General features: G+C 38.4%; 55 protein-coding genes and 1 riboswitch (2 of these 56 running past the window's edge). Of the genes, 41 read left to right on the top strand and 14 right to left on the bottom strand.

What is annotated here, in order from left to right; genetic code table 11:
- The 3 genes from MMB68_RS22740 to MMB68_RS22730 all read left to right on the top strand — a co-directional run.
- On the top strand, positions 1-169 hold the end of the coding sequence (locus MMB68_RS22740) for a nitronate monooxygenase (protein WP_221785248.1). The gene continues 845 nt to the left of window position 1, outside the view; the window shows 169 of its 1,014 coding nt (coding positions 846-1,014); its start codon lies beyond the left edge, outside the window; its stop codon occupies positions 167-169.
- A gap of 62 nt (positions 170-231) precedes the next feature.
- The gene (locus MMB68_RS22735; RefSeq protein ID WP_221785249.1) at positions 232-1,053 is read left to right on the top strand and encodes a MerR family transcriptional regulator; all 822 of its coding nucleotides are present in this window, start codon (positions 232-234) and stop codon (positions 1,051-1,053) included.
- Between the two features lie 67 nt (positions 1,054-1,120).
- Positions 1,121-2,341: a multidrug effflux MFS transporter gene (locus MMB68_RS22730; protein WP_221785250.1), complete on the top strand. Its 1,221-nt coding sequence runs from the start codon at positions 1,121-1,123 to the stop codon at positions 2,339-2,341.
- 40 nt (positions 2,342-2,381) lie between these two features.
- Here the strand turns inward: MMB68_RS22730 and MMB68_RS22725 are convergent, their stop codons facing one another.
- The gene (locus tag MMB68_RS22725; RefSeq protein WP_221785251.1) at positions 2,382-3,035 is read right to left on the bottom strand and encodes a hypothetical protein; all 654 of its coding nucleotides are present in this window, start codon (positions 3,033-3,035) and stop codon (positions 2,382-2,384) included.
- A 214-nt stretch (positions 3,036-3,249) separates the two neighbouring features.
- Here MMB68_RS22725 and MMB68_RS22720 point away from each other — a divergent pair, with 214 nt between their 5' ends.
- The 7 genes from MMB68_RS22720 (at position 3,250) to MMB68_RS22690 (ending at position 10,177) form a co-directional block, all read left to right on the top strand.
- A complete protein-coding gene (locus MMB68_RS22720; RefSeq protein ID WP_221785252.1) occupies positions 3,250-3,771 on the top strand; it encodes a M15 family metallopeptidase in 522 nt (173 codons plus the stop codon).
- A gap of 476 nt (positions 3,772-4,247) precedes the next feature.
- Complete coding sequence (locus MMB68_RS22715; protein ID WP_221785253.1) at positions 4,248-4,976, top strand: amino acid ABC transporter ATP-binding protein; 729 nt, start codon at positions 4,248-4,250, stop codon at positions 4,974-4,976.
- A gap of 21 nt (positions 4,977-4,997) precedes the next feature.
- Positions 4,998-5,813: a transporter substrate-binding domain-containing protein gene (locus tag MMB68_RS22710; RefSeq protein ID WP_193422712.1), complete on the top strand. Its 816-nt coding sequence runs from the start codon at positions 4,998-5,000 to the stop codon at positions 5,811-5,813.
- Between the two features lie 74 nt (positions 5,814-5,887).
- Positions 5,888-6,526 (top strand): amino acid ABC transporter permease, encoded by a 639-nt coding sequence (locus tag MMB68_RS22705; protein WP_016762799.1) that lies wholly within the window; start codon positions 5,888-5,890, stop codon positions 6,524-6,526.
- 14 nt (positions 6,527-6,540) lie between these two features.
- Complete coding sequence (locus tag MMB68_RS22700) at positions 6,541-7,191, top strand: amino acid ABC transporter permease (protein ID WP_013081471.1); 651 nt, start codon at positions 6,541-6,543, stop codon at positions 7,189-7,191.
- 223 nt (positions 7,192-7,414) lie between these two features.
- Positions 7,415-8,770 carry an amino acid permease gene (locus tag MMB68_RS22695; RefSeq protein WP_221781179.1) on the top strand — a complete coding sequence of 452 codons (1,356 nt, stop codon included), beginning with the start codon at positions 7,415-7,417 and terminating at the stop codon, positions 8,768-8,770.
- 129 nt (positions 8,771-8,899) lie between these two features.
- Positions 8,900-10,177 (top strand): DUF445 domain-containing protein, encoded by a 1,278-nt coding sequence (locus MMB68_RS22690; protein ID WP_221785254.1) that lies wholly within the window; start codon positions 8,900-8,902, stop codon positions 10,175-10,177.
- A gap of 37 nt (positions 10,178-10,214) precedes the next feature.
- On the opposite strand, the gene MMB68_RS22685 is transcribed toward MMB68_RS22690, so the two are convergent.
- The 6 genes from MMB68_RS22685 to MMB68_RS22660 form a co-directional block, all read right to left on the bottom strand.
- Entirely contained in the window at positions 10,215-10,757 is a 543-nt protein-coding gene (locus tag MMB68_RS22685; RefSeq protein ID WP_221785255.1) for a PepSY domain-containing protein, read from the bottom strand.
- Positions 10,758-10,892: 135 nt separating this feature from the next.
- Positions 10,893-11,468 (bottom strand): PepSY domain-containing protein, encoded by a 576-nt coding sequence (locus tag MMB68_RS22680; protein ID WP_116739645.1) that lies wholly within the window; start codon positions 11,466-11,468, stop codon positions 10,893-10,895.
- A gap of 72 nt (positions 11,469-11,540) precedes the next feature.
- Complete coding sequence (locus MMB68_RS22675; protein ID WP_221785256.1) at positions 11,541-12,887, bottom strand: HAMP domain-containing sensor histidine kinase; 1,347 nt, start codon at positions 12,885-12,887, stop codon at positions 11,541-11,543.
- 3 nt (positions 12,888-12,890) lie between these two features.
- Positions 12,891-13,622, bottom strand: coding sequence for a response regulator transcription factor (locus tag MMB68_RS22670; protein ID WP_269871725.1), 732 nt, complete (start codon positions 13,620-13,622; stop codon positions 12,891-12,893).
- Between the two features lie 45 nt (positions 13,623-13,667).
- Positions 13,668-15,422 carry a sensor histidine kinase gene (locus MMB68_RS22665; protein WP_221785258.1) on the bottom strand — a complete coding sequence of 585 codons (1,755 nt, stop codon included), beginning with the start codon at positions 15,420-15,422 and terminating at the stop codon, positions 13,668-13,670.
- Positions 15,419-16,144, bottom strand: coding sequence for a response regulator transcription factor (locus MMB68_RS22660; protein ID WP_269871726.1), 726 nt, complete (start codon positions 16,142-16,144; stop codon positions 15,419-15,421). The genes MMB68_RS22665 and MMB68_RS22660 overlap by 4 nt, the downstream gene beginning before the upstream one ends.
- Before the next feature lie 170 nt (positions 16,145-16,314).
- Here MMB68_RS22660 and MMB68_RS22655 point away from each other — a divergent pair, with 170 nt between their 5' ends.
- The 7 genes from MMB68_RS22655 (at position 16,315) to MMB68_RS22625 (ending at position 23,105) form a co-directional block, all read left to right on the top strand.
- Positions 16,315-17,529, top strand: coding sequence for a DUF418 domain-containing protein (locus MMB68_RS22655; RefSeq protein ID WP_277549352.1), 1,215 nt, complete (start codon positions 16,315-16,317; stop codon positions 17,527-17,529).
- Positions 17,530-17,564: 35 nt separating this feature from the next.
- A complete protein-coding gene (locus tag MMB68_RS22650) occupies positions 17,565-18,248 on the top strand; it encodes an ABC transporter permease (RefSeq protein ID WP_221785261.1) in 684 nt (227 codons plus the stop codon).
- A gap of 1 nt (position 18,249) precedes the next feature.
- A complete protein-coding gene (locus MMB68_RS22645; RefSeq protein ID WP_269871728.1) occupies positions 18,250-19,182 on the top strand; it encodes an ABC transporter ATP-binding protein in 933 nt (310 codons plus the stop codon).
- A gap of 146 nt (positions 19,183-19,328) precedes the next feature.
- Positions 19,329-19,922, top strand: coding sequence for an undecaprenyl-diphosphatase (locus tag MMB68_RS22640; RefSeq protein WP_025752866.1), 594 nt, complete (start codon positions 19,329-19,331; stop codon positions 19,920-19,922).
- 151 nt (positions 19,923-20,073) lie between these two features.
- The gene (locus tag MMB68_RS22635) at positions 20,074-20,493 is read left to right on the top strand and encodes an organic hydroperoxide resistance protein (protein WP_277549351.1); all 420 of its coding nucleotides are present in this window, start codon (positions 20,074-20,076) and stop codon (positions 20,491-20,493) included.
- Positions 20,494-20,598: 105 nt separating this feature from the next.
- Positions 20,599-20,781: riboswitch (cobalamin riboswitch) on the top strand.
- A 133-nt stretch (positions 20,782-20,914) separates the two neighbouring features.
- Positions 20,915-21,712, top strand: a complete 798-nt coding sequence (locus MMB68_RS22630; protein ID WP_264408789.1) for a HoxN/HupN/NixA family nickel/cobalt transporter — start codon at positions 20,915-20,917, stop codon at positions 21,710-21,712.
- Between the two features lie 229 nt (positions 21,713-21,941).
- Positions 21,942-23,105, top strand: a complete 1,164-nt coding sequence (locus MMB68_RS22625) for a M20 family metallopeptidase (RefSeq protein ID WP_277549350.1) — start codon at positions 21,942-21,944, stop codon at positions 23,103-23,105.
- 68 nt (positions 23,106-23,173) lie between these two features.
- Here MMB68_RS22625 and MMB68_RS22620 read toward each other — a convergent pair whose 3' ends face one another.
- Positions 23,174-23,596 (bottom strand): DoxX family protein, encoded by a 423-nt coding sequence (locus tag MMB68_RS22620; RefSeq protein WP_045292014.1) that lies wholly within the window; start codon positions 23,594-23,596, stop codon positions 23,174-23,176.
- A 306-nt stretch (positions 23,597-23,902) separates the two neighbouring features.
- Between MMB68_RS22620 and MMB68_RS22615 the strand changes: the two genes are divergently transcribed.
- Complete coding sequence (locus MMB68_RS22615) at positions 23,903-24,427, top strand: type 1 glutamine amidotransferase domain-containing protein (RefSeq protein ID WP_264408791.1); 525 nt, start codon at positions 23,903-23,905, stop codon at positions 24,425-24,427.
- 45 nt (positions 24,428-24,472) lie between these two features.
- Here the strand turns inward: MMB68_RS22615 and MMB68_RS22610 are convergent, their stop codons facing one another.
- A complete protein-coding gene (locus MMB68_RS22610) occupies positions 24,473-24,712 on the bottom strand; it encodes a hypothetical protein (RefSeq protein WP_013055088.1) in 240 nt (79 codons plus the stop codon).
- Between the two features lie 345 nt (positions 24,713-25,057).
- Here MMB68_RS22610 and MMB68_RS22605 point away from each other — a divergent pair, with 345 nt between their 5' ends.
- The gene (locus tag MMB68_RS22605; protein ID WP_221785265.1) at positions 25,058-25,546 is read left to right on the top strand and encodes a DinB family protein; all 489 of its coding nucleotides are present in this window, start codon (positions 25,058-25,060) and stop codon (positions 25,544-25,546) included.
- A gap of 25 nt (positions 25,547-25,571) precedes the next feature.
- On the opposite strand, the gene MMB68_RS22600 is transcribed toward MMB68_RS22605, so the two are convergent.
- A complete protein-coding gene (locus MMB68_RS22600; RefSeq protein ID WP_221785266.1) occupies positions 25,572-26,324 on the bottom strand; it encodes a lipase family protein in 753 nt (250 codons plus the stop codon).
- Positions 26,325-26,579: 255 nt separating this feature from the next.
- Between MMB68_RS22600 and MMB68_RS22595 the strand changes: the two genes are divergently transcribed.
- Positions 26,580-28,034, top strand: coding sequence for an alanine/glycine:cation symporter family protein (locus MMB68_RS22595; protein ID WP_063248473.1), 1,455 nt, complete (start codon positions 26,580-26,582; stop codon positions 28,032-28,034).
- A gap of 32 nt (positions 28,035-28,066) precedes the next feature.
- Here the strand turns inward: MMB68_RS22595 and MMB68_RS22590 are convergent, their stop codons facing one another.
- Positions 28,067-29,122, bottom strand: a complete 1,056-nt coding sequence (locus tag MMB68_RS22590; protein ID WP_277448511.1) for an aromatic acid exporter family protein — start codon at positions 29,120-29,122, stop codon at positions 28,067-28,069.
- 143 nt (positions 29,123-29,265) lie between these two features.
- Between MMB68_RS22590 and MMB68_RS22585 the strand changes: the two genes are divergently transcribed.
- The gene (locus MMB68_RS22585) at positions 29,266-30,432 is read left to right on the top strand and encodes a M20 family metallopeptidase (RefSeq protein WP_269871731.1); all 1,167 of its coding nucleotides are present in this window, start codon (positions 29,266-29,268) and stop codon (positions 30,430-30,432) included.
- A 54-nt stretch (positions 30,433-30,486) separates the two neighbouring features.
- On the opposite strand, the gene MMB68_RS22580 is transcribed toward MMB68_RS22585, so the two are convergent.
- Complete coding sequence (locus MMB68_RS22580) at positions 30,487-30,942, bottom strand: ferritin-like domain-containing protein (protein ID WP_025752836.1); 456 nt, start codon at positions 30,940-30,942, stop codon at positions 30,487-30,489.
- Between the two features lie 151 nt (positions 30,943-31,093).
- Here MMB68_RS22580 and corA point away from each other — a divergent pair, with 151 nt between their 5' ends.
- The 16 genes from corA (at position 31,094) to essA (ending at position 51,223) form a co-directional block, all read left to right on the top strand.
- On the top strand, positions 31,094-32,059 hold the full coding sequence (gene corA, locus MMB68_RS22575; protein ID WP_277549349.1) for a magnesium/cobalt transporter CorA: 966 nt from the start codon (positions 31,094-31,096) through the stop codon (positions 32,057-32,059).
- A 154-nt stretch (positions 32,060-32,213) separates the two neighbouring features.
- Positions 32,214-33,800, top strand: coding sequence for a DcuS/MalK family sensor histidine kinase (gene dcuS, locus MMB68_RS22570; RefSeq protein ID WP_221785276.1), 1,587 nt, complete (start codon positions 32,214-32,216; stop codon positions 33,798-33,800).
- On the top strand, positions 33,793-34,518 hold the full coding sequence (locus tag MMB68_RS22565) for a response regulator (RefSeq protein ID WP_221785269.1): 726 nt from the start codon (positions 33,793-33,795) through the stop codon (positions 34,516-34,518). Before dcuS ends, MMB68_RS22565 begins: the two co-directional genes overlap by 8 nt.
- Positions 34,519-34,659: 141 nt before the next feature.
- Positions 34,660-35,319, top strand: a complete 660-nt coding sequence (locus tag MMB68_RS22560) for a cobalamin B12-binding domain-containing protein (protein ID WP_221785270.1) — start codon at positions 34,660-34,662, stop codon at positions 35,317-35,319.
- Positions 35,306-36,058, top strand: coding sequence for an STAS domain-containing protein (locus MMB68_RS22555; protein WP_221785271.1), 753 nt, complete (start codon positions 35,306-35,308; stop codon positions 36,056-36,058). Before MMB68_RS22560 ends, MMB68_RS22555 begins: the two co-directional genes overlap by 14 nt.
- A gap of 80 nt (positions 36,059-36,138) precedes the next feature.
- The gene (locus MMB68_RS22550; RefSeq protein ID WP_264409221.1) at positions 36,139-37,446 is read left to right on the top strand and encodes an ATP-binding protein; all 1,308 of its coding nucleotides are present in this window, start codon (positions 36,139-36,141) and stop codon (positions 37,444-37,446) included.
- 367 nt (positions 37,447-37,813) lie between these two features.
- A complete protein-coding gene (locus tag MMB68_RS22545; protein WP_221785273.1) occupies positions 37,814-39,019 on the top strand; it encodes a DEAD/DEAH box helicase in 1,206 nt (401 codons plus the stop codon).
- Between the two features lie 252 nt (positions 39,020-39,271).
- Positions 39,272-39,589, top strand: a complete 318-nt coding sequence (locus MMB68_RS22540; protein ID WP_013055102.1) for a hypothetical protein — start codon at positions 39,272-39,274, stop codon at positions 39,587-39,589.
- A 106-nt stretch (positions 39,590-39,695) separates the two neighbouring features.
- On the top strand, positions 39,696-40,295 hold the full coding sequence (locus MMB68_RS22535; RefSeq protein WP_277448512.1) for a WXG100 family type VII secretion target: 600 nt from the start codon (positions 39,696-39,698) through the stop codon (positions 40,293-40,295).
- A 61-nt stretch (positions 40,296-40,356) separates the two neighbouring features.
- Entirely contained in the window at positions 40,357-40,749 is a 393-nt protein-coding gene (locus MMB68_RS22530; protein ID WP_221785275.1) for an SseB family protein, read from the top strand.
- A 374-nt stretch (positions 40,750-41,123) separates the two neighbouring features.
- The gene (locus MMB68_RS22525) at positions 41,124-41,417 is read left to right on the top strand and encodes a WXG100 family type VII secretion target (RefSeq protein WP_013055105.1); all 294 of its coding nucleotides are present in this window, start codon (positions 41,124-41,126) and stop codon (positions 41,415-41,417) included.
- 93 nt (positions 41,418-41,510) lie between these two features.
- A complete protein-coding gene (gene yukD, locus MMB68_RS22520; RefSeq protein ID WP_013055106.1) occupies positions 41,511-41,750 on the top strand; it encodes an ESX secretion system protein YukD in 240 nt (79 codons plus the stop codon).
- A gap of 14 nt (positions 41,751-41,764) precedes the next feature.
- Positions 41,765-43,069 carry a type VII secretion protein EssB gene (essB, locus tag MMB68_RS22515; protein WP_221785745.1) on the top strand — a complete coding sequence of 435 codons (1,305 nt, stop codon included), beginning with the start codon at positions 41,765-41,767 and terminating at the stop codon, positions 43,067-43,069.
- A gap of 12 nt (positions 43,070-43,081) precedes the next feature.
- Positions 43,082-47,560 carry a type VII secretion protein EssC gene (essC, locus tag MMB68_RS22510; protein WP_277549348.1) on the top strand — a complete coding sequence of 1,493 codons (4,479 nt, stop codon included), beginning with the start codon at positions 43,082-43,084 and terminating at the stop codon, positions 47,558-47,560.
- Positions 47,557-50,748 (top strand): type VII secretion protein EsaA, encoded by a 3,192-nt coding sequence (esaA, locus tag MMB68_RS22505; RefSeq protein WP_277549347.1) that lies wholly within the window; start codon positions 47,557-47,559, stop codon positions 50,746-50,748. The genes essC and esaA overlap by 4 nt, the downstream gene beginning before the upstream one ends.
- The gene (essA, locus tag MMB68_RS22500; protein WP_221785748.1) at positions 50,726-51,223 is read left to right on the top strand and encodes a type VII secretion protein EssA; all 498 of its coding nucleotides are present in this window, start codon (positions 50,726-50,728) and stop codon (positions 51,221-51,223) included. Before esaA ends, essA begins: the two co-directional genes overlap by 23 nt.
- Before the next feature lie 50 nt (positions 51,224-51,273).
- Here essA and MMB68_RS22495 read toward each other — a convergent pair whose 3' ends face one another.
- Positions 51,274-51,750: a hypothetical protein gene (locus tag MMB68_RS22495; RefSeq protein ID WP_013055111.1), complete on the bottom strand. Its 477-nt coding sequence runs from the start codon at positions 51,748-51,750 to the stop codon at positions 51,274-51,276.
- 287 nt (positions 51,751-52,037) lie between these two features.
- Here MMB68_RS22495 and MMB68_RS22490 point away from each other — a divergent pair, with 287 nt between their 5' ends.
- A complete protein-coding gene (locus MMB68_RS22490; RefSeq protein WP_277549346.1) occupies positions 52,038-53,192 on the top strand; it encodes an endonuclease in 1,155 nt (384 codons plus the stop codon).
- A 104-nt stretch (positions 53,193-53,296) separates the two neighbouring features.
- Entirely contained in the window at positions 53,297-54,934 is a 1,638-nt protein-coding gene (locus MMB68_RS22485; RefSeq protein ID WP_277549345.1) for a family 14 glycosylhydrolase, read from the top strand.
- Between the two features lie 49 nt (positions 54,935-54,983).
- Here MMB68_RS22485 and msrA read toward each other — a convergent pair whose 3' ends face one another.
- Positions 54,984-55,499: a peptide-methionine (S)-S-oxide reductase MsrA gene (gene msrA / locus MMB68_RS22480; RefSeq protein WP_277549344.1), complete on the bottom strand. Its 516-nt coding sequence runs from the start codon at positions 55,497-55,499 to the stop codon at positions 54,984-54,986.
- 367 nt (positions 55,500-55,866) lie between these two features.
- Here msrA and MMB68_RS22475 point away from each other — a divergent pair, with 367 nt between their 5' ends.
- Together MMB68_RS22475 and MMB68_RS22470 are read left to right on the top strand one after the other, a co-directional pair.
- Entirely contained in the window at positions 55,867-57,204 is a 1,338-nt protein-coding gene (locus MMB68_RS22475; protein ID WP_277549342.1) for an ATP-binding protein, read from the top strand.
- Positions 57,205-57,367: 163 nt separating this feature from the next.
- Positions 57,368-57,671 carry the 5' portion of an amidase gene (locus MMB68_RS22470; RefSeq protein WP_277549341.1) on the top strand. Its footprint extends 593 nt past the window's final position, so the window shows 304 of its 897 coding nt (coding positions 1-304); it begins with the start codon at positions 57,368-57,370; its stop codon lies beyond the right edge, outside the window.

Here is a 57,671-nt window from a genome sequence, read left to right as displayed (position 1 = left end):
ATCCGCTTACCCTCATATTCATTATATGACAAAGCCTATTCGAGCAAAAGCTACACAAATGAATAATCCAGAGTACACTTCTTTGTGGGCAGGAACTGGATTTACGCTGGCAAAAGAGCTGCCTGCACATCTTATTGTGGGAGAGCTTGTACAAGAACTAAATGAATGATGAGAATTACGGTGTTGCTTGCTTTAAGTGCAAGCAGCTTTACATAAAGAAGGTGAACTCATATGCAAAATAAATTTACGATTGGGCAAATGGCCAGACTGCATGATATTCCGGTTAAAACACTTCGCTATTATGATGAAATTGGCCTGTTCGAGCCTTACGAAGTTGATCCACAAACCGGTTATCGATATTATACGTTAGAACAATTTAAGAAATTAGATATCATTGTCTATTTAAAGCTGATGGGAGTTCCGTTAAAAGAAATTAAAAGAAAGATGGAGCACAGCAGCTTGGATGAATTTATTGAAACTTTAGCTGAATATCAGCAGGTAACAAAAGAAAAAATTCGTCACCTTCAAAGAGTGAATACGCAGTTAACAACTCGAATGAAGGAATTAGAACAGACGAGACATATTAACCAAATAGGAGCCCCGTTCATCAAACACCTTCCTTCTCGGGAAGTTGTGCAAGTAAAAGCAGAGGTAGGTACGTTAGATGGGACTGAAAGTGTTCTGCGTGATTTAAAAAAGAAAATTAGTCATATTACCCCGATTATGATTGGGAAAGTAGGGTTTATGCTATCGGTAGAAAATACGAAAAAACAACAATTTACAGATTACGATGGCATTTTTTTATTGGTCGAAAGCGATGTTTCTTTTAAGCATGAACTCGTTACGTTAATACCTGAAGGTGATTACGCATCTATTTATATGAGAGAAAAGAGAGATACCACAGGAGTCTATTACGATGCGCTGCTGAACTTTATTAAAGCGGAAGGGTACAAAGCAGAAGGTCCTTTCTTAATTCGGAGGATTGTAGATTCATTTATTTCACATCATGAAGAAGAGCGGCTGACTGAAATTCAAATTCGAATTACGGCTTGACTATCCAGTAGCTGGAGGGTTTAAGATGAGACTATTGTAGAACTGCTGAAGGGAGAGACAACAATAGATGAATCAGCAAAGTATTTCCCAAGGAATGTCTTTAAGCCGAGGAAATCGCATTTTATTTATTTTAATTTTGGGTTCACTAAGCGCATTTGGACCGTTATCAATCGATATGTATTTGCCAGCGCTGCCGACGCTTGCGAAAGAACTGCATACTTCAGCTTCTTTAGCGCAGGTCAGTCTGACAGCTTGCTTATTGGGCTTAGCATTTGGGCAAGTGGTCATGGGGCCATTCAGTGATATTCGCGGAAGGAAAAAGCCGCTTGTAGCAGCATTAATCACCTATGCGATCGCTTCTATTTTATGCGTGTTTGCGCCTTCTATTTGGATTTTTATCGTTTTGCGATTTATTCAAGGAATGGCAGGAGCAGCAGGAATGGTTATTTCAAGAGCGAGCGTACGAGACTTGTTTTCAGGTTCGGATTTAACAAAGTTTTTCTCCATGCTTATGCTTGTAAATGGTTTAGCTCCCATTTTAGCTCCGGTTGCTGGCGGACAGCTGCTGACGATTATGTCGTGGCGAGGAGTATTTGGTGTGCTAGCAGTGATTGGTGCACTAATGTTTTTTGCCGTTTTATTTGGTTTAAAAGAAACGCTTCCGCTCGAACGCCGTAAAGAAGGTGGATTAACAGAAGTACTGCGTACGTTTGGCGTATTGCTAAAAGATGGTGTCTTTGTGGGATATGCGCTGGCGCAAGGTTTTATTATGAGTGCCATGTTTGCTTATATTTCAGGTTCTACATTTGTCCTTCAAGACATTTATGGCCTGTCTCCGCAGATGTTCAGCTTTGTTTTTGCGATTAACGGTTTTGGACTCATTATAGCTACTCAAGTGACAGGACGTTTAGCGGGTAAAATAAAAGAAGCTACTCTTCTTATGTATGGATTGCTTCAAGCAGCCGTTGGAAGCGTGCTTTTAGTGGCTGTGATTGCTACTCACATGTCCGTTATTTTGGTCTGCATCTCTCTTTTCTTTGTAGTATCGAGCGTAGGAATTGTAAACACAACCGTTTTTTCACTCGCTATGCAAAATCAAGCTTCGAACGCGGGAAGTGCTTCAGCGCTTCTAGGGTTGCTTCCGTTCTTGCTCGGAGCAGCCGTAGCTCCTCTTGTTGGTCTTGGAGGAGGGCAAAATGCTCTGCCGATGGGCATTGTGATTATGGTCTGTGATTTATTAGCATTAGGTGTGTACATGACGTTAGTGAGAAGGAAAACTGCATCATAAAAAAGCTACTTGGCTCTCAGCAGCCAAGTAGCTTTTTTAGTTATTGAGCTTTGTGCTCGTGATTTTCAAACGGCATTGTAACGCCAAGCTTTTGAATTTCTTTTTTTGCATCTTCCAAAATGGTTTCAGCTTTCGCTTTTGTTTCAGCATCTACCCCGCTTAGAAACTCTTTCTTTTTAGCAGGAAAATTCACGCCCAGTTCTTTTAATTTGGCTTCAGCTTGTTCCTTAGTCAGGGTGCCATCGCGCAGCTGATCCATGATAGCTTCAGCTTTTTTCTTCGTAGCCGCATCTAAATTGTTAAAAGGACCGCCTTTATGTTCAGGAAAATTCACGCCCAGTTCTTTTAATTTGGCTTCAGCTTGTTCCTTAGTCAGGGTGCCATCGCGCAGCTGATTCATGATAGCTTTGGCTTTTTCTTTAGTAGCTGCATCTAGATTGCTGAAGGGGCCGTCTTTGTGCTGAGGCAAGCTTACGCCGAGCTTCTGTAATTTTTCCTGTGCTTTTTTCATAATATCATCAACTTTTTGTTGTGTTGTATCATCCGTATTTGTTGTACTGCCATTTGTTCGCTCTACAACTGTTGAAGAGCTTGTTTCATCTTTGCTTGCTGCAAATGCCGTGGAATTTGCAGCGGCCATAACTCCTAGTGTTAAACCGCTTGCCATGATATAACCGAATAGTTTCTTTTTCATGCTGTTGTCACTCCTTAAAAGTTATAGGGGGGTGGTACAGAGCTGTCCACAGTTGTTAATGTAACCACCAATAGTGAAAAAATGGTGAAAATAGATAAAAAACGAAAAAATATAGACGTTTGTTGAACTATACAGCTCTTTTATTGGATAACAAAATGAAATCCGATATGATTTTATCTAAACAACAGTAAAAAAGAATGGAGACTTTATATAGATGAATGTTCTTAAAAAATTGGCAATAGCTTTGATAGTTGTGATAGCGGTAAGCCTGGTATTTTTGTTTCGCGATGAGTTAAAGCCAGGTCCAACGCTAGAAGATTTTTCAGGAGCAACTGAGTTACATCCTGTCGTAGAAGAAAAGAAAAATAAACTTGTTCAACAAGCAAGTGACCAAGGAATCTCGATTGTCATCACGGAAGGTTTCCGTTCAAAAGAAGAACAAGATAAGCTTTATGCAAAAGGCAGGACGGAAGAAGGCAACATTGTGACCTATTCAAAGGGCGGCCAGTCCTACCACAACTATGGACTAGCTATTGATTTTGCTATTCAGTCAAAAGATGGACGAGTTATTTGGGATATGGAATATGACGGTAATAACAACAATAAATCTGATTGGATGGAAGTTGTAGCTATAGCAAAAAAATTAGGATTCGAATGGGGAGGAGATTGGAAAGGGTTTAAAGATTATCCGCATTTTCAAATAAGTCCGGAAAATATAACAGACGACACACGCTAATAAAGCGTGTGTTTTTTTAAAGGAACAACATAATTTCATTATATTTATGTCAGAACCTCTAACGCGACTGAAATCTTGTACTTTCTTTTTTGTTAATTTTTTGACAAGAGAATTATATATATTAATATAATAAAAACACAAACGGATGAGTAGAAAGAAAAGTGATTAGAGAAAAATGCCCTATAAAAATGAAAGACAATTTGTATAAAGATATGCGTTAACTAATATAATCTATTGATTAAGCTTATACAAGTACCTTCAGCCTAGCGAACGTATGCTTACATATCGGCGGATGCCGACAAAACCTTTTATTTTTCTAGCATATTTTATTTGAAGATAGTTCATTTTGATTACAAAAAAGAGATAATTTGTCAACTGTTGACTTTGTTTTGAGGGTAAGAATATAATTTTTAATATATTTTAAAAATTTTAAAAATTTAAATATTTGTTGTTGTTCGCAGATTAGGAGGGGGAAAATGATTGTTTTTGAGGGAGTGAATAAATATTACGGTGACTTTCACGTATTAAAAGATATCAATTTAACGATTAAAAAAGGGGAAGTTGTCGTCGTAATTGGACCGTCGGGTTCGGGTAAAAGCACGATGCTGCGATGCATAAATTATTTAGAAACAATATCTAACGGACAGTTAACGGTAAATAATATATTGGTCGCGGATAAAAAAACAAATATTAACAAACTGCGCCGCAATATAGGTATGGTGTTTCAGCATTTTTATTTATATCCGCACAAAACGGTTTTAGAAAATATCACGTTAGCACCTATGAAAGTATTGGGACAGTCGTCAGAAGAAGCTAAGAAAACAGCTCTATACTATTTAGATAAAGTCGGAATCGGTGAAAAAGCTAACGCCTACCCGTCCCAGCTTTCAGGCGGGCAGCAGCAGCGGGTAGCTATTGCGAGGGGACTCGCGATGAAGCCAGAAATTATGCTTTTTGATGAGCCTACCTCTGCTCTTGATCCAGAAATGATTGGAGAAGTGCTGGATGTCATGAAAACATTGGCTAAAGAAGGAATGACCATGGTAGTTGTAACTCATGAAATGGGGTTTGCAAAAGAAGTAGCGGACCGCATTGTATTTATGGATCAAGGAAAAATCTTAGAAGAGGCAACTCCGGCTGAGTTCTATGAAAACCCGCAAGAAGAAAGGGCACGTTTATTTCTTAGCCGTATTTTAAATCATTAATTGTTTAATAGGGGGAGTAATATGAAAAAATCAAAAACGTTTTTAAAGGCAGCTGTGCTTTCATTAGCAGCGGCTATGATGTTAGCGGCTTGTGGAGGGAAAAGTGAAGAAACGAGTGGATCATCAGCTAAAAAAGATGCGCTCACTGAAATCAAAGACCGAGGGAAAATTGTTATTGGAGTTAAAAATGATACGCGTTTGTTCGGATTAAAAAATCCGAAGACAGGTGAAGTGGAAGGTTTTGATGTTGATATTTCTAAGCAGCTGGCTAAAGAAATTTTAGGGGATGAAAACAAGGTAGAATTTAAAGAAGTTACGTCTAAAACAAGGGTTCCTCTTCTTCAAAAAGGAGATATTGACGCTGTTGTTGCGACAATGACTATTACAGACGAACGTAAAAAAGAAGTAGATTTTACGGATGTATATTTCCAAGCCGGACAGTCTCTGCTTGTGAAAAAAGGCAGTAAAATTAAAAGCATCGATGATTTGAAGAAAGGTACTAAGGTGTTGGCTGTTAAAGGATCAACTTCAGCTATTAATATTCGCGAAAAAGCACCAGAGACAACGGTATTAGAATTTGAAAACTATGCAGAAGCATTTACAGCTTTAAAATCTAAGCAAGGAGATGCTTTAACAACTGACGATGCTATTCTTTATGGAATGGCTGATGAAGATCCTTCTTATGAATTAGTAGGAAAGCCGTTCACAGAAGAGCCTTATGGCATTGCTGTGAAAAAAGGAAACAAAGAGCTTGTAGATGCATTAAACGATGCGCTTAAAAAGATAAAAGACTCTGGAAAATATGATGAAATTCACGACAAGTGGATCAAACAATAAGCGTACAGTTTTCTTTTCTCAGGATGAGCAGCATTATGCTCATCCTGCTTGTTTAGTTGAAAGGAGGAAGAAAATTGTTGGATTTTTCAATTCTGACGAACAATATGGATCTTTATTTAGAAGGTTTTAAGTACACCATTATCGCCAGCCTGATCGCTTTAGTGGCCAGTTTTGTACTTGGTACGATCATTGCGGTAATGCGAATAGCCCCTCTCAAAATAGTAAATGTAATTGGTACGGTCTATGTAGAGTTCATTCGGAATATTCCCCTTGTGGTTATCGTCTTTTTTATTTTTATTGTGGCGGGAATCAGCGGTACAGCAGCCGGAGTGCTGGGACTAACTATTTATACGGCAGCTTTTATAGCCGAAGCTATACGAGCGGGAATTATGGCAGTTCCAAAAGGGCAGCTTGAAGCGGCACGTTCATCTGGCCTCACGTACGGTCAGGCGATGCGGTTCATTGTATTGCCTCAAGCCATTAAAATCGTCATTCCTCCTCTTGGGAATCAATTCATTAATTTAGTCAAAAACTCATCCGTGTTAGGGATTGTTGCTGGTTTTGATTTAATGTATCAGGCGGATCTTGTTTCCTCTCAAACTTACGTAGTGTTTGATGTATATATTTTTGTGGCTTTGTTCTATTTAGTTCTAACCATTCCGTTAAGCTTAGGAGTTGGTTATCTTGAGAAACGTCTTGGTAAAACAAGCTGAAAGGAGTGAAAGTGATGGATTTTATGGGTGCTTATTCTCCTGATCACCTTTCCTTCTTAATGGAAGGATTTTGGGTCACTTTAAAAGTAGCATTCATTTCGATTGTGTTAAGTTTTCTTATTGGAAGTATAGTAGGTATTTTAAGGTATGCTCGTATTCCAGTTCTGTCTCATGTACTTGCTTTTATCGTAGAAATTATCCGGAATTTGCCGCTGCTTTTAATCATCTTTTTTACATACTTTGCTTTACCTGAAATCGGAATTGATATGGAAATTACGTCAGCAGCGATTGTGGCCCTCACTGTATTTGAATCTGCTATGATTTCAGAGATTATCCGAAGCGGATTAAAATCAATTGAAAAAGGACAAATCGAAGCGGCACGATCATCAGGTTTAAACTATTATCAAACGCTTCGTTTCGTTGTGCTGCCCCAAGCTTTGCGGAGAATGGTACCTCCTTTAGTTAGTCAATTTATTTCCTTATTAAAAGATACGTCGCTTGCAGTAGTGATCGCACTTCCTGATTTGCTGCATAACGCTCAAATCATTTACGGCCAGAAACAAAGTTACGTGGTGCCGATGTTTTTAATCATCGCGATGATGTATTTTATTGTAAACTATGCTTTATCCATCATTGCACGAAGACTAGAAGTCAAAAGGGTGTAGATACTCTTTTGACTTTATTTTTGGAAAATAAATAACATTGACAATGTATTGATTCAACGCATAAAATGACTAAAGTAACAGTGGTAAAATCAGATCATTTTCATTCATCATAGAGAAGAAAAACAGTGTTGGTTCACCCCCTACTGAATATCCGGTAGGGTTTTTTGCGCAAGAAGTGATTTGGTTAAACTAACACGTAAAATGAATAGAAGGGACGGGCATCATGGAAAAACAAGATCAAAATTTAAAAAAAGGTCTGTTGCCTCGCCATGTGCAGCTCATTGCGCTTGCCGGTATGATTGGGACAGGCATTTTTAAAGGCAGTGCTGATACGCTAGGTATTGCAGGACCAAGTGTTGTACTGGCGTATTTATTTGGGGGTCTTATCTTATTTATTGTAATGACAGCATTGGCGGAGATGGCAATTGTCTATCCGAATATGAACGTACAAAATTTAGTGCATAAGGCATTCGGTACGCAAACCTCTTTTATTGTAGGGTGGCTGTACTGGGTGAACTGGATTGTCGTGACAGTTGTTGAACTGCTTGCGGGAGGAAGCTTTTTGAAGTTTTGGTTCCCTTCTGTACCTCTTTGGCTCTTAAGCTTTCTCTGTGCAGTGCTGATTGTAGGGATGAATTTATTTCAAGTGAAGTATTATGGAGAAATTGAGTTTTGGTTTGCCGGTATTAAAGTAATTGCTCTTACTGCTTTTATCATCTTGGGAGCTTTTATTTTATTCGGTGTGATTCCAAGCGATGTGCAAAATCCTTGGGCAAATTATACGGCTCATGGAGGCTTTTTCCCTCACGGCATGAGCGGTGTGCTTAGTGCCTTTTTAATTGTAATGTTCTCTTACGGCGGAGCTGAACTAATTGGTGTGGCCGTAACGGAAACAAAAGATGTGAAAAACGTCTTACCGAAAGTGATCAAAGGCACAGTATGGCGAGTGATTGGATTTTATATTTTGCCTATTTTAATTATTTGCGGCCTTATGCCTTGGAATTCTGTATCAGGGCAAGAGAGTCCGTTTGTGCAAGTGTTTAGTATCACTGGACTTCCGGGAGCGGCTCATATTATGAACTTTGTTTTATTGACGGCCGTTTTATCAGCAGCCAATTCAGGGATGTATGCAACGTCGCGTACGCTTTATGCTATGGCTCAAAGCGGAGAAGCATCCAAGCGCTTCTTGAAAGTTTCAAAAAACGGTATTCCGATTAACGGTTTGATGATTACGGCTGCTTGTATTTTAATAGGTGTGTTTTTAGCCTATAAAACGCCGGATAATGTAATTAGTTATTTAATGACTATTCCAGGTTTCACGATTATTCTTATTTGGGTAAGCATTTGTTTAGCTCAATTAAAGCTGCGTAAAGGATATAAAGAAAAGCCGTTTTTCGCATTAAAGTGGTTTCCTTATACAACGCTCTTTGCAACAGCAGCACTGCTTGTTATTTTTGTATCATTTATGTTTAATAAAAACAATGTGATTGGATCCAGCGTATGTGCGGTTATCCTGGTCGTACTCCTTATTTTTTCATTTATTAATAAAAGTCGAAAAGAAAAAAAGTTTGAAGTATAGCAAAAAGGCAATATACTAGAAAGACGAGGGTAAAAGCTTGTCTTTCTTTTTTTTTGCGGAAATTTCTGTATCGCGTTACATATTTCTAGATGAAATGTTTAGTTAAATAAATAAAGGATGAGGACTATAATGGAATCAAATAATGTATTTACAACAAACCCAAAGAAGAAATCAAAGCACTTAGCCGTGATTTCTTTGGCGATTATGGGAGTGGGCTTCGTTGCGACAATGCCTTTTGGTCATTCAATTTGGGGTCGGTTGCTTCAAGGTGGGTTCGAAGCTGGGTTAGTCGGCGGATTAGCGGATTGGTTTGCCGTTACGGCTCTTTTTCGTCACCCTTTAGGCATTCCTATTCCACACACTGCGCTGCTTCCTAAAAACAGACAGCGTATTACAAGAGGGCTAGTCTCAACCCTTGAAAACGACTGGTTGTCAAAAGAAAGTATTCAAGAAAAAGTAAAAAGAATTGCGTTTACACAGCGTTTGCTTCCGATTGTTCGAAAAGGTGTTCATTCGGAAACGATTCAACAAAAAGGAACAGCACTGCTTGTTGATGCGATTAATCGTGTGGATACAGATAAAGTCGTTCCTATTATTGAAAAAGAGCTCAAATCATCGCTTTTAGCAATAGAGTTAAAGCCTATTGTGCATTCGATTGTTGGAGAAGTGGTAAAAAATCAGTATGATGAAAAAGCGCTTGATGTTCTTTTAAATAAAGGAGAGAGCTGGATTAAAAAAGAAGAAACGCAGTATCAGCTCGGAAGTATTGCTAAAAATGCGCTTGATAATATTGAGCTTGATGGTATTTTACAATTCGCTCTCAAATCATTTCAAAGCATGATTAATGAAGAGAAGCTAGGATCTATTTTGCAAAATTTATTGCTTTCTATTACAGGGCGTCTTCGTAACGAAGATGATGAATACCGCCTTGCTTTGGTAAATGGAATTAGAAAAGAGCTGCAGGGCTTGGAGCAGAATGAAGACCTTCTTGGAAAATTAGAAGCATGGAAACAAAAAACGATTAATGAATTAAATGTAACGAATAAATTAACAGAAATCGTTGATAAAATGAAAGTGAAAGTGACAGCATTCATTGAAAGCCCTGAATTTATGAAAAGTTACGCCGTTCCTTACGTAGAGAGCTGGCTGAATGCTCTTGAAGCGGATGCAGAGCGTCAAGAAGCAATTGATACGGCTATTCAAAAGCAAATCATGAGCTTTGTAGACGAGAATCATTCGAAAATTGGACAGCTTGTTCAAGAAAACTTAGATAAATTAGATGATGAAACACTTGTGGATATGATGGAAAACAATGTCGGAAAAGATTTGCAGTGGATTCGAGTGAACGGCGCTCTATGTGGATTCTTGATTGGTATTGTATTAACGGTTATTAAATTAGCGGTATAAAAAAGAAGCACGCTCCTTTTGGAGCGTGCTTTTTCTATTAATCATCTATTTCTACACTGATTACGTCACCGTTTTTCGCATCTACTGAAACAGTTGCTTCACGTTGATCAGCAGTGTCAATTTCAATTTCATATACTAAACGGTTGTTTTCTTGGTCTAAATCCGTTTCGTTAACGGTTCCTTTAGCACTTTTTAAAGCTGTTTTTATCGCTTGATCTAATGAAATGGCAGGGGAAGCGTTTTGGAGATTCTCTTCTTTCTCATCATCATCTTTTGGGTCTTCATCAAATTCAATGATTTTACCGCTGCTGCTGTCAATATCTACATCGTATTCTTTATTACCTTTTGTGATGTCTACTTCATATTGTTTAACGCCGTCATCTACGGCTAATTGGATATTTGTAATGTCACCGCCGTCTGTTTTTTGAAGAGCAATGTCTTTTGCCTTTGCTTCTTCAATCGTTGTGGTTTGCTTCTTGTCATTGCTTTTGGACTGATCTGTCATGGCATATGCACTTGCACTTGCACCTAATCCACCGACTAATACTGCACTGGCTAAAACGGTTGTAATAACTTTCATATGTTACAGCCTCCTTGATTTGTTGTTAAGACTATCTTAGCCAATGAACTTTAAAGGAAAAGAAGAAGAAGTTTAAAATTTTCTTAGAAATAAATAAAAATGGATAAGAAAAAGCACAGCTTTCTGCTGTACCTTTTAATCATCATCATTTTCATAGGTGATGGAATCTACATGTCCAGAGTAAGCATTGATCATCACTTTAGCTTCTCTTGTTTTAGACTGATCAATTTCGACTTCGTAGAAGGTTTGGCCTTCTTCCTCTTCTATTTCAACTGAAGAAAACGTTCCTTTTACTTTTTGTAAAGCAATGTCTCTTGCTTGTTCCATTGAAATGAGAGGCTCGTCGGATGTAGGAGAAACTGGTGGCTGCTCGCTCTTTTTTTGCTCTTCTTCTGTATCATTTTTTGTTTGAGTAGACGTTTGTTTCTCTACTTTTTGTTTGATTAATGACTGGACTTCTCCATTTTTTCCATTTACTGTGATGTGGTATGGAATATCATCTTTAAGCAAAGTGATTTGATAAATCGGTTCATCATCTTTTTGAGAAAAGCTTGCATTTTCAATAGTGCCGCCATATTTTTGCTGGATGATACTGCTGACGTCCGATTCGGATAAAAGTGTATCAGGCCGATTCACTGCTTTTGCTATTCCGTAAAAGCAAGCTGAACCAACGGCAAGAAAAATAAGTATAAAAAGCACCGTTTTCTTCATACATTCACCTCCAGTATCTTAAAAAGTAGTATAGCAGGCAATTCTTAAAAATCTCTAAGAAAAGGCGAGAAATCAAAGAGGAAAGCAAACCGTCACGGATGTCCCTTTTCCTTCTTGGCTGCTAATCTCAATACGCCCGCTATGAGCTTCTACAATCTTTCGAGCAATGGATAATCCAAGTCCAGAACCACCGGTTTCTCGATTTCTTGCCTTATCTACGCGAAAAAAGCGTTCATACACGTTTGATAAGTCTTCTTTTGGGATACCAATTCCTTGATCCGTGACCGTAATCATAAAGCTTTCGCTTCTTGTTATAGTTACTTCCACTGCTTTTTCACTATATTTAATGGCATTATCTAAGAGGATGTACAGCAGCTGCTTTAAGCGTTTTTCATCGGCTGTTACGACGGGCTGATCGGTTTTTACGTTTAAATAAATGGTTCGTTCAAAGGCTTGTTCTAGATGTTTGATTGTTTGTCTGCAGACGGCCGCTGCATCTACGTGTTCCATGTGAAGCTTCCACTGCGACTCATCTTTCGCAAGCACCAGCATTTGAGACGTAAGCTGTTTCATGCGTAAAGACTCAGAGTGAATGGCTTCAATGGCTTCTTCTAAAATATCTGGACGCTTCATTCCCCATCGTTTTAGCATATTGGCATAGCTTTCTACAACGGTCAGGGGTGTTTTTAATTCATGAGAAGCATCGGATACGAACTGCTCTTGTTTTTTATAGTTTTCCTCTAATAAATCCATCATATTATTGAAGGTGTTGGCCATTTGATCTAACTCATCTTTAGAAGGAGAAGAGAGGTCAATTTTTTTGAATGTGCGAGACACTTGAATTTCTTCCATAGTATGAATAAGAGATTTGATAGGCCGCAAAATAATTTTACTTAAAAGCCGTCCAGCAAATATAGTTGGAATTAATATAACGAGAGAGGCAATGAGCAAGATAAATTTTAATGTCTGCAGAGATTGTTCCACATCTGCCAGTTGTTCCGTGACTTCCAAAGAAACAACTTCACCGTTCGTCCAAATGACAGGGGTGTGTGAAATCGCGTATAGATGGCCGTCATCTTCTTTGATGCTTGATTGTTCATTTGAATAATAGGAATAAGGTAAGTCCTGAAGCTCTTTCGTTTGATCCGTAACGGATACAACTAAAGGACTGCCGGATTTAGGTAAAATACGAATCATTCCGTTAGGAGGCAAATAGGCACGAAGCAAATTGGCTTGTTTAACCGTCGCACTCGTTTGCTTTAGCCCATTTGTTACATTGCTTGTTTCTGCTTGCAAACGTTCAATTGCGTTGTCTTCCATGGTCTTCTTGAAAATGAAGTAAATCGAACTGTTTGCAATTACTAGTAAAATAAAAAGCAGTGCAGTTGATGTAAGAATAATCTTTGTTTGTAGTTTCATAAGCTACTCCTTCAGCATGTAGCCAACGCCGCGCACTGTTTGAATGTAAGGAGTTGAAAATGAAGCATCAATCTTTTTACGTAAATAACGAATGTATACGTATACAATATTTGTGTCTCCGTAATAATCAAATCCCCAAACGTTTGTAAGAAGCTGTTCAAAGCTCAGCACTTGATTTTTGTTTTGAAGCATATAGACAAGCAAATCATATTCTTTAGGAGTCAGCTCAATAGCTTCATTTTCACGTGTAACTTCTCGCGTTTTTTCGTTAACGACTAAATTGCCTAGTTGAAGAGTGGCCGTTTCTTGTTCAGCAGACGATGTTGATGCAGGATGGCGAAGCCATACGCGAATGCGTGCAAAAAGCTCTTCAATTTGAAAAGGCTTTGTAATGTAGTCGTTCGCTCCTAAATCTAGTCCGCTTACCTTATCAGGAAGGGCGTCTCGAGCTGTTAATAAGATAACGGGCGTTTGGTCATCATTTGCTCGAATGCGACGAAGTACTTCGAGTCCGCTCAGTTCAGGAAGCATCACATCTAAAAGCAGCAAATCCCAATCGTGTTCTTGAAACTCTGCCAATCCTTCTGTTCCCGTGTAAGCCATGCCCGTTTCGTACCCTTCATGTTCAAGCTCGAGCTGAATTAAACGAGCAATTTTGCGCTCATCTTCTACTATTAAAATTCTGCCTTTACTCAACAAAAATTCCCCCTTGTGTCTATGTATAGTTGCGTACATTATAGCACGGAGAGACTGTAGGTGTATAAAAACAGCCGGAGGAGGTTAGTCCGGCTGTTGATTTGCTGAAAGAGGAAGGTGCAAGATAATGGCAGTGCCTTCGTGAAGAGTAGATCTTACCTCGATATGGCCTTTATGAAGTTCACAAATAGCTTTTGCGATGCTCATACCAAGTCCAGCGCCTTCTGTTTTTTCGGTTGTATTTGTGCCGCGGTAATAGCGGTCAAATAAATTTTTCTGCGTTTCTTCATCCATTCCAATTCCATCATCTTGAATCGTAATCAAGACGTGATCACTTTTTATTGCGGTCGAAATCGTAATGGTAGTGTTCTTAGGGTTATGTTTAATAGCATTAAAAATTAAATTATCAAGCATTCGTTCAAACCAGCGCGGATCAGCTTGAGTAAAAGGTTGAAGGTGAGCTGGCACATAAGAGAAGTGAACATTTTTAATGGTTCTATCGTTAACGAATTTTAAAACAATATGCTGAAGTAATTGATGAATATCCACTTTTTTTGTTTCTAAAACAACTACGTTATTTTTAAGCTTAAAGGCCAATGAAAAATCCTCTACAAGCTCCACCATGTATTCACTTTTATCACGCAGCGTTTGGCCAATTTCTTTTAACTCTTCTTCGTTCCAATTGTAATGGCCGCTTTCAAGCATATGGCCATATCCTTGAATTGTTGAAAGAGGTGTCCGCAAATCATGTGATATTCCCGTCATCCATTCTTCGCGAGTAGTTTCTAAATGCTTTCTTTCTTTTTCAGCTAAGCTAAGCTGCTCCGCCATCTCATAAAAAGCTGTGATTACTTCTGAATACAAACGATATTGTAAGCGTACCTTTCCATTCTTTCGAAAGACGCGCTTCCGCTCTTTTTCTGTTAGCACTTCTGAATAGTTTCCGCTTCCCATGCGCCCGAGCCAGCTGGTGAAGAGAAGTAAGGGGCCACCGTAGCGAAAAGCGTTCCAGATGGAGAAAGTGATAGTGGCTATAAGAACAGAAACAGCTACGATAATGGAGATCATCCAAGCTGTTCGAATAATAGATTCATCGGTTATACTGTGGTAATTATTGGGAGTGTAAAAAATCCATGAAATTTTCTTCTTCGAGTCATGAAATACAGTAGCTGTTGAATCATATTTATCTTGTTCAATTTTTCGGGAAATAATTTCTAAAGGATCGTAGCGTTTTTTTTCTTTAGGCATTCTAATGGAAGCTAAGATATCACCTTTATCATTTAAAATTTGAAGCGAAGCATTTTTTTCTTTTAACGCTTTTTTGATAAGAGGTATATCACTTTTTGGAGGCACGCCTTCTTTATTATAGTTAGCATACATAGCATATAGCTGGTTTTTTAAATCACTTTTATAGCCCAAAATATAATAAGTAGGTGTAGTCAAAAAGGTATCAAGTTCTGTTACTACACTATAGCCTCTAAATTTCTTGGTTTTATCCATTTCTAATAATTCGGAAAGACCGTATTGGTGGGGCAAGTCTTTTGGTGAGTTAATTTCTCCAATTACTTTTCCTTGTTTGTTCAGCACTTGATACCATAGTCCTTCTTGTTTAAGCTGTTTCGCTAAATCTTCTGAAACGTTCGCTTTCCCGTTTTTAACCGTTGTGTCCGTAGTTAATACGCTAAGTGACCCAGAGGGCAAGTCTCTTTTGATATCTTGTTTTGTAAGGTAATAGCCTAGAAATATTAAAGCGCAAAAAAGAATGCAGCAAACACATGCAATAACTGTAATAAACTGAAATGAAAAATGAAAGGTCAACCTTCTTTTAATTGATTTCATAGCGCTTTTCCGTTCACTAATTTATACCCAAGCCCTCGTACCGTAACTAAATGTTTTGGGTTGCTAGGATTATCTTCAATTCGTTCTCTAATTCTTCGAATATGCACGGTTACTGTATTATCGTCTACAAACTGATTATATCCCCAGACGGCTTCAAGAAGCTGTGATTTAGAAAGAACAATATTCATATTTTTACAAAAGTGAAGAAGCAATAAAAACACTTGTGCGGGGCAAGAAACCGTTTGACCGTCCACAATGAGTTCTCCTGCCGATTCATCTATAGTAAAACGATCAAACTCATAGCGATTTGACGATTGTGGTTCTGTTCTTATAGAAGTTCCTTCAGTCAGCGCTTGCTTTCTGCGCAGTCGTGCTTTAATTCGTGCCGCAATTTCTAAAGGATTAAACGGCTTAGTTACGTAGTCGTCTCCTCCCATGGCGAAACCCGTTAGTACGTCCAGGTCGGATACTTTGGCTGTTATGAATAAAATATACGCGTTTGAGAGCTCACGAATTTTAGAACAGATATCAAATCCGCTTTGATCGGGAAGCATTACGTCCAACAAAATAATATCAATTGTTTGATTATGTAAAACATCCAGCGCTTCTTGAGCGGTGTGAGCTTTATAAATTTGGTTGAATCCTTCTTTTTTTAATACTGTCTCCAGCATTTTGACGATGGCAATTTCATCATCAACTAGCAATATAGACGCATCTTCCAACGTAAATCACCTCTGTTTCATTTCATACCTATTCGATTTTAGCATAAGAACATTACGAAAAGATTAACAAAATTGGAAAATGTTAAGGAAAAGATAATCTCCCGGTTATTTTCTTGAAAACTTCATTTCATATACTAAATGCACAGACACATAGTAAAGGAGTTAAAAGGATGAGTAATGATTTTAGGCGGGTTAAAGTAATTGATAGTATGAGAGGATTCAGCTTGTTTGGTATTTTACTAGCGAATATGCTGATTTTTCAATATGGCATTTACGGAAAGGATATGATTCATCTCTTCTCGCTATCACCAAGTGATTCAGCAGCCTATGTCTTTTTAAAAGTCGTGGTAGAAGAAAGTTTTATGCCGATTTTCACCTTTTTATTTGGCTATTCAATGGTGAAGATGAAAGAAAGCTTAGAAAGAAGGCAGCTAGGCGTGAAAAGGCATTTCTTTCGCCGTTTTCTTCTGCTTCTAGGGTTGGGCCTACTGCATGGAGTGTTTTTATGGGAAGGAGATATTCTTACGTTTTACGGAATGATGGGAGTATTTTTACTACTTTTCTTTTTAAATCGTAAAGCCAAAACACTATTGGTGTGGGCATCGATTTTGCTGATTCTTACGGGAGCAGCTGGTTATGGTTCATTAAACGATAATATGTATCTTCTTAGCGATAAACAAACGCTTACGACATATGTAAAAGATACGATTCATGTGTACGGAAGCGGAACTTATGAACAAATTAAAGACCACCGCAACAATGTTGATCCGATGAATATGGCAGGATATAAATTTGCTTTTGTCTTCTTGTTTACACCATTTATAATGGGCGCTTTGTTTTTATTTGGTATGTATGCAGGAAAGAAAAAGTGGTTTTACGACGTTTCAGCTAATCAAAAACAGTATGGCCGTTGGGCGGCTGCGCTGATTCCGCTTGGCTTGCTGTTAAAAGGAACTATGTACCTGTGGCCGGATGCTAATTGGGCTGGTTCTACACATATGTTAGGTGGGAGTCTTCTATCTCTTGGTTATATTGCAGGCTTTGCTTGGCTATATGCGAAATACGAGAAGTCATTTTTGATAAAGGCTTTTGAAAGTGTAGGCAGGATATCGCTTAGTAATTATTTAATGCAAACGGTCATATGCACGACGATTTTTTACGGTTATGGATTAGGTTATTTCGAAAAGCTCGGCATGATTGCAGGGATTTTTGTCTGCATAGGTATTTACGGAATTCAGCTTATCGGCAGCTATATGTACGTGCAAAAATTTCAAACTGGACCGGTGGAAAAGCTACTGCGTATATGGACAAATTTTTCTTGGAGTGGAAAGCCCAAAGAAAAAAAAGCTTTACCGGCGGAAGTAAATCATCCTTTTGTTGGATGATAGCAGTCAAACTTATTTAAAAGGAGATTTTGGAAATGTGGGCTATTAGTGTAAAAGAGTTTCAAAGCTTATTTAAAAGTATTAAATCAATTATCGTTATTTTAATCGTATGCGGTGCTTCCTATGGAATAGCCCATATAGTTAGTCAACTTGGAGGTCAACTGACGAGTGCACAGATTCAAGATGGAGCCAACGGGGGAATTTTGGTGATGCTTCTCGGGTTTGGACCTTTATTTATTTCAAGTCTTTCTCATAATGTTATTAATCAAGAAATTAAAACAAGAACAGCAAGGTTTTTAGTTACCAAAACATCAAGAGAGCGCATTGTACTAGGAAAATTCTTAGGTGTTTGCTGTTTCTGGCTTGTTTGTATCTCTATTTCATTTCTACTGATTGCGTTTATTTCGCATCATTTTTCTTTTTATATATTTTTAGAGTGCCTGCTATTCACCGTTTGTATCATTTCATTTGTTTTAATGCTTTCAGCTTTAATGCCAAGCCCAACTCATACTATGTTTTTATCAATTATGTTATCGCTTGTTCTACCGGTACTGAGCGTGTGGAGCATATTTTCATCAAAAGCGTACATTGCATGGTTTAAGTATGTGACACCTTACTACTATTTAAAGCTGGAGAAAGGGTATCTAACAGTTCTTCTTGTTTTTGCAGCACTTTGTTTATGCACGGCACTTTGGAGTTTTAAAAGGAGAGAAGTATAATATGTATGCCATTGAAACAAGTAAATTAACTAAAAAATATGGATCTAAAACAGTTGTTAACGGTATTAATTTACAGGTACCACAAGGAGAAATTTACGGGTTTTTAGGAAGAAACGGAGCAGGGAAGTCTACCTTTATTAATATGCTTACCGGCGTTTCATTTCCTTCAGCAGGAGAATTTACGCTGCTGGGACAGAGTGATATTGATTTAGAGCTTCAGCAGAAAATAGGCGTTCTTCCTGACTATGCTAACTTTTATGATGAGATGACAGCGCTCAATCATTTGCACTATTTTTTAAAGATAAACGGCCATCGTTTTTCGAAAGAACACTGTAGTAATGTACTGAAGAAAGTAGGATTAGAAGGACATGAGCATCAGAAAGTTGGAAAGTTTTCATTTGGAATGAAAAAGAAGTTAGGAATTGCTCAAGCAATTGTGACAGACCCAGATCTTATCTTTTTAGATGAACCAACTTCTGGAGTAGATATTGAATCTGCTCTCCACATTCATGAACTAATAAGAGAACTCCAAAATCAAGGCAAGACAATTTTTATGACGTCTCATAATTTAAATGAAGTTGAGAAGATTTGTACACGTGTAGCGATTATGAAAAATGGGGTCATTTTAACAGAAGGTACAATGGAAGAGCTGCGCTTTCAATATCAAGCGAAAAAAACGGTGATGATCAAACATGATCCTTATCCAAACAGTCGCAAAGAATACATTCAACAGTTTTTCCGTACGTTGAGTCCCGAAGTTGAATACCATCACATGTACACAAAAGTGATGCTTCAAAAAGAAAGAAATATTCCTCTTATTATTCGTGAATTGATTCAATGCGGCATCGACATTTATCAAGTTCACGTCGAAGAACCTTCTTTAGAAGAAATCTTTTTGCAAAAAAATATTGTGGATCACTCACAGGTGAGTTAATGAGCGACAGTCTGTTGATTTACTACTCAGCCTGACTACATTATCTATAAATACCAGTTAGGAAGCTTCTGACAAAAACATGTTCATTTTCCCAAGAAACTGATAAGATAGCTAATGACATTTAAAAATAAGAAAGGATTTCGATTATGTTATCAGCTATTAATTCAGTAGACTATACCATTTTCCATGCGGTGAATCAGTACGCCTCGCATGTGAAGTTTGTAGATTCGCTGATGGTATTCTTTGCAGATTATGCCCAGTATGTACTTATTGTTTTACTCGGCTTGTTTTTACTTATTAATAAAAACGGCAGCCGTGTTGTAGCATTTCAAGCTTTATGTGCTTGTGCCACAGGAGTCATTATCAATAAAGTGATTAGTTTATTTGCTTATCGAGATCGTCCGTTTATCTCTCACCACGTGAATCAGCTTATTGATCACGCCGCAAATTCTTCATTTCCAAGCGATCATGCTACATCTGCATTAGTTATCACTTTTACCATTTGGCTGCATTTCAAACGTTCAGGGCGCATGTGGGTTGTCATGGGCGTACTCATTGCCTTTTCACGCGTATGGGTTGGCGTTCATTATCCATTTGATGTGTTAACAGGAGCCGTTTTAGGCTGCGTGCTGGCGCTGTTTATTCATTATGTTATTTTTAATACGAAACTGATGAGGGCTATTACCAACTTGTCTATTTTTCGAAAATCAGCTTATGACGAACAGTCTCAATATTATTAAGAAAAAGTCGCAAATACGCGGCTTTTTTTATTGGGAAATTTTTAATGTATTTAATACTTGTTTTTTAAAATTAAATTGTGTACAATTAAATTACAGAAACGATAAATAAAAATTTTTAATAAAGTTAATGAAAAAGAGGAGAGGTTTATACATGAAAGCTTTATATGAAACAACAGTCGTTAACACAGGTGGAAGAACAGGAGAAGTTCACTCTTTAGATAACATCTTTAACTTAGACGTTGCAACACCTCCAGCGCTTGGTGGAGAAGCAACAACAGCAACAAACCCAGAGCAGCTATTTGCAGCTGGATACAGTGCTTGTTTCAACAGCGCGTTAGAATTTATGTTGAAAAAACATAACGTAGAAATCAAAAGCAGTGAAGTAAAAGCTACTGTTCAGCTGCTTCCTGATAAAGCTGATCAAGGAGTGAAAATTAGAGTAGCGCTTGAAGCTCATATCGAAGGCTTAGATTTAGAAACAGCTAAAAAATATGTAGACCTAGCCCATTCATACTGCCCGTATTCAAAAGCAATCAGCGGCAACGTAGACGTAACGGTAGAAGTAGTTTAATTGCTTTAAAAAGCCCTGCTAAGCATGTAAAGCTTAGCAGGGCTTTTTTATTTGAATTTTCTCTATTCATTTGTAAGAAGTACTAGTATAATGAGGAAGAAAATGAATCATTCGCACAGTTTAGGTGCTCTTACATAGCGTAAGAGGTAACAGGGAATCGAGTGCAAATCTCGAGCGGTCCAGCCACTGTAAGCAGGGAGTTTTCTATCTTATCGTCACTCAAAACGGGGAAGGCGGTAGAAAATGATGATCTCAAGCCAGGAGACCTACCTATTCTGTACACTTGACTCTTCTAGGAAAGAGGCGGTGTATCAAGGTACGCAGTGAGCAATTGCTGTTTATTTTCATATGCCGACACATCCTCAATTTCTATAGAATTGAGGCTTTTTTACGTTTTATTTTAAAAAAAGGAGTGTAGGAAATGGAAGGTTTATCAGTTTTTTTACTTGTCTTTTTATTAGGAATCAGGCACGGATTGGATGCAGATCACTTAGCTTTTATTGACGGCCAGACTCGATATAATTGGCGAATGGGCAGCCGTTTTGCCCCTTGGGTCGGAACGCTGTTTTCACTAGGTCACGGAGGAATGGTGGCCGTCACGGCCGGAGTGCTGGGCGTGGTGATGAAAAATTTTACGTTTCCATCATATTTCGATCATTTTGCATCTTGGGTATCTATTATCTCTCTATTTCTGATTGGGACATTAAACACATATCATTTGCTTCGAACTAAAAATAAAGAAGAAGATTTTCAGCTGAGCGGATTAAAAGGGAAGTTTATTCCGAAAATCGCAAAAGGAACAACGAATCCTTTTTTAATTATTCTTGTAGGGGCATTGTTCGCTTTAGCAGCCGAAACGGTCAGTCAAACGGCGGTGTGGTCTCTAGCTGTAGGGAACGCAGGCAAGTATACGCCGCTTTTGTTGGGACTAGTATTTATGTTTGGTATGATGCTTACAGATACAATCGATTCGATGATTGTACATAAAATGGTGAATGAATCGAGCAAATTTGGACAATCTGCTTCCCGCTTGATGGGCTGGGTTATTGTTGTCCTCGCGTATGGTGTGTCGTTCTATTTAGCATTCACTTTCTTTAACCCATGGGCCGAAGTAAACTTTGAAATGGTTGGCGTTATTCTGTTTATTTTTTTAGTGTCTATGTTTGTTTTTGTGAGTGTGAAGTCAAAAGGGAAAAATATTAAAATAAATGTCAATTAGTCAAACGAAAGCTTTAATCTGTTGAAGATTGAAGCTTTTTTGTATGAATTTGTTGAAGTTTATGGCTATTTTCAGTCGGTTATGAATAAGTTAAAGTATTATCTGTATTTAAAGGATGGAAAATTGTCTGAAAACCATTATAATTAAGGATAATTTAAGGTCGTTATGTGAAACGTAGAACATAGTTATACGTACGATAAATAAAAGCATTTAATGCAAGCAGCAGGGGTTGTTTGGAGGAGGAATTGATTTGAGTCAGGTAATGGTAGAACAAAGCGTATTTAGTTATTTAAAAGAACATGAACAAGAGATGCTTGAAGATTTAGTTGGATTTGTGAAAAAAGAATCACCGTCCTACAGTAAAGAGTTAGTAGATCAGTGTGGAATGTATTTAACGCAGCTGTTTCAAAAGCGTTTAGGGGTAGGGTACGAAATTATAGAAGAAAAAGAAGTAGGAAACCACTTGAAATTTACGATTGGAGAAGGAGAAAAGCAGCTTTTAATCATCGGTCACTTTGACACGGTATGGGAAAAGGGAAGGCTGAGTCTAAGAACAGAGGGAAACAAGCTGTACGGTCCGGGAATTTTAGACATGAAAGGCGGCATTGTGCAATCTATATGGGCGATTAAAGCGATTCAAGAGCTTGGTTTATCACTCGATAAAAAAATTGTGTTTTTCTGCAATTCGGATGAAGAGATTGGGTCAATTTCTTCTAAAAAATATATAGAAGAAGAAGCACAAAGAAGTGAAGCAGTGCTAGTAGCGGAACCGGCGGTGGCGGGTTCAGGCGCGTTAAAAACGTCGCGCAAAGGAGCGGGAATTTTCACCGTAAAAGCATGGGGACGAGCAGCACACGCGGGTAATCACCACAAAGAAGGAATCAATGCGATTGAAGAGCTGGCGCGCCAAGTGATTTTCTTGCAGGGCTTAACAGATTATGAAAAAGGTACAACGGTGAACGTTGGGACATTTACGGGAGGCAGCGGTACAAATGTGGTGCCGGAATATGCAGAAGCGCACGTGGATTTACGTGTTTCTACAGAAGAAGAAGCAAAACGCATGACGGATATTATTTTGAATTTAACACCCATTTTAAAAGGAATTAAGCTCGAAGTAACGGGAGGCATGAATCGTCCTCCGATGGTCAAGTCTAAACAAACGGAAGAGTTATTTGAATGCGCTCAGTCAATCGCGGCCAAACTGGGTATGAAATTAGAAGAAGCAGCTGTTGGAGGCGGAAGTGATGGCAATTTTACAGCGGCCATTGGCGTTCCCACGTTGGATGGATTAGGAGCATGCGGAAAAGGAATACATGCGGAATATGAACATATTCAAATTGATACGTTGTCCGAGCGCTCTTCTTTATTTGCGAATTTGCTGCTGCAAATATAAAAAAAGCCCGCCTCAAACGGCGGGGACTAATCTGAAAGCTTATATTAGGAGAGTATAAGCTTTCTTTTTTATTTACTGCTTTCTTCTTGAAGAGAAAAGGCAGTTTCTTTCTTTTTGAACACCACTCCATCGAGAGCAAGAAACTGGCTTCCTGCAAGAAATAAGTGAGCAGACATGGCAATTAAGGCGATATCAAACTCAAACCCGCCAACAAATCCGCTTTTAAGCTTGGCTGTAAAAATAGCGCCAAGCATAACTGCCACAAATAAAGCAGCTACGACTCTTGTTGCTAGGCCAAGGATAATAAGAACCCCACCTACAAGTTCAATGGTTGCAACAATATATGCCATGAAACCAGGGATTCCTAAGCTATCGAAGAACCCTACTGTATTTTCAATCCCGCCTTGCCATTTTTGAAAGCCGTGCACTAAAAATGTAAAACCTAATACTAAACGAATAATAAGTGAACCAATTTCGACGTTTTTATTCACTTTACTTCCTCCTTTAAGTGTATTTGAAAAACACTACATTATGTAGTGTGAAAGCCCGAAAAAAAGAAATGTAGTAATTAAATCAGAAAGTCTTTCTTATTTGGATAATTTTACAACATTATGAACATCACACTACACATTGTAGTGTGATGTTTGTCCCCAGTCAAGTAAAAATATAAAATTAGACCATTTGGCATACCAAAATTTTCTGAAGGACACTTGAAAAATCCTTTAATTATGTGCAATTTAGTCCCTTATTTTCAATCTTATTCTCCAACATGCTATACTGATGGCGGAGGTGTTACGATGCGTTTAGAAAATAAAAGGATTATTGCGCTTGTTAGTGCAGACTTTGAAGATCTAGAACTATGGTATCCAGTGATGCGTCTTCGAGAAGAAGGAGCAGAAGTACATTTAGTTGGAGAAAAAGCAAACGAAACGTACATGGGGAAATACGGTGTTCCAGCCGTATCGGACTACGCGTTTAAAGATGTTGATCCAGCTGAATATGACGCTATTCTAGTACCTGGGGGCTGGGCGCCGGATAAACTGCGCCGCTACCCTGAAGTAATTGAAATGGTTCGTCATATGGATGAACAGCAAAAGCCAATCGGCCAAATCTGCCATGCAGGATGGGTATTAATCTCTGCAAAAATCTTAGATGGCCGAAACGTAACAAGTACGCCAGGAATCAAAGATGATATGGAAAATGCGGGAGCTATTTGGCATGATGAAGCAGTCGTAATCGACGGCCACATCATTTCAAGCCGCCGTCCGCCAGACCTTCCTCCTTATGCAAAAGCATTTGCTGATGTACTAGCAGAGCAATAAGAAAAAGCCGAAACCAGTGTGGTTTCGGCTTTTTTGTCAGATCCGCTAAAAAAGAAATGATAAAGTAAATAAAAAACCATCATTAAAAAAGCGAGCAGATGCATCTGCTCGCTTTTGTTCGTGTTTCTTATCAGTAACTTGCTTTTGCAAGTGTAAAAACAAAATGATTACTTTCTTTATAAAATCCATGATTACGGTTTTTGTATGTTTCGTTGTTGTTAGGGCACAATTAGCATTGATTGTGCTTGCATGGATTTCATCCATTGCCGCGGTTTGTTTTTCCACATGATCGATTAACCTAAACGACGCAAGCCCTACCTCTCTTGCATCCTTACGGCTCCGAAGCCGATCCAGTGTGAATAAGTTTTGTTCAAAGACATGTGTCGAATGCCAGTATTTTTACCTTGCATTGTACGATACATCCTTTCAAGTTACTTTCACTATGTCCAGCTCTTAAAGAAAAGCCGGAAATCTAAATATAACACCTCAGTTGATCTATGTCAAATAGAAAATTAATGTTTTCACGTGAAACAATTTCAGTGAAAACATGGTTAAGTAAAGGGATATCTTTTTGATATGGAAGAGTTTTTTGATACGATAAGCTAGAGGAATCCTAGAGGAGGATTAAAGATGAACAAAAATGAACAGTTTCGACATGACGTATTGAGCAGTGTAGAAGCATTAACATATGAACAATTAAATCAGCAGCCAGCGTCTAATACATGGAGCATTATGCAAGTATTAGAACATTTATATTTAATGGAGCGCATGATTGTTTCACGTGTGAAAGATCACTTAGAAAACGGTGTAGATCAGCCGACTGAAGATAAGCCGTTTCATTTAGCGGTAGACCGTTCGAGAAAAGTAGATGCACCGGCTCAAGTTACGCCTTCTAATGAAAAGCAGACATTAGAAGAAATGAAAAGTAAGCTGGCAGAATCAAGAGCGGCTTTAATAGAGTTAGAAGAAACAGCTAGTGAAGACAATCTAAAGCAAAAATCGTTTCCACACCCTGTATTTGGTTTAATGGATTTAAAGCAATGGATTGACTTTATTGGCTATCACGAAAAGCGTCATCAAGAACAAATAGAAGAAATCAAAACGGCAATTGGTGCATAAAAAAACAGGCAGTCCGCCTGTTTTTTTATTTTTGGACCAAAATAGGATAGTCCGACATCATCCAAATACCAACACTGTACGTTTGGGGATTATGGTTCCCCACGGTAGAACCTGTTTGAATCGTAAACGAGAGTTGCAGAGGGTCTTGATCGTAATAAATCATTTGCTTGGTGGAAGGGGAATAAAGGCGCTTCGGAGGGATTTTAGGAACCGTATCCGTCGTGTTAACAAAACAGCGGCTATTTGAAACAAGATTTGTGTATGTTTGAACGAATTGAGGATCACCTACTCGAGGAGCTCCGTAGTTGTACATTGTAACTTCCGGAAAAGATGCGTTTGTGGCAACATCTAAGGCATGAAGAGCAGCGAGTGCACCACCTAGGCTATGCCCCGTTATATAAAGTGGCTTGGGGGTGAGGGATTGATACGTTTCAAAAATTTCATCACGGCATGATTCGTAAACGGCTAAAAAACCTTCGTGGACAAGACCCGCTTGTTGATTGTATGGATAAGGGCGCTGCTTAATGCGAGCATCAGCAATCCAGTCTGCCTCAGATTGAGTTCCTCGAAAGGCAATCACAATGGCTTCATCAGATTCTAAAATAAAACCAAACCATTCTTGCACCCCTACGGCAGAAGCTTTAAACGATTTAATAAGCCGGTAGCCTTCAGGTACATCAAATGTGCCTCCCTGTGCGTATTGCTTATAAGCTAAGACGCACGCATAAAGAAGGTCTAGAGCTAAAGGACGATCAAATAAAGGCTCTATTCTCATCATTGTTTTTCACACCTTCTAATAGAAAATAACTCCTATAGCCTATGTTCTCTTGAGAAGAAAGGTGCAGATATCTCTCTTTTGAAAGCGATAATCACGAAATGTAAACGTTTTATCATTGGATGTTTTTGAGGATTTTATAATTTTTTTGTGTATTTTAACTAAAAATTATTTTTAATTTATGGTTTTATTGTTAAAATTTATAATTTAACTTATAATTTAAAATAGTCTGAATGAAAAAAATAAGGGGGTTATCGTTTGGAGCAATTTGTAACGAGTTTGAATAATGTGCTATGGAGCACACCTGTTATTTATGGGTGTCTTGCGATTGGCCTGTTTTTCTCAATTTTAACGAGGTTTTTGCAGGTCAGACACTTAAAAGACATGGTCATGCTGATGTTTCAAGGTAAAAGCTCAGAAGCAGGAGTTTCTTCCTTCCAAGCATTGTCTTTAGCACTATCGGGACGAGTTGGAACAGGAAACATTGCTGGAGTTGCAACAGCCATCGCTTTTGGAGGTCCAGGAGCTGTATTTTGGATGTGGGCAGTTGCTTTTATTGGTGCTTCTAGTGCATTCATCGAATCAACACTTGCTCAAATTTATAAAGTTAAGCAAGATGGCCAATATCGAGGTGGTCCAGCGTACTACATTGAAAAAGGAACAGGGATGAAATGGTATGGCATTTTATTTGCTATTGCAGCACTTGTTGCGATGAGTATCTTAATGCCCGGTGTTCAATCTAACTCCATCGCGCTTGGCATCGACAATGCATTTGGTGTTAGTCCAACGGTTACAGCAGTGGGATTAGTTATTATTCTTGCTTTTATTATCTTTGGAGGCGTTAAGCGTATTGCAGGAGTGGCCCAATTCGTTGTCCCTTTTATGGCACTTGGGTATATTATTTTAGCTCTTATCATTATTGCCATGAATATTTCAGAGTTGCCGGGAGTTATTGCTCTTATTTTTAAAAGTGCTTTTGCATTAGATTCTGCTTTTGGAGGAATTGTTGGTTTAGCTGTTTCTTGGGGAGTTAAGCGCGGTATTTATTCAAACGAAGCAGGGCAAGGAACAGGTGCACACGCAGCAGCTGCAGCAGAAGTTTCACACCCAGCGAAACAAGGTCTTGTACAAGCTTTTTCGGTTTATATTGATACACTATTCGTTTGTTCAGCAACAGCGTTTATGATTTTATTCACAGGCATGTACAATACGGAAGGACCAGGCGGTTCATTTATTATTTCAAATTTACCTGGTGTAGAAGCAGGACCTGGATTTACACAAGCTGCTATTGAAACAGTGTTGCCGGGGTTCGGAGCTGGCTTTGTGGCAGTTGCCCTATTCTTTTTCGCGTTTACAACGATCATGGCTTATTATTACATTGCTGAAACAAATATTGCTTACCTAACTCGCGGAAAGAACGGAAAGTGGGCTATGTTTGCATTAAAGCTTGTCCTTCTAGGAGCTACGTTCTACGGCTCAGTTAAACAAGCATCACTAGCTTGGGCGTTAGGAGATGTCGGGCTTGGTATCATGGTATGGCTAAATTTAATTGCTATCTTAATTTTAGCTAAGCCTGCGTTAGTTGCATTAAAAGACTATGAAGCTCAGAAAAAACAAGGGGTAGACCCTGTGTTTGATCCTGTTAAGCTGGGAATTAAAAATGCAGACTACTGGGAGAAAGAATATAAGAAAGATGAGTCACAAGTTTCGTAAACAAGAAAATCCTCACATATGTGAGGATTTTTTTATGAAGAAAGTGAGACAGATGAGTTATTTAAGTTATATCGATCCTTCAAACAATGAATACGGTGTAGTTCTTCAAGCAGCTGATGAATTGCAAGCAGTTCGTACAGCATTGTTGTTTCTGTTGAAAAAGGGTGATCCCTTCTGTTTTCTTCCTGCTTATGTGCCCAAAACCTTTGTTTTAAAGTCAAAACAAGCGTTTGATGGTGCAAAGAGCTTTTATATTGTTCATTTTGTAAGACGTTATGAAAGGAAGTGAAAGTATCCCATATTACTTGATGTCTTGCACTTTGCAGCTGATGAGCAGGCAAATAAATTAAATTACCAATATGGTAGACAAGCTGCCTCATAAGGGAAAGTTTCTTATATTCATAGTGGAACTTTCTCATAGCTGTACGAGTGAAATGATGAAACTTCCATTCTTTTCGCTGATACTCACAAAGCGTCTCAATTTTTTCAATTTCAGCGGAAAGCTGCTGAAATTGAAGCCTTGTTTGTTTATGACAAGCATGTACTTGGGAAAGTTCGCTTCCTCTTTGCTGTAAAACGCTGCTCATTTGTTTTGAGAGATTTTGAATTTTCCTCGTAATAATCGGTGTATAATTAGGAGGAAGAACGATGATATTCACAAGTGAAGAAGTAAGCAGCCCAATACTGGTGGTCGCTAAGCGAATTAAAAACGAGATGAAATAATGATCGTGCACAATCGTCAGCATGGCCACTCCTGTTAGCGTGGCAACGAGTGTTCCTGCATGCAAACGCAATTTAGAACAGGATATAATAGTAGCAACAGCAACAAGCATATAGGTAAGCGGCGTAACTCCTAATAGAAATGTGTAAAGCATGGCAAAAGCAGCTCCGATTGCTGAAGCAGGAAAGCGTATAAACGCTTTTTTAATAGAATCGGCAGCGGTTGGTTCAATCGTAACAATAGCTGTAATAACAGCGAGCATATACGGCCAGCCAATGGACTGACAAATGAGCGCAGTTAAAAAAACGGCAATGCCTGTTTTAATAATACGACCGCCTAAAAAATTGAATTTTTTTATGTTAATCATTATGCATACCTTCTTTAAAACAGTTAGTAATTTAATTATAAGGCATATTAAGGTGATAGGAAAACCTGTCTTAAAAACTAGCTTTTAAAAAACGAATAAATATACTATAATTTGTTTAAATATTTAAAAGAGGAGTAGGACTAATGAAACAATTAATAAATGAAACAATTAATAAATTACAGGATACATTTTATGACGTAAGCAAATATATTGGGCAAAACCCTGAGCTTGGTCACGAAGAATTCAAAGCGTGCAAAGCATTAACCGATGTTTTAAAAGAACAAGGGTTCACAGTTGAAATTGGTACATGTGACTTACCAACGGCTTTTACTGCTGTTTATGACAGTCAAAAGCCAGGTCCATCGATTGGATTTATGGCTGAGTACGATGCTTTGCCGGATCTCGGACATGCATGCGGACATAACTTAATTGGAACCATGTCCATTGCCGCTGGTATTGGTCTTAGTAAAGCAGTTGCAGAAACAGGCGGTAAAGTATATGTATACGGCACGCCTGCAGAGGAAACACGAGGCGGCAAAGTAACGATGGCTGAGCAAGGCATTTTTAATCATTTAGACGTAGCTATGATGGTGCATCCTTATTACTGCCACCAAAAAAGCGGACGTTCTCTTGCGATGGATGCCATTCAGTTTGAGTTCTTCGGAAAATCCGCGCACGCAGCTGCTGCTCCCCATGAAGGAATCAACGCGTTAGACGGCGTATTACAAACGTTCAACAGCATTAATGCGCTTCGCCAGCATGTGAAGCCGGATGTACGTATCCATGGAGTCATTACAGAGGGTGGCAAGGCCGCCAACGTTGTACCGGATTATGCAGTAGCACAATTTTATGTCCGCGCTTCAACTCGTGCATATGTAGATGAAGTAACAGATAAGGTGAAGGCATGTGCCAACGGTGCAGCTTTAGCCACGGGCACAAAATTAAAAATCTCAAACTATGAGTTTTCTTATGATGATATGCAAACGAATCAAACATTATCCGATGTCTATACAAGTAATCTCATCTCATTAGGCGTGAGCGAACAAAGCATTACAGAAGACCAAGGCGATCATGGATCTTTAGATATGGGGAATGTAAGTCAGGTTGTTCCGGCTATTCATCCGTATATTCAAATTTGTGATGATTATTTTGTTTGTCATACGCACGAATTTAGAGAAGCAGCTTTAAGTGAGCAAGGAAGAGAAGCAATGATACTGGGGGCACAAACAATGGCATTAACAGGGTATAACGTATTAACAAATCAAGCGCTGCTCCAAAAAATCAAAGAAGAATTTAATGCTACAAAGTAAGAGATAATGATAAAACCATACTAAATAATACGCTTGCGACTGCAAGCGTATTATTTAGTATGAGAAGTGGGACTGAATGGTTCGGAAAATTTGACCGTGGCGCTGTTCATCGCTCGCAGCTCGAACAATGCGGCTTTGAATTCGAGCATTTGTGATTCTTCTAGCGATTGATTGATAAAATGGAACGGTTTCTACTTCATCTTTAATGGATTCAGAGACCCCTTCTTGAAAAGTATTTGGCAGTTTTATGTTTAATGAAATCTGCGGGTAGCTGCCTGATAAATCATAATAGGCTTTAGAAAACCAGTCAAAGTGTTTAATTTCATCCTGCCGAATACCTAGTATAGCTTGTTGAAATTGATTATTAGGAGCCAGCTCCGCTAAGCGTGTATAGTAGTGAATAGCGGAAAACTCATCGTTTACAGCTTTGTTTATATCTCTTAGAAGCTGTTCATCTAGTCTTGTATCATCTTCCCAATATTCTTCATGCCGGGAGTAAAATTCATACATATGGATATACCTCCTCACCGTTTTGTTCTCTTGTCGTCAACATCATCGTATGTATAGACAAGAAAAGACGTACATTAAAAGAAAAAAGTTTAACAAAATGGTAAAAAGGGTATGTGCAGAGAATAGTATCAAAAAAGACAGAGGTTATCTTATGATTAAAATTGTAGCTAAAACCAAAGAAGGAGCTATTAAAGAAATAGAAATGAATGAGATTCGTTCAAGCCATGACTTTCAATGGTATTGGGTTGATTTTTACAATCCCATCGAGGAAGAAAAAAAGCAGCTTGAACAATTTAATTTTCATCCTTTAGCAGTTGAGGACTGTTTAAATCAAGGTCAGCGGGCTAAATTTGAGTTGTATGATGAGCATTATTTTTTAGTCTATTATGCCCTTCATAAAGAAGAGCTTGAGCACTTAGAAGTATCTGCGTTTGTAGGAGATAACTTTTTAGTCACTTACCATATGGATAAGCTAACGAGCGTGGCTAGGGTGTGGGAGCTTATCAAAAAAGACCCTGAGGCTACCGAAGATGGAACATGGGATATCATGTATGAACTCTTAGATCATACCGTTGATGAATACTTCCCTGTGCTTTATAAATTTGAAGATCATATTGACGACATTGAAGACAATGCAAAAGACGAACCTATGGATGAATTAATGAGGCAGCTTTATGACATCCGAAGTGATTTGTCACGAATGCGCCGCATTTTAAACCCCATGAGAGATTTAATGTATCGTATTATGTCAACTAATGCGTTAAAAGCAAAAGAGCAGGTTCGCTATTTTAATGATATTTATGATCACTTATTAAATATGATTGAAATTATGCAAGCAAGCAGGGATTTGTCAAATGATATTCGAGAAAGTTTTATGTCCATTAACTCGGATCGTATGAATTCAATCATGTTTACGCTCACGCTTATGTCAGCTATTTTCTTACCGTTGACGTTTATTGCTGGCCTCTATGGCATGAACTTTTCATATATGCCGGAACTGACAGGGAAATATAATTATTTTATTGTACTGGGCATTATGATTGGGCTTGTAGGCGTAATGGTCTTTGCCTTTTATAAAATGGGATGGTTCAAATATCGAAAAGGACCTAAACTATAAAGTAGATTGTTAACCTTCCTGTATAAATGTTAATCAACTCAGTAAAAATGAAATTAAATAAGCGAAGATCTTATCTGACTCTAGATAAGATCTTTTTCTTGTGCTATAAACAAGAAAAGCAGGGAAGCGAGGGAAGAATGTGAAACACGGAAGAATGGGGCTGCGAAGCATCACGGTGCTGCTTGTATGCATGGTGGTGATTCTATCGCTATTGTTAACGGATTTATTAGTTAGCAGTTCAATTGGAAAAAATATTCGGGATCAACAGGCTGAAAAAGCGCGGACTATTGCTACGATTATTTCAGAATCAACGAACGTGAAAGAAGGACTAGAGACAAAAACCCCTCAGTCAATTCAAGAATTTACTAAACGAATTCGTGAAAAATCAAGCGTCTTGTTTATCGTTGTTATGGATATGAATGGAATTCGCCAATCTCACCCAGATCCTAAAAAGATAGGAAAGAGATTTGCCGGAGGCGATGAGCAAAAATCATTGCACGGGAAATCTTATGTATCTGTATCAAAAGGAACGCTTGATAAATCTCTGCGCGCTTTTGCACCTATTTATAATGAAAAAAATCAGCAAATTGGCGCAGTAGCTGTGGGGATTTCTTTGAATAATGTAAATGAAGCAATTAGAGATGGGCATCGTCGAATTGTTTTAGGTTCATTAATTGGTTTACTTGTAGGCGTTCTTGGTGCTATTTTATTAGCGAATTACATAAAGAAAATTTTATTTGGCTTGGAACCTTCTGAAATTGCTAAAATTCTAGAAGAGAGAAGCACCATGCTGCAGTCGGTTCGTGAAGGAGTGATAGCTGTTGATAAAGAAGGTAATATTACACTTGCTAATCGTTCTGCACGCCGCTTATTTGTCAAAGCAGGGTTAGCAGCAGAGCCAATCGGTTTGTCTATTCGAGAATATATGCCCACCTCCAGGTTGGACGACGTTTTGTCTACGGGGGAATCTCATTATGATGAAGAGCAAGTCATAAATGGAGTAGCCATTGTGGTTAATAGGGTTCCGCTAGTAGTAAACGAAGAGATTGTAGGGGCACTTTCTACGTTTCGGGATAAAACAGAAGTTAATATCTTAGCAGAACAGCTAACAGGTGTTAAAATGTATGTGGAAGCGCTTCGAGCACAATCGCATGAATTTATGAATAAACTTCATGTGATTTTAGGAATGGTGCAGATGAATTATTATGATGAGCTAAAAACGTATATTCATCAGCTTGTTAATCACCGTGTCGATGAATCTAGTTCAGTGACTAAATCTATTAAAGATCATGCGTTGGCAGGGTTCCTCATGGGCAAAATGAGTTATGCTAGAGAGGAAAGCGTAGAACTGACGTTTTCCGCTGATGAAGTTATTCCAGAACCTTCAGATCCACACGTTACTCATCATCTCATTACCATTATTGGAAATTTAATTGATAATGCAATTGATTCAGTTTGTCATCAAGCCTCTAAAAAAGTGTCCGTTATGCTTGTGTATAAAAACAATAAACTTACGATTCAAGTCACGGATACAGGCTGCGGCATTCCTTCCGATACAATGAATCAGATTTTCAAGAAAGGCTTTTCTACAAAAGGAACGAGCAGAGGGTTTGGGTTGCATTTAGTGAAGCAAACGATTGATGAACTAGGTGGCCAAATCGTTATTGACTCATTTATAAATAGCGGTACCACATTCTATATTGATATTCCGTACGAAACAAGGAGAGATCAAGTTGATTAAAGTATTAATTGTTGAAGATGACCCAATGGTTGCTCAGTTTAATCAAAAGTACATTGAAGAGATAGAGGGGTTTACAGTGGTCGCTGTTGCTCATTCGGGTCATGAAGCCTTGGTGAAGGTAAATGAATATCAAGTGGATTTAGTGCTGCTTGATATCTTTATGCCTGGGCAAAATGGTTTGAAAGTTTTACAAGAGATTCGAACAAAACAAGAGGAAATAGATGTCATTTTTATAACCGCTGCTTCGGATGCCCAAACGATTCAGCAAGCTTTACGCTACGGAGCGATTGATTATTTGATTAAGCCTTTTACATTTGAACGCTTTTATCAAGCACTTTCGGCTTACAAACAAACATTTCGTACGTTAAAACAGCAACCTCAGCTTAATCAACAGGAATTGGACGGGCTGTTGTCTAATAAAAAAATAAAAGAGGTTCCGGTAGAGCCGTTGCCTAAGGGTTTAACGACTGGAACATTAGAAGTTATCGTAGAAGCCATTGAGCATCTTAAAGATGACCCTTTTTCGACCGATGATGTAGCTGAAAAAACGGGAATTTCAAGAGTGTCTATTCGGAAATATTTAAAATTTCTAACAGATATAGGTCTTCTTGGAGAAAGAATGACTTACGGCACAATAGGACGTCCTGTGTATGCGTACTTATACAATGAACAAAACCGTCACTTGCTGCATCACTACCTCGTTGACTTTGAAAAATAAAGAGATTGACCTGTCAGAGACGTCCGTTGCTATTTTGTCAGTGTGAGAATATTTTACTGTAGAGTGCGGGTGAGTTAAGTGGTATGGTTGATAATAACAAAGGAAAAAAACAAGTCGTTTGACTGAAAAAGAGGTGGTTTCTTGATTGAAAGCATAGAAAGCTTGACTGAATTACTGTTATCAGGGAATCAAGATGAAGCTTGGAATATTGTGTGGAAAAAAAGACAGCAGGGTTTCGATACATTTTATATTTTTCAGCAATTCATTTCAGTGTCAATGGCTCAAATCGGTATGATGTGGGAAGAAGATGAAATTTCAGTGGCTGATGAACATTTAGCTACTACTACCTGTGACTATGTTTTGTCACGCTATCAATTGTGTATAAGACAAGAAGTTATTAAAAATGAAAAAAAAGGTCTGTTTTTGTGTATAGAAAATGAACAGCATTTTTTAGGTTTAAAAATGATTTCCATTCTCTTTGAAGAGCACGGATGGCAGACGAAACTTTTAGGAGCAGATTCTCCGCTTTTACATGCAACGCACGCTGTTGAACAATGGAAACCTGATTTAGTAGGAATCTCGTTCAGTTTAACTCATCATATAGAAAAAGCAAGCGAATATATAGAAGGATTACAAAAGACAAAACATCAGCCGCTTATTTTAGTTGGAGGCCGAGTAGTTTCAAACTATAAGTTTCCTCTTGTTCAAACAAATCAAGTTCGATTTATTGCACAGTTAGAGGAGTTGAAAGAGTTTTTTCATTATCAATCAATTAGGGGGATTAAGGTTGTCGACTATTAAATATGCTCCGCTTCCTGTTTTTATTATGGATGAGGAAATGAATATTCTAGCGCAATCTGATGAAGCAGCCGCTTTATTCGGAGAGGTTCAACATTTTTTAGAAATTGTTGACGAAGATAGTCAGAACAAAGCTAGAAAACGATTAGGACAGAAGAAAAAAATAAAAACAGAATTAGTCATGCATTCGCGCAAAGCTAAGATGTCTCTTTATACCGTGAATTGCAAATGGGAGCAAGATAAGGCGCATGTAATATGTGTAGAGGAAGATTCTCAAATTAGAATTCTTTCAGAAAAAATCGAACAACACACAGCGCGTTTATCTGAAACGGACTTAGAACTCCTGCTGCAAAAAGAACGATTGGAAAAGGCCATGAACCGAGTTATAGAACTTTCAGGACCATTTATTCATTTATCAAATAACATGGTACTTATCCCTCTGTTTGGAGATTTATTTGAAGAAGTCATCATGAAAAATGAACATCGGCTGCTCAAACAGATAGATGAAGAAACCGTTGATCGAGTTATTATTGACTTTAATGGAATCGGTCAAATTGATGAACGAGGTGTTGCCGCGCTAGAACATTTAATATGGGAATTTCAGCTAATGGGCGTACAGATTTATCTAACAGGTGTGACACCCGATCATAGCCAATGGCTTCACCAGTATCATTTTCAAGCAAATGTAAAATCTATTAGTAACTTAGGTCAGGCCATTCATCAATTTTTTACAACGGCATGAAATGGCTACGAAAAGTCAACAATTCATATAACGGCAATAAGACAGGGAATCAATACGGATAAACAGGTGATTAAAATTTGGTGAAACACGCGCGTAAAGTAGCTTTAAGAATTTCGATTGTATATATCATTATTGGCGCTGTATGGATCTTGATATCTGACAATATATCTAGAACATTAGCGCAAGGTCGTTTTGAAGTATATATTTTTTTTCAACAGTACAAAGGTTGGTTTTTTATTTTAGCTACGGGGATTATTTTATATGGTCTGGTATATAGGAGAGCTTATAAACTAGTGAAGTCCCAGCAAGAGCTCATAGCGAAAGAACACGAACTTCAAACGAGCAATCAGCACTATCAGTCTTTATTCAAACATAACCCCGATGGCGTTTTTGAAATAAGCAAAACAGGGGAAGTTCTTCTTGCTAACCCAGAAGGTGAAGCAATCGTTGGATACTCCAGTGAAGAATTGCAAAAGATGAAACCTTCAGCACTTATTGCAGCTGAAGAATTTGATATGTGTAAAGAGTATTTTAAAGAAGTACTGAATGGAAAAGGTGCTAAGTTCGAAATGAATGTTATCAATAAAAAACAAGAAAGACGGTTGCTTAGGTGTTCTTTGCTTCCCATCGTCGTTCATAAGCAGGTGGTAGGCGTATTTATGATTGCACGTGATATCACTACATACCGCCAAGATGAAGAGCTTATGATAACCTCGGAAAAAATGTCGGTTATTGGACAAATGGCAGGTGCCGTAGCACATGAAATTAGGAACCCGCTCACTTCTTTAAAAGGCTTTGTACAAGTTATGCAAGCCTCTAAGGAAACAAATGACACTTATTTAGACATTATGATGTCTGAAATCGACCGCATCAACTTAATCTCCAGTGAAATGCTTATTCTTGGAAAAAAGCAGCATGTATCTTTTGAAAAGACCAATTTATGCGAGATTTTAAAACAAGTTATTACACTAATGGAAGCGCAGGCCAATTTAAATAATGTTTCTATTTTGTTGAAGGAAACAACAAAAAGGCCTATTTATGTTTCGGCTGATGCAAATCAGTTGAAACAAGTGTTCATCAATGTGATTAAAAACGGTGTAGAAGCTATTATTGAGAAAGGTCATATTACAATAACAGTTGAAGAAAAAGATACACGAGCATTAATCCACTTTGAAGACAATGGAGTCGGAATGAGTCAAGAGAGGGTTGAACAAGTAGGGACGCCGTTTTATTCTACGAAAGAAGCTGGCACTGGCTTAGGACTGGCCGTATGTTACAAAATCATGGAGCGTCATCAAGGTACCATGCATTTTAAAAGCGGTAAAGGAAAAGGAACAACGGTTACTATTGATATGCCGATTATAGAACGAAACAGCCGCCTCTCGTAGTTCAGAGAGCGGCTGTTTTCTTGAAAAAGAGAAAGTAAGCGGTTGAGCCCTTTACGTGGGGATCCATATAGGACATAAAACCTCCTTCTTATACAAGTTTTCGTCCATAATAAAGAGGATCATATTGTTTTCTATAGAAGCAATAGTGTATCATAGTTGAAGCTATGTATATTGATGTAGAAAAGTTAAGGCAAGAACCGATTTTTCTACTGACGGATTGACAGGGTCCTTTGGGATAAGAAAGGCTTATTTATAAATAGAAATTAAGGTCAGTATAGATTTAACGCACATGCCCACTGATACATTCGTTTAATTGAAATGAAAAAACGTTTATAATATCGAGAAAAGCATGGAAAAGGAGATAGATATGAGTCAGGTTATAGAGACTTTACAGCCTTTTTTACAAGAGGCTTGGAAAAAAGCAGGGTTCAATGAGCCTACTGCCATTCAAACAAAAGCTATTTCAGAAATTTTAGCTAATAAAGATGTAATAGGAGAATCTCCAACGGGAACAGGGAAGACGCTGGCATATTTGTTGCCTGTCTTACATCGCATTCAGCCGGGCCCCTCTCATATTCAAGCGGTTATTTTAGCATCTTCCCATGAATTGGTTATGCAAATTCATGGTGAAATTCAAACTTGGTCACAGGGAAGCGGCATTTCAAGCGCAGCGTTTATCGGCGGAGCGAATATGAAACGTCAATTGGAAAAACTAAAAAAACGTCCTAATATCATTGTTGGTACTCCAGGACGCTTGAACGAATTAATTAAAATGAAGAAATTAAAAATGCACGAAGTCAAAACAATTGTGATTGATGAAGCGGATCAATTATTTGTGCCTGAACATGTTCAAACGGTTCAACAGATTGTGAAAATGGCGTTAAGTGATCGTCAAATTCTAGTCTTCTCAGCTACCGTATCAGAACGTACCAAATCGTTAGCAAAAGACATGATGAACCATCCCCTTGAAATAGAGGTAGGAAGAGATGAACTTCCAGCTTCTAAGGTAGAGCATGTATACATTAAAAGTGAAGCCAGAGATAAAGTGGACGTACTTAGAAAACTAGTTCGCCAAGAACAAATGAAAGCTTTAGCCTTTTTTAAAGGCATTGATACTCTTATCGAGTTTGAAGAAAAATTAACATTTAAGCATGTAGAAGCCGGCTCTTTACACAGTGAAACGAAAAAAGAAGATCGTGCTACGACGATTAAAGGGTTTCGAAAAGGAGATTTCCCTATCTTATTAGCAACGGATGTCGCAGCTAGAGGATTAGACATCAAGGGACTGACGCATGTGATTCACATCGATGTTCCTCAAGATGCGGATCAATACGTGCATCGCTCAGGTAGAACAGGCAGATCGGGAGCAGAAGGTACAGTTATTTCTCTTGTGACTGAACGAGAAGAACGAAATTTAAAACAAATCGCACGTGAACTTCAACTTTCATTAGCGAAAAAAGAGCTTTATATGGGCGAAATCGTTGATGAAGGAACAAAAGAGCAGTCTCGTACAGCTAAAAAACCTTCGAAAAAGCCATTTAACAAGAAAAAGAAACAAAAAGGTCGAATGTAAACTAGGTATTCTGCCTTTTTACAACAGCAGTGTCACAACCTAAAAAGCAACGTCTACTGCTTTATTACAGCAGCTTGGCGTTGTTTATTTTCTCTATTTTTCCTGTATAAATAAGTAAAAAAAGAGAAATGTAGATATTTTTTCCTAGGTATGAAAATAGTTTGAATGATGGATTTTGTTTTTTGTAACCTTATTTTAACATTACTTTAAGAGACTTCTAATAAAAGAGGAAGAAGGACGTGGGGACATTTTATGGATGCAATTGATGATCTCTTTGACGACATAGAGCGAAGAAGAAAAAGCAAAGAATATAGTCGAGATGCAGATCAATTAGAATCATATTTACATGAAGTTCAACGTATTATGGAATTTCTTGAAGAAGGTATCTATCTGTTTCAAAATTCGCACCAACAATATGCGTCAGATTGGTCAGGGCGTTCTAAGAGCTCATATGAGGATATTTATAATGATATTACGCAATCTACTTTTCATCTGTACGACGTAAGGGATGAATTGTTTCAAACTTTACGCTTAGAAATTTCACGATTAAGAGAGTTAGCATCGGCGTAATAAATAACATTATCGACTCACTCCTTTAGAAAGTGAGTCTTTCCGTATAGGCTTAAAAAATGTTTGGATGACTGAAGGCTTACAAGAGATAGGGGGACGGACATACATGGAGATAAAGGTAAATCCAGAGGTGCTGCAGACATTTGCAGAGCGAATTCAGCAGTCTCATTCACAAACGGCTGATGCACTTCAAAAACTAAGCTGGGAAGCTACAAATCTACATTTCTTGTCTGTTGCAGATATTGATAAAGTGCTGGACTTGCAGGAAGAGTTACAGCATATGATTCGCAAACTTGATTCGCTAACGGAAAACGCACATTTATTAGTAAAAGACACTGCAGAACAAATGAGAAAAGCAGATGGAGAGCTAGAAGGCTCTTCAGGCTGGACGGAGTTTTGGTCGAGCGTATGGAGCGATGGGAGCACCCATTCACAAGATACATGGAATGACATAAAGAATTTAAAAGGATGGAATACGTATGACAATATGCACAGAACGATTGAAAAGCCTCTAGGTACTCTTAATGTTATGTGGAATTCGCTTTCTATGTCTTGGGAAGAAAAAGTAGTGAATGGTTCTACATGCAGTCGAACGGAATTTTTTACTTATGGCGTTATTCAAATGGGGTTGGGCATTTTAAGTCAGGAAATGAATCCTTCAAACATTATGTTTAGTGACAGCATAGAGGAAGTGAAGAGAGAATGAATGAAGTATATGATGGCGCTGGAAGTGAAATAGTACAGTTCCTTACAGGGTTGTCTCGGCAATGAAATATACATTTAACTTATTAGAAAAATCGTTAATTGAAGCAATGAAAGACAATAAGAAAATTGCTCAATTTTATAAAACTTTAATGAATAGCAATTTATGGCTAGTTGTTAGTTCAGAGCATGGAGCATCAGATATATTAATTGGAGAGCACTACGTTCAGACGATGAAAAGCGCAGCGTACCGATATCTACCTGTTTTTTCGTCAAAATATCCGATTGAACAGATGCTGAAAGATGAAAAGACCGTATGCGTATCATTTAAGGATATGCTGCCTGTATTAAATGAAGAAATAGCGATATTACTTAATCCTGACACGCCTCTCTCAAAATTATTCATCCCCGAAGAAATAAGGATGTTAAAAGAAGATCAAAATTATTTTAAGCAGTAGCCAAAGCGATAACAAGCGCATGTGCTTTGTCCAAGCATGTCTGAATCTTAAATAAATAGAAGATATGTATAAAGAGGCAGGGCCTTAAATAGGTTTCTGCTTTTTTATTACTAGTAAATAGTTCTATAGATAATGAACAAAAATGTAATTTAATAGTCTTATAGTTTTTATTTTCCTTTAAATAGGTACCTATAGATCAGATGGAAAAGGTTTAAATGAGAACAAAATCTTGGTTGTTCAGGTTTTATTTGCATTTTTAGGGGTATTTGTAGATACATATTCTCATTTTTGGAGGCTTTTACAAGTAACCTTTGACCTTATCACTAGAGTTTCTTACAATAATAGTAAATATATAAACCGAAGGAGAGATATGTATGTCAGGAATTATTCGCGTAACACCAGCAGAGCTTCGCGACATGGCAGGTCGATATACTAACGAAAGCGGTCAAGTTCAAGAATTAGTAAGCCGTCTTGATACAATGAAAAATCAACTTCAAGACATGTGGGAAGGTGCTTCAAGCGAAGCGTTTGCTGCTCAATACGAAGAACTAAAGCCTTCTTTCGTTGAAATGTCTAATCTACTTACAAAGATTGCTAAGCAATTAGACGACTCTGCAAATGTTCTTGAAGATACAGATAACCAAATCGCTAGCCAAATCCGCGGTTAACTTCATCTAATAATCTAAGTGAAGTAATAAAAGGAGCGCCCTATTCTCAAAAGATGAAGGCGCTTTTTCTATGTTTTGAGGTGATGAAACCCTATGTATATAGAAGTAACAGTAGACTTAAAGCACTATACAGGTGATCGGTTCGATTTGCGACTATCAAACTATCATTCACTCAAAAAAGTAGTCGAGATCGTTTGGCAAGCTAAAAAGATTACTCAATCACCAAAGGACGGTGCGTGGATACGTGTTTCAAATAAAAATCTTATTTTCTCGGGAAATGAGACGATGATTAACTGCGGAATTACCACAGGTGATTGTATCGAAATTCTCTAAAGGAGTCTATTAGAATGTCAGAGAAGAAACCGACTTACTTAGAAGAACAGCTCGAAGCTGTAATGACGCGTCATAATAATGAATATACATTTATTTTTCAAAAAGAAAAAATTCGACTTAATCGTTCTGTTGAGATTGAAATGTTAAAGGATGTAAACACGGCTTTTCAAAAAGAAATCATGATGAGCGATGATGAACTTAAAATAACAATTAAGCCTACCTCTGAATTTCAACCTTTTACAGCATTAAGGGGAAAAGAAGAACAGCAAAAGTGGCTATTTGCAGATCAGCTTATCAAAAAGGTAAAGCAGCATTCTTTTTCAAGGCTGCATTTGTTGATTTGTCCAGAAAATATCATTTTTGATAAAAGTTTAAGTCCGGCTTTTTTACATTATGGAGTGAAAGAAAGTTTACCTCCTTATGAGTCTAACGAGGAACAAAGCTTTCAAGAGCTAAAAGCTACAATAGCAGCGGCCGTTGACTCATCGCATACATTTGAACAGTATTTTAAGTTATATGAGACCTTGCAATTAAAAGAAGACGCTAAAAAAATAATGCATATCAGCAATGAGGAAGAGTTGAGTCAATTTGTTCAGCATAAGTTAACCCAAATTGAAAAACATCAAAAGACACTCGTTCAACTTCCTCAAAAACGCTGGACCATTTTTAAGTTTTCATCTGTGGGTATACTTGTCTTATTAATTCCAGCTCTTATTTATACTTTTTACTCTTACTTTTTTGCTCAGCCGAAACAAGAAGCATTTGTAGAAAGCAACGAATACTTTCTTGAAAAAAACTACAGCAAAGTAGTCGACAAACTTGAAGATTATGACATTGAAAGCATGCCTAAAATTGTGCAATACGAAATAGCAACTTCCTATCTTGTTAATGAAAAGTTAGGGGAGGAGCAAAAAGCAAATGCTTTAAAGACTATTACGCTTCAGTCAGATCCTCAGTACTTTGCCTATTGGTTTTACATTGGCCGAGGAGACAACAAAAAAGCGCTAGAAGTCAGCAGGTTGTTAGAAGAACGTTCATTAATTATCTATGCACTAATGAAATACGAAGGTCAGCTAAAGACAGACAACGATTTAGCGGCTGATAAAAAGCAAGAAGAGCTTGATAAAGTAGCAAACGAACTTGAAGAATTTAAGAAAGAAAATGATCAACAAGAAGCGGAAGCAGCCAAGCAGCAAGAAGAGAAACAAGCTGAGGAGGCACAGGCGGCCAAGCAGCAGGAAGAAGAACAGAAAGCTGCAGAAGCCGAGAAAAAGAAACAAGAAGAGCAGAAAAAACAGCAGGAAGATCAATCGAAGTAGGGAGGTAGTTGTATGAATATGCTTTGGGTAGTTAGTGGGCAAACGTATCAGCAGCTGCCTGTAGATTTTAAAACTTTTCGCCAAGCAACGGTAGGAAACACTCAGCATCAAACTTTTACGTTTTCCTATCCCTTTGAGAAGGGGCAAATGACGCTGTCATCTGAAAAGAACGGCCGGCTCTTGATTTCCTACGGAGAAGAAAGGATAGCAGAGCTATCTGTTTCTGAGTCGTTTGTATGGCGAGAACAAGGACATGCTTTAACCTTTGTTCTTACAGAGACGGCTGTTAAAGAAGCTGTCTATTATATTGATTATGGATCAGAAGTTTCGTTTTCCACAAGTGATGAAGCAGCTGATGTGTATCAGCAAAAAGAAAAGTGTATAGCAGAGCCAAAAGAAGGATTTTACTTATCAAAGATAAACGGGAAGTGGAAGGTCTTTTATAACCAAGAACCGCTTTATCTTAACGGACACCGACTAGAAGAGAATACGAACCTTCAGCCCGGTGATCTTATTTTATGGTCTTCTATGACCATTCAATTGATCGAAAAAGATTTGCTGAAGATTCAAAGCTACTATAATTATGCATCTAAGCTTCCAGCTACGGCACAGCCTATTTCTGAAATGAAAAAGAAGTACCCGGTTTATAGACGAACACCGCGCATGATATATGATTTGCCTAATGATAAGGTGAGCTTATCCTTTCCGTCTCAAGACAATGACGAAAATAACCGAAGCTTATGGCTTACTATTTTACCGCCATTAGTCATGCTTTTAGTCATGGGTACGGTCTCGATTATTCAGCCTAGGGGAATTTTTATTATTATATCTGTCATGATGTTTACGACCACGCTGATTGTATCTACCGTTCAATACTTCAAAGATAAAAAACAGCGCAAGAAGCGGCAGGAGCGTCGTCGTCGAATCTATACAAAGTATCTAGAAAACAAGCGTGAGGAATTACAAGAACTAGTATCAGTTCAACGAGATGTATTATCTTATCATTTTCCGACGTTTGAACGAATGAAATATTTAACAGAACAGATTTCTGATCGAATTTGGGAACGAACTGTAGAAAGCAGTGATTTTTTACAGGTGCGTCTTGGAACAGGAACAGTTCCTGGAAGCTACCAAATTTCTTTAAATAGCGGGGATATGGCTAATCGAGAAATTGATGATTTGCTTGAGCAGTCTCAGCACATGGAAAAGGTCTATCGAGAAGTCAAAAATGCCCCTGTTACCGCTCATTTAGGTTTAGGCTCTATCGGTCTGGTAGGAAAGATGAAAACGGTGAAGAATGAACTGCATCAGCTTGTAGGACAGCTGGCATTTTCCCACAGTTATCATGACGTAAGATTCGTATTCATTTTTGATGAAGAAGAATATAAAGAGTGGGAATGGATGAAATGGCTTCCTCATTTTCAGCTTCCGCATTCTTTTGCGAAAGGTTTCATCTATAATGAACAAACGAGAGATCAGCTTTTATCTTCTATTTATGAAATGCTGAGAGAACGCGATTTAGATGAAGCAAAAGGAGAAGGGGTTTTCCTGCCTCACTTTGTTTTTATTATTACGAATCAGCAGTTAATTGCAGATCACGTTATCTTAGAGTATTTAGAAGGATATCACCCTCACCTTGGGTTCTCTGCGATATTTGCGGCAGAGACAAAGGAAAGCTTAACGGAGCACGTTCACACACTCGTTCGTTATATTAACGAATCCGAGGGGGATATATTAATTCAAAAGCAAAAAGCTGTGAATATTCCATTTCAGCTTGATAAACACACGCTTGATTATAATGAAAGATTTGCAAGGATGCTGCGGACATTGGATCACCAAGTTGGCATGACCAACTCAATTCCAAATAGCGTTTCATTCTTAGAATTATTTAAAGCAAGAGAAATTGGTGAGTTGGATATCGTGCAAAGGTGGCAGAGCAATGAATCAGCTAAGTCACTAGCAGTTCCTATTGGGTTAAAAGGAAAAGAAGATATTGTTGAACTAAATCTTCATGAAAAGGCTCACGGCCCTCATGGATTACTTGCAGGTACGACGGGGTCAGGGAAAAGTGAATTCCTACAAACGTACATTCTTTCGCTAGCGGTGAATTTCCACCCCCATGAAGTCGCATTTTTATTAATTGACTATAAGGGCGGAGGAATGGCTCAGCCGTTTAAAAACATGCCTCATCTGCTTGGAACCATTACAAATATTGAAGGAAGTAAGAATTTTAGTACAAGAGCCTTAGCTTCTATTAAAAGTGAATTAAAGCGACGCCAACGCTTGTTTGATAGATATGAAGTCAATCACATTAATGATTACACAGATTTATATAAGCAAGGTATGGCAGAAGAACCCCTTCCTCATTTATTCTTAATCTCGGATGAATTTGCTGAGTTAAAAAGTGAAGAACCAGAGTTCATTCGCGAATTAGTCAGCGCGGCGCGCATTGGACGTAGTCTGGGCGTTCATTTAATTTTAGCCACGCAAAAGCCAGGCGGTGTTATTGACGATCAAATTTGGAGTAATGCGCGCTTTAAAGTAGCTTTAAAAGTCCAAGATGCCGCTGACAGTAAAGAAATCTTAAAAAATGCGGACGCTGCTTCTATTACGGTGACGGGGCGAGGCTATCTGCAGGTTGGAAATAATGAAGTGTATGAACTGTTTCAGTCAGCTTGGAGCGGCGCGCCGTACATGGAAGATACGTATGGGGCTGAAGATGAAGTCGCCATTGTTACAGATCTCGGGTTGATTCCTTTATCTGATGTATCTACTCAGCAGACGTCATCTAAACAAGCGGAAGCAGAAATTGATGTTGTGGTGCAAAAAATTGAAAAAACGCAGCAGGAACTAGCTATCAAAAAATTAAATAGTCCATGGCTGCCGCCTCTTAAAGAGAGATTGCTTCGCAGTGAGTACACAGAGAAGCGAGACGGTGTATTCCCAATTGGCTTGATTGATGAACCGGAAAAGCAAAGTCAAACGGTATATAACTACCAGCTGATGGATGATGGAAACATTGGTATATTTGGTTCGTCAGGATACGGTAAATCGTTTACAGTCATGATGTTGCTTCTTAGTCTAGCTGAAAGACAAAGCCCGGAGCAGCTTCATTATTACATTTTTGACTTTGGAAACGGCACGCTGCTGCCGCTTCGTCAGCTGCCTCATACGGCGGATTATTTTTTAATGGATCAAATGCGTAAAATTGAAAAATTTATGACGATTATCAAACAAGAAATCGCAAGGCGAAAGCAGTTATTTCAACAGCAGGAAGTTAGCAATATCAAAATGTATAATGCTCTAAGTTCAGAAGAGCTGCCTCTAATTTTTATCACGATTGATAATTTTGATCTTGTCAAAGAAGAAATGCAAGATCTAGAAATGCAGTTCACACAGCTCGTGCGTGATGGCCAGTCTTTAGGAGTTTATATGATCTTTACCGCGACGCGTGTGAATTCTATTCGTCAGTCACTTATGAATAACTTGAAAACGAAAGTTGTTCATTATTTAATGGATCATTCAGAAGCGTATTCTATTTTAGGACGTACGCCGTATGCGCTAGAGTCTATTCCAGGCCGGGCTATTATCAAAACGGATCAGCCTTATTTTGCGCAGCTGTTTTTACCTGCGGAAGGAAAAGATGATTTTGAAATCTTTGATGCAGTTAAGCTGCACATTCAACGATTAAAGAATCAATACGCTGATGCTACTGTTCCGGAGCCTGTACCAATGCTGTCACCGAAGCTGGTGCTTGCCGAGTTTATGATGGACAGAAGGGTTATTCGGGAAAAAGGAGTCATTCCTCTTGGTTTAGATGAAGAGTTTGTTCGACCGGTGTATATGAACTTTACGAAAAATAAGCATTGCATCGTCATGGGGCAGACGCAAAAAGGAAAGACAAATGTAGTGAAGGTCATACTGCAAACAGCGCTTGAACAAGGCGTGAAGCAAATCGGATTATTTGATTCGGTTGACCGCGGTTTATCAAGCTATGCAGCTGAAGATGAAGTTGCTTACATGGAAACAAAAGAACAGATTATCGACTGGCTTGATTTAACTGAAGAACGGTTGCAGCGACGTGAAAATAAGTATTTGGAAGCAGTGCAGGAAGGAACGGTACACAGTCTTTCATTTGTCCCGATCATGCTTGTAGTAGATGGATTTGTACGATTCCAGCAAAACTTAGACAGCGTCCTGCAGGATCGTATTACAAAATTGATGAAAAATTATAGTCACCTGGGCTTTAACTTGATTGTTGCAGGGAACAACAATGAGTTTTCAAAAGGATTTGACGCGTTAACAACAGAAGTGAAGCAAATTAGCCAAGCCGTGTTGCTCATGAAGAAAACGGAGCAAAGCTTATTTACACTTTCTTATGACCGAAAAGAAGCAGACGTTAACCCTGGCTTCGGTTATTATATTAAAAGTGGAAAAGAAACGAGAATTCAAATCCCGCTATGTGTAAGTGAAAGGAAGATCTTAACATGACCGAACAGCGTAAGTATACACTTAAAGTCATATTAGCTGTTGTTTTAATCTTGGCTCTTCCTTCTTTCTTTTTTCAGTATATTGGAGACAACCCGCTGCAAGTCACAGAAAACTCAACAAGAACGATTGCGGTTGTTAACGAAGATAATGGAGTAAAAGAAAATAGTGAAAAAGCGATAGAATTTGGTGAAAAAGTGACTCCTCTTTTACAGGAGGGGTCGGATTATCAATGGACCGTGCTTGGACGAAGCGCAGCTACAAGCGGTTTACAGAATGGGAAATATGACGCGGTTATCTATATTCCCTCGACTTTCTCACAAAATATTTTATCGTATCAGGAAAAAAAGCCAGAAAAAGCTACTTTGGAATACAAAGTTCAAAGTCAGCTTAACGCAGTTAATAAGGAAAAAGTAGTAGGGGAATTAGAAGATGCTACTACAAAGGTTAATAATGAAATGTCCTCTTTGTACTGGAGTTATGTATCACAGGAAGTGGACAAAGTACGCGGACAGTTCGATAAAATTCTAAATAAAGAAATCGCCTTTCAAAAAACAATGGTCGCTTTTTATAAACCGAATTCAAAAGATTTAGCAGGTGAATTAAATGATCAAAAGAAAATTCTTCAGCAAATCCAAGATAATGTAAATAAAGCAGAAAAAGGTTCGAGCGACAGACAAGGCGACGTAGAACAGGTTGAAAAGAATTTAAACAGCTTCATTGAATATGTAAATCAATATCAAACATATCAAGAAACACAGAAACAAATGCTTGAAAAAACGCAGGCTCAAAGCGTTGCTGCAATTCAAGAAGGGTTGTCTTCCCTTGAATCTAATCAGCCAAGCTCTAAGCAAAATTTTAATGAGCAGGCCAATCAAGTGTTTAGTGGCTTATCTTCGATTCAACAGCAGCTGGATCAAAATCAAAAAGCCGTTGGAGAACTTGGAGACCAACAAGCGGATAACGTCAGTGAACAAGAAAAAGCTCTGCAAGATTTGAACGGCCAAATAGTCAGTTCATATAAACAGCAGTCTGAGCAAACAACTCTAAATCAAATTGAAAGTAAGCTAAAGCCGCTTCGTGCGCAGCTAGAGACAGCTTCATCAAATGATAGTGGTGGAGGCTCAACGGATCCAGGGGAAAGTGATGGAACTCAGCCAGACCCTAATCAAGGAGGAGAAACGCCAACGGACCCTGGGGAAGGTGACGGAACTCAGCCAGATCCTAATCAAGGAGGAGAGACGCCAACGGATCCTGGAGAAGAAGATGGAACTCAGCCAGATGCCGGTCAAGGCGAAGGAACTTCAGAACCAATTAAAGTGGATTTATCTCAGCAAACAGCAAAGCTTGATGATATATCAAAAGGGCTTGAAGACTTAGAACAGCAGCTCCAAGGAATGGTGAACGAAACACCTGAAGCGACTGAAGCACCTAAGACATCTGAGGGAACGGAAACGCCTGAAACGCCTGAAACACCGGACACACCGGACACATCGGATACATCAGGTACATCCAATGCTGTGAAAAGTGCGCTTGAAAAAGTGGCTAATCTGAAAACACAGGTACAAGCAGTCAAAGATGAGCTGCAAAATGTAACTGTTCAGCCTGAAACTTCAGGAGAAAATACGGATGCGCTGAAGCAGAAAATTGCAAGCTTGGAGGCAGACGTTACGTCTTTGACAGCACAGAAAAACAAAGCAGAAAAAGACTTAGAAGAAGCAACCAAGTCGTCGAGCAGTCAAATTGCTAAGCTTCAAGAAGAAAATGAACGATTAAAAAAAGAGAATGAAAAGTTGAAAGAAGACGGCAAAAAGCCTTCTAAAGGTAGTATGGATGTAGACAATCTCATTACGATGATTAAAAACAAAGAAGATAAAATCTTATCTTCTCCAAACCTTTCAGCTTCTCGCAAGGAAAAGCTGAGCAATACATTCTCAGGTAAGATTCAAAGCAGCAGTGCAGAAGATATGCTAAAGTACTACGGTGATTTATCGCAGTATGATTTGATTTTAGCTCAAGTAGGAAATACAGACGTACAGAACAGCGTCCTTAACAACGACTCTATTAAAGGAAGTTTGCAGCAGGCGTTAGCTGGCACCGTCTCTTCTCAAGATGCACGTAAGCAAATCCAACAAAATCTGTCTCTAACAAAAGAAGAGTTAGCACAGTTCCAAAGTTCAGTGCAAGATTTTGCTGACCAATATGGACAAACAGTTGATGCTGAACAAGCATCTATTATGGAAGAGCTATCAGCTATTCAAGAAAAAGCAAATGCAATGAATCAAGAGCTTCAATCTAGCGCAGGTGAAGATCAAGCATTAGAAAAGAAAGAAGCTCCAGACGTAACGGGCTTAATGACGCTGCAGCAAAGCATGGGTCAAGAGTTGAAAGGAATGAACCAACTCATTTCATCTTTAGGTGAAAGACAAGCTAATGTTGTCACATACACAGATGAATTGCAGAAGCGTGTAAATGAAGTCCAGGATAAAGCTGACACGCTTAATAGCAAGTGGGCCCAAAATGTGGATTCAACGAAGTTGGTTCGCGGCCAGGTATACCGTTTATTAAATAATACATTAGTAGATGGACAGAATAATGATTACGTTTATCATTATTTAGCGAATCCTCTTCAAGTAAGCGGTGAAGTGCCGGCTGAAAAAGTAAAAGAGGTTCCACCGGTTGTCATTTTGGTTATTATCTTAATCAGCAGCTTACTAATTGGCTATTTCAGTCAATACTACCGACATGCACCTATGCTTGTAAAAGGTACGCTGTTTGGGTTATTAAATTTGATTGTAGGGTTAATGGTAAGTATCTTTAGCCTTAATATTTATTCGTTATCGGGAGACCGGGCAATGGAATGGTCAATCTTTACGATCGTCTTATTGCTTGCCTCATCTACACTCGTACGTATTGCTTTCTTATTAGGAAACTTCGCTGGATGGGTGACGACAGTAGGGTTGATTTTATTTTATATTACCCCACTTCTTAACTTATCTATGCCAAACTTTAATTACGAAGATCCAGTATCTAAAGTATATATGTCAATTCAATATGATACGCAGTCTCTGTTTGGACAGGCGCTTATTGTATTACTGGGGATGACTGCCGTTTTAAGTGTTCTGCCATCTATTATTCGTGCTTTAAAGACGACTAAAGAGGTTGAAAATGATGAAACCTATAGTGCTTAATAAGAAGATTGGAAGTATTGTTCTTATTTTTTCACTCCTTTGTTTCCCTATAGCAGCAGCGGCTGAAGCTGATGACGGAAACGTTGAAGAGATTAAACCAAATGTATATAAAGATGATCCGATTAACTTGGACCCCGAATCTTTGCTGGAAAATAAAAAAGAAGTAGGAAATATTCCGGAGGAAATAAAGGATCTTACATTTGAAAAAGAGGAAGATGCAGAGAAAGAGAGCTTAAAAGAAAGTCTTTTTGCGAACGCATCAGCTGAAGATAATACGATTTCTGCGAAAGCAAAAGAATATAACTTGTTTTCTTCTAAAAACACTTCCTACAAGAAAGATCGAACAGAACAAATTGCTTCTGAAAAGTCATCAGACCTACAATGGTTTTATTTACTATTGATTGGTGTGGGGGTTGTTGTATTATTTGCGGTTTTAATACCGCGCATTAGTCCTCAGCCTTCTGTAAAAAAATGAAAAAACCTCGCTGTTAATCAACAGCGAGGTTTTTTCGTATAGACGCAAGCTTATAGGCGGCGGAAGCCTTCTTCAAACAAATAATCTTCTGCTTCTTCGTAAGATAGAAATGCTGCCTCTAAATTCAAGCCAGAATAAACATTCCACAGGTCATCTTCATGAACAAGTAAAAGCGTTGCATTGTCTGGGCCGTTCCAGCGCTGTTCATTTCCATTCCCTACAATAGCTTCTTCTCTAGCTGTATCAGGAAGGGTAGACAAAGATTCAATAGAAGCTTCAATAATTGAGCGAAGCTCTTCTTCTGTATAATCACGGATATTTACAAGACCTTTGTCATTTGTTTCATATCCTTTTAAAAACCCTGCATATACAAATCCATTTCCGTTAGGGTGCAGATGATGCACAACAACCGTTTTATCGTACACGCTTTCTTCATAATGAAAATTCACGCGTCCTAAAGATACATCTTTTCGATGCAGCTCTGGAAACGATGAAATAATAGCTAATTTTTCGTCAAAACTAAGCATAGACAATCCTCATTTCTATTTAAATCATTTCATTTTCTGAAATGGTATAAGCTCTTTTACGATTCGGTTGATTATACCATATATAAAGAAAGACACATAATGCTTTTTCCAATGTGGACTTTTGAAAATATAACCCTTTGCATAAAGTGGCTGTCACTGTAAAGAAGAATACATCTTTTTCACTATAAAACTTAACAAAAAATAGGCAGGGAATTCACAGTGAAAAAATAATATAAAGAGGTGGAAGAAAACTAGTTTTCAAACCTATCATAAGGAGGAATAAAAAAGTGAAATTATACGCTCTGTGTAAAAAAACATGGGCAATGTCCCTGCTTATTTTTGCTCTTTTAGTAAGCTTAACTCCTGTTAGTCAAGCAGCCGAATTTTTATCTGTTGCACAAGCTCTTGAGAATCAAAACAACACTGTACAAACGGTTAAAGGATATATAGTAGGTCAACCTATAGCCACATCTACAGTTATTACGAGCAATTACCCAAACGATTATGCACTTGCTCTTGCTGACAGTGCAAATGAAACCAATACAGACAAGATGGTGTACGTTCAAATTCCTTCAAATTTGCGAAGTACATTTGGACTTCAAAGTCACTCGGAGTTAAAAGGGAAAAGTCTTACTGTTAAGGGCACACTCACTCCTTATTTTTCACACCCAGGAATAAAATCAGTTACTTCTATCAGTACAGAAACAGGAGGAACTGATCCGACTCCAGATCCCACAGAGCCAACCGTTCCAGTAGAAGACTATTATCGTACCGCAGCTGGAAAAACAGGAAATACCTTGAAGACAGAGCTTCATAACATTATTGATCATCACACAGAACTGTCGTATTCAGCCGTATGGGAAGCTTTAAAGAAGACGGATGAAGATCCAGCTAACGCAAATAACGTTATTTTGCTCTATACGGGGCGTTCACAGGCTAAGAGTACAAATGGAGGCGGAGTGGACGATTGGAATCGTGAGCACGTCTGGGCAAAGTCTCACGGGGATTTTGGAACAGCTATGGGGCCTGGAACAGATCTTCATCACTTACGTCCAACCGATGTGTCTGTAAACAGTACGAGAGGAAACTTAGATTTTGATAACGGAGGGACGGAACATAGCGAAGCACTCGGAAATTATTTTGACAGTGATTCTTGGGAACCTCGAGATGAAGTAAAAGGCGACGTGGCTCGTATGTTGTTTTATATGGCCGTGCGCTATGAAGGCGATGTAAGTGATGAACCTGACTTAGAACTTAATAACACAGTAAATAATGGCACTGCTCCTTATCACGGGAAATTATCTGTGCTTCTTCAATGGAACGCCCAAGATCCAGTAGATGATCGAGAACGACGTAGAAATGACATTATTTATTCAGACTATCAGCATAATCGCAACCCGTTTATTGACCATCCTGAATGGGTGAATGAGATTTGGAACTAATGAAGGAGGCGTCCTGACAGGGCGTCTTTTTTTATAAAAGAAAAAGGAAAAAACTAAAATCCGCCGAATACCTATAGGTGATTTTGAAAAAATGGAGGGAAGCTATGAAACAGCTATGTAAAAAAGGATTGGCTTTTATTTTAGTACTTATTTTTGTTAACGCTTTCATTTCGAATCCACTTAACGGAGCGGCTGCCGTAGATGGAAAATCAATGAATCCAGGTTACAAAACCTATTTAATGGCGCCTTTAAAAAAGGTAACAGACTATACAACATGGGAAGCGTTTGAGAACGATTTACGCAAAGCGAAACAAAATGGATTTTATGCAGTGACAGTAGACTTCTGGTGGGGAGATATGGAGAAAAACGGCGATCAGCAGTTCGATTTTTCCTATGCGCAGCGCTTTGCTCAAGCTGCTCGTAATGCAGGTATAAAGATCGTTCCCATTATTTCTACTCATCAGTGCGGAGGCAATGTAGGAGATGATTGTAACGTGCCGCTCCCATCTTGGGTATGGAACTTAAAAAGTGATGATAGCCTTTACTTTAAATCTGAAACGGGAACGATAAATAAAGAAACGCTAAGCCCTCTTGCAACAGACGTTATTTCTAAGCAATATGGGGAGCTCTACATGGCATTTGCGCAAGCGTTAGCACCTTATAAAGACGTGATTGCTAAAATCTATTTATCAGGAGGCCCTGCAGGTGAAATTCGTTATCCGTCCTATACAGCAGCAGACGGAACCGGCTATCCGTCTAGAGGGAAATTTCAAGTGTATACGAACTTTGCCAAAAGCAAGTTTCAATCATATGCTTTGACTAAATACGGTTCACTCACCGGCGTTAATCAAGCGTGGGGAACCAATTTAACGTCTGCATCGCAAATTTTACCGCCATCAGATGGCTATCAGTTCTTAAAAGATGGTTATTCAACAGCTTATGGAAAAGATTTCCTTTCATGGTATCAAGGAGCTTTGGAAGATCACACAAAACGTATTGGACAGTTAGCTCATCAGGCTTTTGATTCCACCTTTAACGTACCAATCGGTGCAAAAGTGGCAGGAATCCATTGGCAGTACAATAATCCGACGATCCCTCATGCTGCAGAAAAACCAGCTGGATACAATGATTATAACGGGCTTTTGGACGCGTTTAAAACAGCTAAATTAGATATCACCTTTACATGCTTAGAAATGACGGACAGCGGGAATTATCCGGAATATTCTATGCCAAAGACGCTTGTACGCCAAGTAGCAGGTATTGCGAATGCAAAAGGAGTTGTTTTAAACGGAGAAAATGCTTTAACTATAGGCAGTGAAGATCAATATAAGAAAGCAGCCGAAATGGCCTTTAACTATAATTTTGCAGGATTTACTTTGCTTCGTTTCTACGATGTTATTAACAATGATACGCTGCTGGGGCAATTTAAAAATACGTTGGGCGTTACACCACTTGCGCAAACGGTTGTAGTAAAAAATGCGCCAACTGCATTAGGAGAAACGGTTTATATTGTTGGAGACAGAGCTGAGCTAGGTCAGTGGGATACGTCCATTTATCCAATTAAATTAACATACAATTCATCGACAGCTGATTGGAGAGGCACCGTCTATTTTCCTGCCAGTCAAAATGTTCAATTTAAAGCAATTGTGAAGAGAGCTGATGGATCGTTAAAAGCATGGCAGCCTTCGCAGCAATATTGGAGCGTGCCGTCAACAACAACGACTTATACAGATAATTGGTAAAACAAAGCCGCATAGCACTTGCTATGCGGCTTTATTTTGAACACAAGAATTATTTCCAGTTCGCTTGAATAAATTCATCTCGACCGGACTTAGCGCGGTCTTCTTTATAATGCTTTGGATTTTTCTTATGGAAATCTTGGTGATACTCTTCGGCTTCATAAAACGTAGAGGCAGGAAGAATGCTTGTTACGATTGGTTTTTTAAAACGTCCGCCTTCTGCGACCTCTAGCTTCGTCTCTTCAGCTGCTTGTTTTTGGCTGTCGTTATGGTAAAAAATTGCTGTTCGATACTGCGAGCCGCGATCTTGGAATTGACCTCCATCATCTGTTGGATCAATTTGCGGCCAATAAAGATCTAATAAACGTTTATACGGAAACACTTCAGGATCAAATGTGATTTGAACCACTTCGTAGTAACCGCTTGTTCCAGATTTTACTTGCTCATAAGTAGGGTTATCCACAGTTCCCCCCATATATCCTGATACAATGCCGTGAATACCTTCTAGCTCTTCAAAAGGTGTAACCATACACCAGAAACAGCCACCTGCAAATGTAGCTTTTTCCATACGTAATCCCTCACTTAATCCGTTGTTATGAAGGGTATTATAACAAATTTATATTGAAACAGCTAGAAAAGGGTTTGTAGTCTGTGTAAAAGCTGTGGATAAAGATAAATATCCACAGCTTTTACACAATAAACTCGACTGTTTTGAAGATTGAAAAATGAAGGAGAGAATAAAGAAAAAATGATAGAATAGATAGGATGTATATATCGATTTAGAAGAAATTGCACAACAGAAGTACAATCTACGGATTGGACTTTGGTGTGCTGATGGCATCTAGATAAATAAAGTTAGTACGCAGTAACAAGAGGTAAGAAACAGCATATTCACGCTGTTAAATAAATATACAAAGATAATAGGAGAGTTGAATATGTTACAAGATAATCTCATCCTAGAGCACTATGGATTAAACGAATTAAATTTTGATACGATCAAAAGCTACCGGGATCGGTTTGCTGAAGTAAAACCAGCTCATCCTTGGAATGCGCTTGAAACAAAAGAGTTTTTATACAAAGTAGGAGCTTGGGGAAAGGTTAGAGATACCCATAAAGAAGGAGTCACACTCGCAGGCCTGCTTTTATTCAGTGAAGAACGGATTATCACAGAAGTTTTACCACAATACTTTTTAGAATACCGGGAAAATAAAGGAAACGAAGAATGGACAGAGCGCTTTACCTCTCAAGACGGGACGTGGTCAGGAAATATTTTTGATTTTTATTTTCATATTCATGAAATTGTTCGTAATAGCGAACCTCAGCCGTCAATCGCTTCCTCTTTAACAGAAGTTTTGATTAATATGCTTATTCATGCAGATTATAATGGCGAGGGCGGCGTTATTTTAGAAAAGCAACCTTCTCATTACGTTTTTTCTAATCCAGGTCTTTTATTAGTACCTACAGATTCAGTTTTTAGCAATACCGTTAGTCAGCTTCGAAACCCAAATATCGTTAAGCTATTCAGTTTACTAGGGCTATGTGAACGTTCGGGCTCTGGTTTGAAAAAAGTAAAGCAAAATTGGAGCCTGCATCATTATAAAACGCCAGTTATTGATCAAGATGTTTCTATGCATCGCACAGTGGTCACGTTATCTCTGTCCACTCAAGAAAGACAGGTAAGTTCTTCTGAAAAAGACACTTATAACACTTCTATAGCCGATTTGGGAAATAATTTTAAAGGTGTCGAAAAATATCAAAATACACCTGAAAACAATGTCGAAATCGACTCCTATAATAATAATCATAACTCCTATAATAAAGACTTAATAGAGGAGTTTGAGTCATATAATAACAGTGTTAACTCCTTCAATAAGGAGGATAACTACTATAATAGAGAGAGCAACTTATATAATAACGGTGTTAACTCCTATAATAATAATCATAACTCCTATAATAATGAGCAAGAAGAGGATTCTTCTAATTTGGTAAATGTAGAGAATATTGATGCGAAGCTATGGGATATTGCAGCGCTGGCTCGTGAAAAAAAACGGCTTTCGCCGAATCAGATGGAACATATTATTCTTGAGTTATGTAAAGAAAAACCGCTCATGCTTAAAGAGTTTGCTTATTTACTAGAAAGAACGCCGGATGGAGTACGTAATAATTATTTAACAAAGCTATTACGAAAAGGACAATTACAATTGAAATATCCAAATCAGCCAAACCATCCAAAACAGGCATATTTATTTAATAAGAAAGATATAGAGAAATAAATCAAGCAACCGATAGAACATATAGAGATTAAACTGCAAAAAATTGATAAGGAGGAGTTTGCTAAAAGCTACAGATTTAAGGGGAAAATTCCCCATAAAGTTGTGCCAAGCTGTCAGACTCTCTTTATGTGAGTTCTGGCTCGTATAAAGGAGGAAAAAGAGTGTGAAAAGCAAGTGCGTTCTTATTTTTCTGGTGGTTGTATGGCTGTTTAATATGGGGAAAGGAATAGGATGTGGATCAAAGGTGAATGCAGAGATGAATATATCGCTGTCAACGTGGGTTTGGGATACAAAGAAATGGATGCTGAACCAAGAAGCTATCCTCGAAAAGCTTCAAGAAAAAAAGGTGACAAACGTTTATTTGCAAATTGATACTCACCTTTCACCTTCCGTATATAGGCATTTTATCCAACAAGCACAAGCCAAGGGCATAAGTGTTTACGCACTTGACGGCGCTCCTTATTGGA

The organism is Priestia sp. Y58, assembly GCF_029522095.1.
Taxonomy (GTDB): Bacteria; Bacillota; Bacilli; order Bacillales; family Bacillaceae_H; genus Priestia; species Priestia megaterium_E.
The sequence above is the reverse complement of the archived record's forward strand: the minus strand, read 5'-3'. Positions and strand labels throughout refer to the sequence as shown.

What these genes read in the sequence shown, in the direction of transcription:
- MMB68_RS22590 (WP_277448511.1), bottom strand. Translation starts at nt 29,122, where the DNA reads ATGATTAACATAAAAAAATTCAATTTTTTAGGCGGTCGTATTATTAAA.
- MMB68_RS22530 (WP_221785275.1), top strand. Translation starts at nt 40,357, where the DNA reads ATGAAATATACATTTAACTTATTAGAAAAATCGTTAATTGAAGCAATG.
- MMB68_RS22545 (WP_221785273.1), top strand. Translation starts at nt 37,814, where the DNA reads ATGAGTCAGGTTATAGAGACTTTACAGCCTTTTTTACAAGAGGCTTGG.
- MMB68_RS22605 (WP_221785265.1), top strand. Translation starts at nt 25,058, where the DNA reads ATGAACAAAAATGAACAGTTTCGACATGACGTATTGAGCAGTGTAGAA.
- corA (WP_277549349.1), top strand. Translation starts at nt 31,094, where the DNA reads ATGATTAAAATTGTAGCTAAAACCAAAGAAGGAGCTATTAAAGAAATA.
- MMB68_RS22585 (WP_269871731.1), top strand. Translation starts at nt 29,266, where the DNA reads ATGAAACAATTAATAAATGAAACAATTAATAAATTACAGGATACATTT.
- MMB68_RS22720 (WP_221785252.1), top strand. Translation starts at nt 3,250, where the DNA reads ATGAATGTTCTTAAAAAATTGGCAATAGCTTTGATAGTTGTGATAGCG.
- MMB68_RS22635 (WP_277549351.1), top strand. Translation starts at nt 20,074, where the DNA reads ATGAAAGCTTTATATGAAACAACAGTCGTTAACACAGGTGGAAGAACA.
- esaA (WP_277549347.1), top strand. Translation starts at nt 47,557, where the DNA reads ATGACCGAACAGCGTAAGTATACACTTAAAGTCATATTAGCTGTTGTT.
- MMB68_RS22695 (WP_221781179.1), top strand. Translation starts at nt 7,415, where the DNA reads ATGGAAAAACAAGATCAAAATTTAAAAAAAGGTCTGTTGCCTCGCCAT.
- MMB68_RS22640 (WP_025752866.1), top strand. Translation starts at nt 19,329, where the DNA reads ATGTTATCAGCTATTAATTCAGTAGACTATACCATTTTCCATGCGGTG.
- MMB68_RS22475 (WP_277549342.1), top strand. Translation starts at nt 55,867, where the DNA reads ATGTTACAAGATAATCTCATCCTAGAGCACTATGGATTAAACGAATTA.
- MMB68_RS22725 (WP_221785251.1), bottom strand. Translation starts at nt 3,035, where the DNA reads ATGAAAAAGAAACTATTCGGTTATATCATGGCAAGCGGTTTAACACTA.
- MMB68_RS22650 (WP_221785261.1), top strand. Translation starts at nt 17,565, where the DNA reads ATGTGGGCTATTAGTGTAAAAGAGTTTCAAAGCTTATTTAAAAGTATT.
- essC (WP_277549348.1), top strand. Translation starts at nt 43,082, where the DNA reads ATGAATATGCTTTGGGTAGTTAGTGGGCAAACGTATCAGCAGCTGCCT.
- yukD (WP_013055106.1), top strand. Translation starts at nt 41,511, where the DNA reads ATGTATATAGAAGTAACAGTAGACTTAAAGCACTATACAGGTGATCGG.
- MMB68_RS22700 (WP_013081471.1), top strand. Translation starts at nt 6,541, where the DNA reads ATGGATTTTATGGGTGCTTATTCTCCTGATCACCTTTCCTTCTTAATG.
- MMB68_RS22675 (WP_221785256.1), bottom strand. Translation starts at nt 12,887, where the DNA reads ATGAAACTACAAACAAAGATTATTCTTACATCAACTGCACTGCTTTTT.
- MMB68_RS22580 (WP_025752836.1), bottom strand. Translation starts at nt 30,942, where the DNA reads ATGTATGAATTTTACTCCCGGCATGAAGAATATTGGGAAGATGATACA.
- MMB68_RS22670 (WP_269871725.1), bottom strand. Translation starts at nt 13,622, where the DNA reads ATGTACGCAACTATACATAGACACAAGGGGGAATTTTTGTTGAGTAAA.
- MMB68_RS22655 (WP_277549352.1), top strand. Translation starts at nt 16,315, where the DNA reads ATGAGTAATGATTTTAGGCGGGTTAAAGTAATTGATAGTATGAGAGGA.
- msrA (WP_277549344.1), bottom strand. Translation starts at nt 55,499, where the DNA reads ATGGAAAAAGCTACATTTGCAGGTGGCTGTTTCTGGTGTATGGTTACA.
- MMB68_RS22525 (WP_013055105.1), top strand. Translation starts at nt 41,124, where the DNA reads ATGTCAGGAATTATTCGCGTAACACCAGCAGAGCTTCGCGACATGGCA.
- MMB68_RS22485 (WP_277549345.1), top strand. Translation starts at nt 53,297, where the DNA reads ATGAAACAGCTATGTAAAAAAGGATTGGCTTTTATTTTAGTACTTATT.
- MMB68_RS22680 (WP_116739645.1), bottom strand. Translation starts at nt 11,468, where the DNA reads ATGAAGAAAACGGTGCTTTTTATACTTATTTTTCTTGCCGTTGGTTCA.
- MMB68_RS22600 (WP_221785266.1), bottom strand. Translation starts at nt 26,324, where the DNA reads ATGATGAGAATAGAGCCTTTATTTGATCGTCCTTTAGCTCTAGACCTT.
- dcuS (WP_221785276.1), top strand. Translation starts at nt 32,214, where the DNA reads ATGGGGCTGCGAAGCATCACGGTGCTGCTTGTATGCATGGTGGTGATT.
- MMB68_RS22535 (WP_277448512.1), top strand. Translation starts at nt 39,696, where the DNA reads ATGGAGATAAAGGTAAATCCAGAGGTGCTGCAGACATTTGCAGAGCGA.
- essA (WP_221785748.1), top strand. Translation starts at nt 50,726, where the DNA reads ATGATGAAACCTATAGTGCTTAATAAGAAGATTGGAAGTATTGTTCTT.
- MMB68_RS22630 (WP_264408789.1), top strand. Translation starts at nt 20,915, where the DNA reads ATGGAAGGTTTATCAGTTTTTTTACTTGTCTTTTTATTAGGAATCAGG.
- MMB68_RS22685 (WP_221785255.1), bottom strand. Translation starts at nt 10,757, where the DNA reads ATGAAAGTTATTACAACCGTTTTAGCCAGTGCAGTATTAGTCGGTGGA.
- MMB68_RS22690 (WP_221785254.1), top strand. Translation starts at nt 8,900, where the DNA reads ATGGAATCAAATAATGTATTTACAACAAACCCAAAGAAGAAATCAAAG.
- MMB68_RS22665 (WP_221785258.1), bottom strand. Translation starts at nt 15,422, where the DNA reads ATGAAATCAATTAAAAGAAGGTTGACCTTTCATTTTTCATTTCAGTTT.
- MMB68_RS22715 (WP_221785253.1), top strand. Translation starts at nt 4,248, where the DNA reads ATGATTGTTTTTGAGGGAGTGAATAAATATTACGGTGACTTTCACGTA.
- MMB68_RS22615 (WP_264408791.1), top strand. Translation starts at nt 23,903, where the DNA reads ATGCGTTTAGAAAATAAAAGGATTATTGCGCTTGTTAGTGCAGACTTT.
- essB (WP_221785745.1), top strand. Translation starts at nt 41,765, where the DNA reads ATGTCAGAGAAGAAACCGACTTACTTAGAAGAACAGCTCGAAGCTGTA.
- MMB68_RS22730 (WP_221785250.1), top strand. Translation starts at nt 1,121, where the DNA reads ATGAATCAGCAAAGTATTTCCCAAGGAATGTCTTTAAGCCGAGGAAAT.
- MMB68_RS22710 (WP_193422712.1), top strand. Translation starts at nt 4,998, where the DNA reads ATGAAAAAATCAAAAACGTTTTTAAAGGCAGCTGTGCTTTCATTAGCA.
- MMB68_RS22495 (WP_013055111.1), bottom strand. Translation starts at nt 51,750, where the DNA reads ATGCTTAGTTTTGACGAAAAATTAGCTATTATTTCATCGTTTCCAGAG.
- MMB68_RS22540 (WP_013055102.1), top strand. Translation starts at nt 39,272, where the DNA reads ATGGATGCAATTGATGATCTCTTTGACGACATAGAGCGAAGAAGAAAA.
- MMB68_RS22645 (WP_269871728.1), top strand. Translation starts at nt 18,250, where the DNA reads ATGTATGCCATTGAAACAAGTAAATTAACTAAAAAATATGGATCTAAA.
- MMB68_RS22735 (WP_221785249.1), top strand. Translation starts at nt 232, where the DNA reads ATGCAAAATAAATTTACGATTGGGCAAATGGCCAGACTGCATGATATT.